Consider the following 56891-nt stretch of genomic DNA (forward strand, 5'->3'; position numbering starts at 1 on the left):
GCTCGACGGCACAGCACACCAGCGCCGCCCGGCGCGCCGTCTCCCCGCCCCGGACCAGCGTGTACGTGATGAACCCGTACACCACACCGGCCACCGCCGACAGCGAGTAGGCGAGCGGTGCCCGCTGGAAGTCCGTGCTGATCTGGTACGCCGAACGCGACACCGCGCCGACCACCATCACGCCGTAGAACCACACCAGCAGCATGCCCGGCCCGCTGATCAGCCGGGTCGGCTTCTCCTCCACCGCCGTCATCTCAGCCTCCCCAGATGTCGTAGAGCCGTACCTCGAGAACGGCCAGCACCACGCCGCCCGCCGCGACCGTCACCGAACCCCAGCGGGTGCGCTCGGCCAGTGACATGAAACCCGCCGCCGGCACGCACGCGAACGCGCCCAGCAGATACGCCACGAAGATCGTCGTGCCCTGCTCCGGCTTCTCGCCCCGTGCCAGCAGCACGATCCCGGCCACCAGCTGGATCAGGGCCAGCAGCGACACCACGGCCATGCCGATGAAGTGCCAGTCCTTGGTCGGCTGGTCGCGGTGGGCGGCCCAGCCGCACCAGGCGGCGAGCAGCAGCGCGGCGACCCCGGTCACCAGCGTCAGGACAGTGAGCATGCGGTGACCCTATTACGGCCGAATCGGACTCCCGCCGCCGACCCCGCCGTACGCGGCCGCCGTGGCGTTGGCCACAGCCCCTCGTGCGGAGGGGCGGGAGGCGATCCGGTGGTGGCGGAGGCGTCGGCCCTTTCCGTGCTGGTCACCGGAGGGGTCGCAGGGCTCCCCGGCCGCCGCCGACTTCTCGGTCTGCGGTGTCCGCCGCTGTCCACTATGCGGACAGTTTCGACCGGTCAGCAGCGTCCGTCTGGTTTACTGATCGCATGACCACGACGAGCTGCCGCACCCTTGCGACCGAGGCGACCACGACGCCCGGTGCTCGTTGTATGTGTCGCGTGATGCGCCGAATGTGCGCCTTCTAGAGGGCCCCCGCATCATCTAGGCCTCGCGCCCCGAAGCGAGAGCCGCGGCAACTCCGTGCGCCACGAGCCGTACCGGACGCACATCTTCCGCTGTGCCGCCTCCATGCCAGAACCGCATGCATCCGTGCCCGGGCACACCCACGCCCGCGCACTCGACAGTGACGGAAATCCAGTGATCACCACATCGGGCCTGACCAAGGTCTACCGCTCCCGCGGCCGCGAGGTCACCGCCCTCGACGGCGTCGATCTCCACGTCCGCGAAGGCGAGGTCTACGGCGTCATCGGCCAGTCCGGCGCCGGTAAGTCCTCCCTCATCCGCTGCGTCAACCTGCTGGAGCGCCCCACCTCCGGCACCGTGACCGTCGACGGGCAGGACCTCACCGCCCTCGCCGGACGCGGCCCGCGCGCGGGCCGGGAACTGCGCCGGGCGCGCAACCGGATCGGCATGGTCTTCCAGCACTTCAACCTGCTGTCCTCGCGGACCGTGCAGGACAACGTCGAACTGCCGCTGGAGATCCTCGGCGTGTCCGGCAAGGAGCGCTCCCGCAAGGCGCTGGACCTGCTCGACCTGGTCGGTCTCGCCGACAAGGCACGGGCCTACCCGGCCCAGCTCTCCGGCGGTCAGAAGCAGCGCGTCGGCATCGCCCGCGCCCTCGCCGGCGACCCCAAGGTGCTCCTCTCCGACGAGGCCACCAGCGCCCTCGACCCGGACACCACCCGGTCCATCCTCCAGCTGCTGCGCGACCTGAACCAACAGCTGGGCCTCACCGTCCTGCTCATCACCCACGAGATGGACGTGGTGAAGTCGGTCTGCGACTCCGCCGCCCTGATGGAGCGGGGCCGGATCGTGGAGTCCGGCACCGTCAGCGAGCTGCTGGCCACCCCCGGCTCCGAGCTGGCCGCCGCCCTGTTCCCGGTGAGCGGCGAGCGGACCGGCGCCGACCGGACCGTCCTCGACGTGACCTTCCACGGAGAGGCCGCCACCCAGCCGGTCATCTCCCAGCTCTCGCGCACCTACAACATCGACATCTCGATCCTCGGCGCCGCCATCGACACCGTCGGCGGCCTCCAGATCGGCCGGATGCGCCTCGAACTCCCCGGCCGCTACGAGGAGAACGTGGTGCCCATCGGCTTCCTGCGCGAGCAGGGGCTCCAGATCGACGTGGTGGGCCAGGAGGCCGTACTGGTGAAGGAAGGTGCCAAGTGACCTGGTCCGAGATGCAGCCGCTGCTCTCCGAGGCGTGTTCCGAGACGTTCCGGATGGTGCTCTGGTCCACGCTGATCGCCGTCGCCGCCGGGCTCCCGCTCGGCCTCCTCCTCGTCCTCACCGACCGCGGCGGCCTGCTCCAGAACATCGTCGCCAACAAGGTGATCGGCCAGATCGTGAACGTCGGCCGGTCCATGCCCTTCATCATCCTGATGGTCGCGCTGATGACCTTCACCCGCTGGGTCACCGGGACCACCATCGGCACGACCGCCGCGATCGTGCCGCTCGCCATCGGCGGCATCCCGTTCTTCGCCCGCCTGGTCGAGACGGCCGTCCGCGAAGTGGACCACGGGCTGGTCGAGGCCGTGCAGTCCATGGGCGGCAACACCTGGACGATCGTCCGCAAGGTGCTCGTCCCCGAGGCGCTGCCCTCGCTGATCGCCTCCACCACCACCACGGTCATCGCCCTCATCGGCTACTCCGCCATGGCCGGCACGGTCGGCGGCGGCGGCCTCGGCGACCTCGCCGTCCGCTACGGCTACCAGCGCTTCGAGACCCAGCTGATGTGGATCACCGTCGCGATCCTCGCCGTCGTCATCTCCCTCATCCAGTTCGCCGGCGACCTCGCCGCCCGCTCGCTGCACAGCCGCGGCGGCCGCTCCGGCCCGGCACCCCGGCTCCGCCTGCTCAAGGCCAAGGAGCCGGCGGCGGCCGACGTCGACAAGGCCGCCTGAGCCCCCCAGGACTCCCCGTTCACCCGTACACGGGGTCGCACCACCCTTAAGGAAAGGCACTTTTCGTGCGTAACACCGCCAAGCTCACCACCGCCGTCCTCGCCGCCGGAGCCCTCACCTTCGGGCTGACCGCCTGCGGCTCCGGCAAGGACTCCGCCTCCACGGACTACAGCGGCCCGCTGGTCGTCGCCGCCAGCCCGACCCCGCACGCCGAGATCCTGGACTTCGTCAAGAAGAACCTGGCGAAGAAGGCCGGCCTCGACCTCGAGGTCAAGGAGTTCACCGACTACATCACGCCGAACACGGCGACCGAGGACGGCTCGGTGGACGCCAACTACTTCCAGAACCAGCCGTACCTGGACGACTTCAACAGCAAGCGCGGCACCCACATCGTGCCCGTCGTCACGGTGCACCTGGAGCCGCTCGGCCTGTACTCCCACAAGGTCAAGAAGGCCGACGCCCTCAAGAGCGGTGCGACCATCGCCGTCCCCAACGACGCCGTCAACGAGGCCCGCGCGCTGAAGCTGCTCGCGGACAACGGGCTCATCACCCTCAAGGCCGGCGCCGGCAACGAGGCGACCCCGCAGGACATCACCAAGAACCCCAAGAACCTCAAGTTCAAGGAGGTCGAGGCGGCCCAGACCCCGCGCTCCCTGGACGACGTGGACGCCGCGGTCGTCAACGGCAACTACGCCATCTCCGCCGGTCTGAAGCCCGCGAAGGACGCGATCGTCCTGGAGTCCGCGAAGAACAACCCGTACGGCAACTTCCTCGCCGTGAAGAAGGGCAACGAGAAGGACCCGCGGGTCAAGAAGCTCGCCAAGCTCCTCACCTCGCCCGAGGTCAAGAAGTTCATCGAGGACAAGTACCAGGGTTCGGTCATCGCATCCTTCTGACCGTCCTCCCGGCGGTCCCTCCGGCCGCCCGCCCGGCCGTCCCTCCGGCCCGGCTCGCACACCCGCGGGGTCCGCTCCTTCACAGGGAGTGGACCCCGTTGTGCGGTTCAGTGGTTTCATGCTGCATGCTGGGCAGTTCAGCGGGCCCGTCTCGGTCCTGACGGTGCCTCAAGGTTTTTCAGCGAAGGTTACGGAGCGGCGCATGACGAGCACCTTCCCCAACATCTCCATCAGCACGGAGCGGTTGGTGCTGCGGCCCCTCGACGAGGACGACGTGCCCGCCCTGACCGAGATGATGAACGACGAGCAGGTCGGCGCCTGGACCGGCGTACCCCAGCCCTACACCGAGGACCGGGCCCGCCGCTGGGTCACCCGGGACGCCCCCGCCGAACGCCTCGCGGGCCGCGGCCTCGACCTCGCCGTCGCCGAGTTCCTCACCCAGCGCCTGGTCGGCGTCGTCCGGCTCGCCAGGACCAACTGGCACGTGCGCTCCACCGAGATGTCCTACGTCATCGCCCCCTGGGCCCGCGGCGAGGGGTACGCCTCCGAGGCCGCGCTCGCCACCGCCCACTGGCTCTTCGGCGACCAGCGCTTCGAGCGCATCGAGCTGCGCACCGCGGCCGACAACACCGCCTCCCAGCAGGTCGCCCAGAAGATCGGCTGCATCAGCGAGGGCGTCCTGCGCAACGCCTGCATAGTCCACGTCCGCGCGGAGGACGGCACCTGGACCGAAGCCCGCTCCGACTACATCGTCTGGAGCCTGCTGCCGGAGGACCTGGAGGGCGCCGACGGGCAGCTCGCCGACACCGGAGGCTTCGCCTCCTACTCCGACTGGAACTGAGCCCCTGCACCTCCCCGGGGTACGCTCAGGGAGCCCGCACCCCTGACGACCTGCGAAGACCTGGAGAGAAACGACGATGGCCGACCGGGTCACGGTGATCGGCTGGGACGGCTCGCCGCTGACCGCCGCGGCACGCTCCGCCCTCGGCGCCGCCACGCTCGTGGCAGGCGCCGCCCACCACCTGGCACTGCCCGAGATCCCGCCCGCCGCCGAGCGCATCCGCCTGGGCAGCCTCACGCTCGCCGCCCGTCGCATCGCCGGCCACCGCGGCACCGCCGTGGTCCTCGCCGACGGCGACCCCGGCTTCTTCGGCGTGGTACGGACCCTGCGCGCCCCCGAGTACGGCCTGGAGGTCGAGGTCGTCCCCGCCGTCTCCGCGGTGGCCGCCGCCTTCGCCCGCGCCGGCATGCCCTGGGACGACGCCCAGGTCGTCGTCGCCCACCCGCGCACCCTGCGCCGGGCCGTGAACGTCTGCCGCGCCCACACCAAGGTCGCCGTCCTCACCGCACCGGGCGCCGGACCCGCCGAACTCGGCCTGCTGCTGGAGGGCGTGCACCGCACCTTCGTCATCTGCGAGGAACTGGGCACCGAACGCGAGCAGGTGACCGTCGTGACCTCCGAGCGGGCCGCCGACCACAGCTGGCGCGACCCCAACGTCGTCATCGTCATCGGCGGCCCGGCCGGCGCCGCCGACAGCGGCGGCTGGATCGCCGGCCGCGACCCCGGCGCCGGTCCGCGCGGCTGGGTCCAGCCCGACGAGGTGTACGGCCCCGATCCGGGCGAAGGCGAGACCGGACTGCTGCGCGCCGCCCAACTCGCCCGCCTCGGCCCCCGGGTCGGCGACCTCGTCTGGGACATCGGCTGCGGCAGCGGCGCGTTCGCCACCGAGGCCGCGCGCGCCGGAGCCGCCGTCATCGCCGTCGACGGCGACCCGCGCGCCTGCGCCCGCACCGACAGCGCCGCACGCCGCTTCGGCGTCCAGCTCCAGGTGGTGCACGGCAGCGCCCCGCAGGTCCTGGAGAACCTGCCGGAACCGGACGTCGTACGGGTCGGCGGCGGGGGAGCGGCCGTCGTCTCCGCGGTCGCCGACCGGCGCCCGCAGCGCATCGTCACCCACGCGGCCACCCGGGACGCGGCCGAACTCGTCGGCCGCGACCTGACCGAGCACGGCTACCGGGTCGAGTGCGCCCTGCTCCAGTCCGTCGAACTGGACACCCGGGCCTGGACCGAGACCGAGCGGAACGTTGCGTTCCTGCTCAGCGGGGTTCTGCCGGATCGCGCCCCGTGATCCTGTTGTCGTACCGCGCGGGGTAGGCTGGCCGATCGTTGTACCGCACCGGCGGCCCGGAACTTCGTTCGCCAATGTCCGGAACGCACGCCCGTCTTGGGGTGGGTGTGGTACGGCAGAACCCGAGGACGCGCAACGTGGCGCAGTCCACAGCGGGCTGTCGCGGATCATGCTGTCGCGACGGCGGAACGGCCGGGACAATGCCACTGAATGGCTTTGTCGCCTTTTCCGGCGGCTCGTTCGTGCCGCTGGGCACGGACGCTCGTTCTTCACTACGGGGCGGTCGGTGCGCCGTCCCGGGTGAGCTGGTCGTAGAAGCACTAACCGATGGGCGAGGGGTACGCATGACGGACACCGGCCAGGTCCCGGGCGAGGGGCAGCCGGAGAGCGCAGGCATGGTGGAGCAGCCGGGCGTCCCCGCGCACGGTGCGTACACCTACCTCTCCGAGGCGCCCGCCGAGGACGAGGAGCTGCTGCTGCCGGGTGCCCAGGGCGCGTGGGGCAACGAAGTGCCGCCACCGGCCCCGGAACCGGTGCTGGAGGCCCTGCACGAGCCGGGCCCGCACGAGACGGCCGGCCGCGACAGCGGCTCGGTGGACCTCAGCGGTGTCCGGCTGCCGAACCCGAACCCGGGGCCCGCGTCCGTGCCGTCGTCGCCCATCCTCTCGGCGCCGCACGACGCGACGGCCGCCGCACAGCCGCCGCGCCGCCCGCTGCACCTCGGTCCGCCGATCCCCGACGCCTCCGCCAGCCCGGTCCGCTCCCTCGCCGACCGCGGCCCCGCCGGCGCGCCGGTACGGCAGCCCGGCCCGTCGCAGGCCGGCCCCGAGTACCTCGACGTACAGCCGCAGTCGCTGCATGACATGGCCCCGCAGAGCGCCGCCCCCTGGGGTGCGCCCCTGGCCGCCCCCGCACCGGCGGGCGAGCAGCCGCACGCCACCCTGGCGCAGGCCGATGCGCAGGTGCCGATGGCCGCGGTGCAGGCCGATGTGCAGGCGCCGGTCGCCGCGGTGCAGGCCGATGCGCAGGCCGATGTGCAGGCACAGCCCGACGCGGTGGCCCAGACCGAAGCGCAGCCGCAGGTCGCCGCGGTGGCCCAGACCGATGCCCAGGCACCGGCTGCCGAAACGGTTGACCCCGCCGCCGTTCCCGCGCCGGAGGCCGCCGCGGATCCGTCCGGTGCCGCCCAGGCCGCCGTCGCCCGCCTCGCGACCCAGGCGGTCGCCCAGCAGCCGGCCCCCGCCCAGCCGGAGTACGGCCACGACGGCGTGCAGCCGGTGCCCGGCCAGGACGCGGAGTACGCCGTACCGGCCGGCCAGGGCCCGCAGGACATGCAGCAGCCCGGCGCGGAAGCCGGCCTGCCGGCCGAGGGCGCCGTGGCGATGGCGGGCGGCCCGGAAGCCGCGCAGCCCGCCGACGCGTCCGGCCAGGAGACCGCGGTTCCCCAGGAGCAGCAGGCGGCTCCGGTGCAGGAGGCGGCGCCCGCGGACGCGGGGGCCGTGCAGGAGGCCGTGGCCGAGGCGGCCGTGGTCCCGGAGACCGTGGCGCAGGAGGCCGTGGTCGCCGACGCGCCGGGCGAGGTGACGCCCGGCCCGGTGGCCGAGGAGGCGCCGGCCACGGACGGCGCCGAGGTGTCCGCGCCCGCCCAGCCGGCCGCTGACGCGCAGCTCGCCGACCCGGCGCAGGCACCGGTGCCCGCAGCGGAACCCGTCGCCGCCGAGCCGGTGCCCGGAACGGCGGACGCGGTTGCCGCCGAGGCCGTCGAGGTTGCCGCCGAGACCGTCGCCGTTCCCGCCGAGGCCGCTGTGCTTCCCCCGGAGGCCGTCGCGGTCGAGGCCGCCCCCGCGCAGGATGCCCCCGCTCAGCTCGTACCGGAAGCGGCCGTGGAACAGCAGGCGGCTGCCGAGCCGGTCGCCCCGGAGCCGGTCGCCGTGGCCGCTCCCGTCGACGTACCGGCGCAGGTCGCGCCGGAGGTCGGTGCCGAGCAGCCCGTCGCCTCCGAGGACGTGCCGCAGCCCGACCCCGCGGCGGTCCCGGTCCAGCCGCAGGACGCCCCCGCCGCCGAGGCGGAGCCGGTCGCCGTCGCCGTACCGGACGCTCCTGCGGCCGCCCCCGCCCCGGAGGCCGGACTCGCCCCGGAGGCCGAGGTCCTCATGGTGGCGCCCGCGGTGAACGCCGTACCGGAGCAGCCCGTCGCCGATGGCACCGCCGCGGCGGAACCGCACCAGCCGCAGGGCCCCCAGCTGGCCGCCCCCGTCGCGCCGCAGCCCGAGCCGGCGGCCGTGGCCGCCGAGCCCCTGCCCGCGAGCGCGCCCGGGGCGGCGCCGGACGGTGCCGCGCCCGCCGCGCAGCCGGAGGCGCTGCCCGTGGAGCCCGCGGCCGAGCAGCCCGCCCCGGCCGCCGCGGAGCCGCAGCCGGAGCAGCCGCTCGCCCAGTCCGCGCCCATGGCCGCTCAGCCGGCGGCCCCGCAGCCGGTCCCCGCCCAGTCGCAGCCCAGCACGCCGCCCGCGCAGGACGCGCAGGAGCAGACGGGGCAGCCGGAGCCGGTGGCCACCGTCCCCGCGCCGCGCGAGGCCGAGCCGGACGCGCCGGCCGCCGAGCAGGCCCCCGTCGTCGTACAGCAGGCGGAGGACCTCCAGACCCGCGGCGCCGAGCAGGAAGAGGGCCCGGCCGACGCGGCGGAGGCACAGCGCTCCACCGGTCCGGCCGCGCCGCCCTACGACGAGGTCGAGCGCGCGGCCGTCCTGAAGGTCATGCGCGAGCGCCGCGACATCCGCAACGGCTTCCGCAACGACCCGATCCCGCACGAGGTGCTGCTGCGCGTCCTGGAGGCCGCCCACACGGCACCCTCCGTGGGCCACTCGCAGCCCTGGGACTTCGTCGTCATCCGCTCCGCCGACACCCGGCGCACGATGCACGAACTGGCGATGCGGCAGCGGGAGGCGTACGCCAAGTCGCTGCCCAAGGGCCGGGCCAAGCAGTTCAAGGAACTGAAGATCGAGGCCATCCTCGACACCCCGGTCAACATCGTCGTCACCGCCGACCCCACCCGCGGCGGCCGGCACACCCTCGGCCGGTACACCCAGCCGCAGATGGCGCCGTACTCCGCCGCTCTCGCCGTCGAGAACCTCTGGCTCGCGGCCCGCGCCGAAGGCCTCGGCGTCGGCTGGGTCAGCTTCTTCGACGAGCGCGAGATGGTCCGCGCGCTCGGCCTGCCCGAGCACCTGGAGGTCATCGCCTACCTGTGCGTCGGGTACGTCGACGAGTTCCCGGACGAGCCCGAGCTGATGCAGGCCGGCTGGTCCAAGCGGCGCCCCCTGTCCTGGGTGGTGCACGAGGAGACGTACGGCCGCCGCGCCCTGCCCGGAGAGGAACCCCACGACCTGCTTGCCGAGACCGTCGCACAGATCCGCCCGCTCGACGCCAAGGCGCTCGGCGAGGCGTGGGAGCGCCAGAAGCGCATGACCAAGCCGGCCGGCGCGCTGGGCATGCTGGAGATCATCTCCGCCCAGCTGTCCGGGCTGTCCCGGCAGTGCCCGCCGCCGATCCCGGAGCCCGCCGCCGTCGCGATCTTCGCGGGTGACCACGGCGTGCACGCCCAGGGCGTCACCCCCTGGCCGCAGGAGGTCACCGCCCAGATGGTGGCCAACTTCCTCGGCGGGGGAGCCGTCTGCAACGCCTTCGCCAACCAGGTCGGCGCCGAGGTGTGCGTCGTGGACGTCGGCGTCGCCGCCGACCTGCCCGCCACCCCCGGCCTGCTGCCCCGCAAGATCCGCGGGGGCACGTCCGACATGACCACCGGCCCCGCCATGACCCGCGAGGAGGCCAAGGCGGCCATCGAGGTGGGCATCGAGACCGCCCGCGACCTGGTGGCGGCCGGCAACAGGGCGCTGCTCACCGGTGAGATGGGCATCGCCAACACCACGGCGTCCGCCGCGCTGATCTCCGTCTTCACCGGCGCCGACCCGGCCGAGGTGACCGGCCGCGGCACCGGCATCAACGACGAGACGCTGGCCCGCAAGACCGAGGTCGTGCGGCGCGCCCTGGACCTGCACAAGCCGGACCCGGCCGACCCCATCGGGGTCCTCGCGGCCCTCGGCGGCTTCGAGCACGCGGCCATGGTCGGCCTGCTCCTCGGCGGCGCCTCGCTGCGTACGCCGGTGATCCTGGACGGCGTCAGCGCCGGTGCGGCCGCTCTGGTGGCCCGCGCGATCGCCCCCGAGGTCCTCGCGGCCTGCATCGCCGGTCACCGCAGCGCCGAGCCCGGCCATGTGGCCGCCCTCAACAAGCTCGGTCTGCGCCCCCTGGTCGACCTCGACCTCCGCCTCGGCGAGGGCACGGGCGCGCTGCTGGCCCTGCCGCTGGTGCAGAGCGCGGCCCGGGCGATGCACGAGGTGGCGACGTTCGACTCGGCCGGAGTCACCGAGAAGTAGAGGTCACGGGCTCACCGCAGGGGTGGTCCGGCGTTCCAGCAGCCGGACCACCCCGTGCCCGCACCCCTGCTCACAGCTAAAATCCGCACGTCAGGGCCGCTCCGACGCCGCAGCGCGCCCACCGCACCGCCCTGGACGAGGAGCCGCCCCTCATGGCCGAACACCCCGCCTACCCCGTAGGCCTCCGCCTCGCCGGCCGCCGCGTGGTCGTCCTCGGCGCCGGCACGGTGGCCCAGCGCCGTCTCCCGGCACTCATCGCGGCCGGTGCGGACATCCTCGTCGTGTCCCCCGAGGCGACCCCCTCCGTGGAGGCCATGGCGGAAGCGGGCGAGATCACCTGGGCCAGGCGGCCGTACCAGGACGGCGATCTCGCCGAGGCCTGGTACGCCCTGATCGCCACCAGCGACCCCGCGACCAACGCCGCGGCCTCCGCCGAGGCGGAGCGCCACCGCGTCTGGTGCGTGCGCTCGGACGACGCCGACCAGGCCACCGCCTGGACCCCGGCGACCGGCCACAGCGAGGGCGTCACCGTCGCGGTGCTCACCACGGACGCACGCGGCCGCGACCCCCGCCACACCGCCGCCATCCGGGACGCGGTCGTCGAGGGCCTGCGCGACGGCACCCTGGTGGCCCCCCACCACCGCACCCGCACCCCGGGCGTCGCCCTGGTCGGCGGCGGCCCCGGCGACCCCGACCTGATCACGGTCCGCGGCCGGCGGCTGCTCGCCGAGGCGGACGTCGTCATCGCCGACCGGCTCGGCCCGCGCGACCTGCTCGCCGAACTCCCGTCGCACGTCGAGGTCATCGACGCGGCGAAGATCCCGTACGGCCGTTTCATGGCCCAGGAGGCCATCAACAACGCGCTGATCGAGCACGCCAAGCAGGGCAAGTCGGTGGTACGGCTCAAGGGCGGGGACCCCTATGTCTTCGGCCGGGGCATGGAGGAGGTCCAGGCGCTCGCCGAGGCCGGCATCCCGTGCACGGTCGTCCCGGGCATCTCCAGCTCGATCTCGGTGCCGGGCGCGGCCGGCATCCCGGTCACGCACCGGGGCGTCGCCCATGAGTTCACCGTGGTCAGCGGCCATGTCGCCCCGGACGACGAGCGCTCGCTGGTGGACTGGCCCGCGCTGGCCAAGCTCACCGGCACGCTGGTGGTCCTCATGGGCGTCGACAAGATCGGCAAGATCGCCGAGACGCTCGTCGCGCACGGAAGGTCGCCCGAGACCCCGGTCGCGCTGGTCCAGGAGGGTACGACGGCCGCGCAGCGCCGTGTCGACGCCACCCTCGCCACGGTCGCCGAGACCGTCCGGACCGAGGACGTGAAGCCGCCGGCGGTGATCGTCATCGGCGCGGTCGTCCAGGTCGGTCCGGAACCGGCCGCTTGATCATGTGTAACCCGGGGTAACACACCTCTACCCAGCCGTTGGCACCACACCCAGGACAAGGCAGTATCACCCCGTGGCCGATCTCATCACCGTCGAGGATCCCGACGACCCGCGCCTGCGTGACTACACGGGCCTGACCGACGTCGAGCTGCGCCGCAAGCGCGAGCCGGCCGAGGGCCTGTTCATCGCGGAGGGCGAGAAGGTCATCCGCAGGGCCAAGGAAGCCGGCTACGAGATGCGCTCCATGCTGCTCTCGGCCAAGTGGGTCGACGTCATGCGCGACGTCATCGACGAACTCCCGGCCCCCGTCTACGCGGTGAGCCCCGAGCTGGCCGAGCAGGTCACCGGCTACCACGTGCACCGCGGCGCGCTCGCCTCCATGCAGCGCAAGCCGCTGCCGACGGCGACGGAGCTGCTGCGCTCGGCCCGCCGCGTGGTGATCATGGAGTCGGTCAACGACCACACCAACATCGGCGCGATCTTCCGCTCGGCCGCCGCCCTCGGCATGGACGCGGTGCTGCTCTCCCCCGACTGCGCCGACCCGCTGTACCGCCGTAGCGTCAAGGTCTCCATGGGCGCGGTGTTCTCGGTGCCGTACGCCCGGCTGGAGACCTGGCCCAAGGGGCTGGAGCAGGTCCGCGAGGCAGGCTTCACGCTTCTCGCGCTCACCCCGGACGACAAGGCCCGCAGCCTGGACGAGGCGGCCCCGCACCGGATGGACCGGGTGGCTCTGATGCTCGGCGCCGAAGGGGACGGGCTGTCCACCCAGGCGCTGGTCGCGGCCGACGAGTGGGTGCGTATCCCGATGTCCCACGGCGTCGACTCGCTCAACGTGGGCGCGGCGGCAGCGGTGGCCTTCTACGCGGTCGCCACCGGCCGCCCGGAGTCCTGACCCACCCTCTCGGGCGGTATGTGCCGGGACCGGGGCTCGGCTGTGAGAAGGAGTCCGGCCCCTCGTCCGGCCCTTCGTCCGGATCCTCAGCCGAGGCGGGCGGGGGCCGGTGCCTTCGGCTGAGCGGAGGCGGCGTGGCTCGTCCCGGGCGTCGGCGGAGCCTCCTCGCCCAGCGCTCCGTCCGCCCTCGCCGTGCGGACCGGCTGCGCATGCCGCTGCGGCCGGCCGTCGTCGCCGCCCAGCCCCCGCGCCGGGCCCTCGCAGCCCTGCGCCAGCGCGATACCGAGCGCCACGAGCAGCGTCACCACGACGAACACGAACAGCCGCTGCCGCAGCAGCCGCGGATTGGCCGGCCGCAGCCGCGTACCCGTCGTACGCTGCGCCGGCCGCCCGGAGCCGCTGCGCTGAGCCGGCCGGACACCGCCGGCCGAGCGCCGGTCGCCGCCGCGCGGCACCGGGGTCGGCCGTGCCGTGCCCGGCCGGCCGCCGGTACCCGCGCCCCGCGGGCCGCTGCCGCCCCGTGACGGCACGGCCCCCCGGGACGGGGCACCACCCCGCGGCAACGGCGTGCCGGGGGAGGTCCGCCGCTGGCTGCGCTGCTGCTCGGGGTAGGTGTCCACGAGCCGCCCGGTGGGCCGGTCCGCCTCCGCGGCGCGCGGCGCGGGCGGCCGTACGTCGCCACCCAGGTCCTGTGCCTCGCGGGCGGCGATCTCCTTGAGCCGCAGCGACAGTTGCAGGGTGCTGGGCCGGTCCTCGGGGTCCTTGGCCAGACAGGCCCGGATCAGCGGGGCGAGCGCGTCCGGTACGCCGTACAGCTGGGGCTCCTCGTGCACCACCCGGTACAGCATCACCTCGGAACTGCCGTGCCCGAAGGGGGAGTCGCCGGTCGAGGCGTACGCCAGGGTCGCGCCCAGCGAGAACACGTCCGTCGCCGGGGTGACCATCGCGCCGCGCACCTGTTCGGGGGCGAGGAAGCCCGGGGAGCCGACCGCGGTGCCGACGTGCGTGAGGGTGGAGGCACCGGTGGCCCAGGCGATGCCGAAGTCGATGATCCGCGGCCCCTTGGGGGACAGCAGGATGTTGGAGGGCTTCAGGTCCCGGTGCACGACACCGGCCTCGTGCACGGCGACCAGCCCTTCGGAGAGGGCCGCGCCGACGGCCGCGGTCTCGGCCGCGCCGAGCGGGCCCTCGTCGGCGACCTTGTCGTGCAGCGAGGGGCCGGGCACGTACTGGGTCGCGAACCACGGCCGCTCGGCCTCCAGGTCCGCCGCGACCAGCCGGGCCGTGCAGCCGCCCCGGATCCGCCGCGCCGCCGAGACCTCCCGGGCGAACCGCGACCGGAACTCCTGGTCCTCCGCGAGATCGGGTCGGATCACCTTCAGCGCGACCCGCTGCCCCTTCTTGTCGGAGCCGAGGTAGACCACGCCCATACCGCCCGCGCCGAGCCGTCGGTGAAGCCTGAACGAGCCGACGACGCGCGGGTCCTCGCGCCTCAGGCGCATCATCGCCATGTTCATCCCCGCTGCCCGGTCCCTGTGACGTGGCACAGCTTACGTTTCCCACGCCGCCTGCGCGCAGAGGCCGCGCCCTCCGGCCCCTACGGATTGTGTGTGCCCACCGGCGGAGGTGAAACGCGGTCAGGAAGCCACCCCCAGCGGCACCTTTGGGCCCCGGGCAGCCCCAACCACGCGGCAGGGTGCGGTGGTTGGGCTCGTCACCGGCTCACCCCGGCCGGATGCCGCCCGCGTCGGACGGCCGCCCCGGACGGCCCGCAGGCCCGCCCGCGCGTCGCTTCCGATGCGGCGTACGGCGCACTCCGCACCCCCGCCTGGAGTGATCGAAGTCACTCCTTTCGGGCCCCCGGGACGCTTCGGAAATGGCCGGACACGGCGGGCACCCCCTCCGGGATGACCCCGATGTGCGCGCCTGCGTCTCCACCCAGGGGAGTACGTCGCAGGTCATGGCTCATCCTCCGGGAGGCCCGGCAATCGGTACGAGGGCATGACGCCCGCCGCCCGCTCCGCGCCTAGATTTGAGGTCAAGCGGCGGGTGCAGCACTCGTCCCCCGAGGTCAGGCGCCCGCCGCTGCTGACGACAACCGAGACGGTCGGGAGAGGGACCATGGCCCACACGGCACCGCGACGTACCACGTTCGCCCCGCGCCGGACGGGCCGCCGCCACCCCCTGGTGGCGACGCTCATGGCCCTTCCCCTGGCGGCCCTGCTCCTGCTGGTCTTCGACGGCTGGGAGACGGTGGCCACACAGGCGTCGTCCGTGGGTGCGATGCTGGGGCGCTGAGCGGCGACCCCAGGCCCGGAAGAGCGGTCCGGGCGGGGACATCCATCCATGAAACCCCGTGGGGACGGGGGTGCGACGGACGGCACGAATGCCGGCGCAGCTGGGGAGCTGCGCCGGCATTACCCCTTTGCGCCGCCGACCCGTAACGACAGAGCCCCCGGTCCGAAGACCAGGGGCTCTGTGCCGTGTGGACGATACTGGGATTGAACCAGTGACCTCTTCCGTGTCAGGGAAGCGCTCTCCCGCTGAGCTAATCGTCCGGGAGACGTGACCAAAGGGTCACGGAGTGTGCGCGATACTGGGATTGAACCAGTGACCTCTTCCGTGTCAGGGAAGCGCTCTCCCGCTGAGCTAATCGCGCGAGGGATCCAAGGATCCACGATCCGAAGATCGAGTGGACGATACTGGGATTGAACCAGTGACCTCTTCCGTGTCAGGGAAGCGCTCTCCCGCTGAGCTAATCGTCCTCGGGACGCGTGGACGATACTGGGATTGAACCAGTGACCTCTTCCGTGTCAGGGAAGCGCTCTCCCGCTGAGCTAATCGTCCTTGGAGGTGGAGACGGGATTTGAACCCGTGTAGACGGCTTTGCAGGCCGTTGCCTCGCCTCTCGGCCACTCCACCAGGAGTGTAGGGGATCGGGATGACCCCTTCTTCCTTCGAGCGGACGACGAGGCTCGAACTCGCGACCTCAACCTTGGCAAGGTTGCGCTCTACCAACTGAGCTACGTCCGCTTGTCGTTTCGGTCCGCTTCCGCGTCCCGGCGACGTGTTGAACTCTAGCGGATTCCTGGGCCAGCACAAAAACGCGTTTGCGCAGCGTGCTGCGGTGCGTCCGGTGAAGGTCGTGGTCAGGACCCCTCCGGGACATCCCCGGGTCATCCGCCGGACACCGGACCTAGACTCGAGCACGTGCTCGACCACCCCGCGAAACCCCTCCCCGCGCTCCCTCCCCTGGCCCGCTTCGGCGACCGCGTCGCCACCGGCCTGCTCGACGTCACCAGCGACCCCGCCGCCCTGGACTCCTCCGGCTTCTGGGCGGTCAGCGCGGACTTCGAGGGCCGTCTGACCTGCGCACGCTTCGCACACGTACGACAGGAGCCGGTGCCCGCGCCGGTGCCCGGCCGCTGGCGGGGCCCGGCACAGGCGGACTGGACCAGCTCCCTGGACCGGGCCGCCTACACCGCGGGCGTCCGCCGGATCCGCGAGCACATCGCGGCCGGCGAGGTCTACCAGGCCAACCTCTGCCGCGTGCTGAGCGCGCCGGTCGCCGCCGACGCCGACGTGGACGCCCTGACCGCGCTGCTCGCCCGCGGCAACCCGGCGCCGTACGCCGGGACGATCCGGCTGCCGGAACACGGCGTGGAGATCGCCACCGCCTCGCCCGAGCTGTTCCTGCGCCGGGACGGCCGGACCGTGGAGTCGGGCCCGATCAAGGGCACCGGGCGCACCGAGGCGGACCTCCTGGAGAAGGACTACGCCGAGAACGTGATGATCGTGGACCTGGTCCGCAACGACATCGGGCGCGTCTGCGCGACCGGCAGCGTGACCGTCCCCGACCTGTGCGTGGTGGAGAAGCACCCCGGCCTGGTCCACCTGGTCTCCACGGTCCGCGGCGAGCTGCGCCCCGGCGCCGGCTGGCCGGAGCTGCTCACGGCCGCCTTCCCGCCCGGCTCGGTCACCGGCGCGCCCAAGCAGAGCGCCCTGCGGATCATCGAGGCCCTCGAGACGGCCCCGCGCGGCCCCTACTGCGGGGGCATCGGCTGGGTGGACGCCGACCGGGGCACCGCCGAGCTGGCCGTCGGCATCCGCACCTTCTGGATCGACCGCGCCGAAGGCGTGCTGAGGTTCGGCACCGGAGCCGGCATCACCTGGGGGTCCGACCCGGAGGGGGAGTGGCGGGAGACCGAGCTGAAGGCGTCCCGGCTGCTCGCGGTAGCGTCGGGGGCGTACGAGCACAGCGGAGGGGCGTTGTCATGAAGATCTGGCTGGACGGCGGACTGCGGGACGCGGAGTCCGCCCATGTCTCCGTCTTCGACCACGGGCTGACGGTCGGCGACGGCGTCTTCGAGACGGTGAAGGCGCAGAACGGCAAGCCGTTCGCGCTCTCCCGGCACCTCGAGCGGCTGACCCGCTCGGCCCGGGGTCTCGGTCTGCCCGACCCCGACCACGCCGAGGTCCGCCAGGCCTGCGCGGCGGTCTTGGCGGCCAACCCGATGCCGCTCGGCCGGCTGCGGATCACCTACACCGGCGGCCACGGGCCGCTGGGCTCCGACCGCGGCGAGCACGGCCCGACCCTGGTGGTCGCCCTCGGCGAGACCACCCGCCGCCCGGACTCCACCGCGGTGATCACCGTTCCCTGGACGCGGAACGAGCGCGGCGCCCTCACCGGCCTGAAGACCACCTCGTACGCCGAGAACGTCGTCGCCCTGGCCCGCGCCCACCAGCACGGCGCCTCCGAGGCGCTGTTCGGCAACACGGTCGGACAGCTCTGCGAGGGCACCGGCTCGAATGTCTTCGTCGTCCTGGACGGCGAGATCCACACCCCGCCGGTCGCCTCCGGCTGCCTCCCGGGCATCACCCGGGCGCTCGCCGTCGAGTGGACGGGCGCCCGGGAGACCGACCTGCCGCTGGACGTGCTGGAACGTGCCGACGAGGTCTTCCTGACCTCCACCCTGCGGGACGTCCAGGCCGTGCACCGGGTCGACGGCCGTGAACTGCCCGGCACGCCCGGGCCGGTGACCGCCAAGGCGATGCGGATCTTCGACGAGCGGTCCGGCCAGGATCTGGACCCCTGAGCCGGGGGCCCGGGCTGAGAGCGGCTCGGCGGAACAGGCTGACGGGGCGGGGCCGCCGTGGGTAGAACACCTGTGATGACCACGACCCTGCGGCCGGCCGAGCCGCTCCAGGAGCACCCCGACGGCACCCGCTCGCGCCGCTACCGGGTGTGCGTCAACAGCCGTCCGGTGGGCGAGATCCACCTCGGCACCTCGCCGTCCCTGGGCGCCTCGGTGGCGCGCGTGATCGACCTGCGGGTCGAGGAGCCGTTCCGCCGGCGCGGCCGGGGCACGGTGGCCGCGCTCGCCGCGGAGGAGGTGGCGCGCGGCTGGGGCTGCCGGCAGATCGAGACCGTCGTCCCCGCCGAGGCGGACGCCGCCCTGCGGCTCTTCGGCACGCTCGGCTACACGCCCCGCAACCGCGCCATGGTGAAACGCCTCGGCACCGACCCGCCCGACCTGCCGCCGGGCAGCCGTGCCCGGCCCATGACCGCGGCCGAGTACGCGGTGTGGCAGGAAGCGGAGAGCGAGCGCTACGCGCGCACCTGGCTCGAGCTCGGCGTCCCCGAGGCCGCCGCCCGGGCCAAGGCCCACGACGACCACGCCCGGCTGCTGCCGCACGGCCTGGCCACCGACGGCATGCTCTTCAGCGTTCTGGAGCACGAGGGCGCCAGGGTGGGCACGCTGTGGCTGGCCCTGCGGGACGACAGCGCCTTCGTGTTCGACGTGCAGACCGATCCGGACCGCCGGGGCCGCGGACACGGCCGTACGCTCATGCGGCTGGCGGAGCGGCAGGCGATCGAGGCCGGCCGGCCGGTCCTCGGCCTCAACGTCTTCGCGGGCAACACCCCCGCCGAGCGGCTCTACGCGTCACTGGGCTACGAGACGACGTCCCTCAGCCTCGCCAAGCCGCTGCTGTAGGCGGGCGGGAGCGTCGACCGTACGGCGGGGCCCCGCCGTACGGTCAGGCCTCCCGCTCGGCGAGCAGCCGGTCCGCGATCTCCTCGATCCGCTCGCGCAGCCCCTCCTGGCTCTTCCCCCCGTCGAGGCGTTCGCCGCCGATGACGTACGTCGGCGTGCCGGTGACCCCGATCGCCTTGCCCTCGGCCTGGTCGGCGTCGACGATCAGGATGTGCCGGCCGTCGATCAGCGCGGTGTCGAACTCCTCGGCGTCCAGGCCCAGTTCGCGGGCCGTCTCGACCAGGAAGGACTCGCCCCGGCGGTCCAGCTCCTCGACCCGCCCGAGCACGGCCTCCACGTACGGCCAGCCGGTGCCCTGCTCCAGCGCCTCCTCGGCGGCCTGCGCGGCGGCGAAGGAGTGCTGGTGCTTCTCCAGCGGGAAGTGCCGAAGGCGCACCTCCAGCCGGTCGCCGTAGCGGGCGCGCAGGGCGCGGACGTCGTCCAGGGCGGTACGGCAGTCGGGGCACTGGAGTTCGCACCACACGTCGAGGACGAGGGCGTCGGTGGGTGCGGGGGAGGAGTCGCTCATGCGCACCAGTCTTCCAGGCGGGACGCGCGCGACCCAATCGGGAGCGCTGCCGCCGCGGACCGCCTCCGGGTGGGACAGGTGCCGGCGGCGGAACCGGTACCAGCGGAGGAGACGCCCTGGGGGAGACCCGGAGATGTCCCTGATGTCCGGCCGGGAGCATGGCCTCGCGGGGACCGGGCGGTGCAGGATGGAGGGGACGAAGCGCGCCCGTCGGTGTGGAGCGCCGTTCGCCGGGGTGATGTGCCCGCCTCCGGTGTCACCCGACCGAGCCCGCCAGGAGGACCGGATGATTGCCGAGACCGTCTGCTCCGCCGTGTCCGCGGCGGGCCTGGGCATCGCGGTGGTCACCGCCTACCGCAAGCGTTTCCTGGCGGCGGCCCGTATCGCGGCCTATGCGCTGGTGCCCGTGGCCCTGGTGATGACCGGCATCGTCGGCTGGCTCGCCGACACCGCCTTCAGCCCCACCGCGTGGGCGGGCTTCGGCGTCCTGGGCGCGGCCTGGCTGCTCTTCGCCGGCACCCGCGCGGTGGAGCGCCGGCGCGGCGGCACCCGGGCCGAGCGCAAGGCCGCCAAGGCGGCGGCAGGCCGGGCCGCGATGGCGCCGGGCGCCTCGGCGCCGTCCCTGGGCGGTGCTTCCGGGACCGGGTCCGCGGCGGGGCAGGGGCCCGGCGCGGCCGACGACTTCAGCGACATCGAGGCGATCCTGAAGAAGCGCGGCATATGACAGTCGTACGACTCCCTGAAACGACACAGTAAGTCCGCTGACGTCCGGAAACGTTCACCGGCCGAAGCGAGCCGAACGAGACATCGCGGTATTCGGCAAGATCCCTGTGGTGGATCGCGGGTGGAGTGCCGGGTGGGCCATCATCGGCCGCGAGATGCTGGACACGACGACACAGAGCGAGGCCACGCCGCCCAAGGACGAACCTCGCGGGTGCCTCTTCGCCCTTTCCCAGCCACCGCTGATGATCTTCCTTGCGGTGATCGGGTGTCTGCTCCTCATGGCTGCACTGCACGATCTGCTGTTGCTGTGAGCCGTACACGTCGGTCCCGGCGCCACCCGCCGGGACGGACGTCACCCGCCAGCACGGACGCCTTCCGCCAGGACGGGGAGCCGCGATCAGCCGGCCGCTTCCTTGCGCCGGGCCCGGTAGGCCGCCACATGCAGCCGGTTTCCGCAGGTGCGGCTGTCGCAGTAGCGGCGCGAGCGATTGCGGGAGGAGTCCACGAAGGCGCGTCGGCAGTCCGGTGCCTCGCAGCGCCGCAGCCGCTCCTGCTCCCCGGCCACCACGAAGAAGGCGAGCGCCATCCCGCAGTCCGCGGCGAGATGGTCGGCCACCGAGGCGCCCGGCGCGAAGTAGTGCACATGCCAGTCATAGCCGTCGTGGTCGGTCAGGCGCGGGGTGGTGCCCGCCGCTGCCACCAGCTCGTTGATCACACCGGCGGCGGACCGGGCGTCCGGCGCCGCGAAGACCGCCGCGAACCGGCTCCGGATCCGGCGCACCGCCGCGAGGTCCAGCTCCGAGAGCATCCCGACATCGCTGACCTGGTGACTTCGTACGAACTCCGTCAGAGCCGGGACGTCGGGCAGTCCGTCCGTCGCCGTCTCGTCCTCCGGCGCGGTGTTCACCAGATCCACCACGGTGTCGAGGGCGCACCGGGTGTCGTGGGTGATCAGCACGTTTCGCTCCCTGGCCTGAGGGTCGGGCGGGCGCCCGCCGATGCTGGCCGATGGTAGCGACATCCGCGCCCACCCCACCCGGCCCCACCCGAACGCGCCCGCTCTGGAAGAACGCCTCCGGGCCGCCAGGGGTTCCCGGAGCCGGACGCACGGTGGCGCCGGACGCACGCAGGGCGACGCCGCCCCGTGCGGGAGCACGGCGGCGGCGTCTGCGGTGCCGTATGCGGTTGTGTTCGCCCGAGCCGTCTCCCCGAGTGGACGGCGCCGGGCTGCTTTGGAGGGGGCCGAGGCCTAGCTCTCCGCCAGGATGTGGGACAGCTCCTGATCCAGGTCGAAATGGCGGTGCTCCGTGCCGGGCGGCACGGCGGCGTCGGTTCGCTTCAGGAAGGACTCCAGGGCCCGCGCCGGGGCCTCGAGCAGCGCCTCCCCCTCCGGGGAACTGAGGGCGATGCACACGACGCCCTGACCGTGGCTGCGGGAGGGCCAGACGCGGACGTCGCCGGTACCGGTGGGCCGGTGGAGCCCCTCGGCGAGGAGGTCGCGGGCGAACACCCACTCGACGGTCTCCTCGGCTCCGGTGTGGAAGGTGGCGTGCACGGCGTAGGGGTCGGCCGTGTCGTACCGCAGGCCTGCGGGGACAGGCAGGGAGGACTCGCTCGACACAACGAGGCGCAGGTGCAGCTCGCAGCTGACCGTGGTGTTCATAAGCGCCAGGGCCTTTCGCTCAGTGTGCGCTCGGGGATTCGCACGTCGGCGAAATCGACATGCCACCTACGGTGCCGTTGTAAACCCCTCTGAGGGTTTTGCGTGTCTTTACGTAACTCTTCCGGCCGAGAACTCGTACCAGATCTACGACCATTTCAGTGACCTGAATCACTCCGCTAGGGTTTGTCTGTATGAATACGGGGAGTGACGACAGGGGCGAGGTCGCTGTGGCGACGGACAACACCGACGGGGCGATGAACAAGACGGCGGGCGAGACGGCGGGGGAGGCGGCGGGCGAGGCGAAGGCGAAGGCGGACGAGCGCGTGGGTGAGGACGGGAGCGGGTCGGGGCTCGGCTCCCGGGCGCCGGAATTCATCAAGGCGCGCCGAGCCCTGCACCTCAGCTGGCAGGTCGGCGTCTTCGTGGTCGGCCTGGCGGTCGTCGGCGCCGGCATCGTCATGCTGCCGCTCCCCGGACCCGGCTGGGTCGTGATCTTCGCCGGCATGGCGATCTGGGCGACCGAGTTCGTCTGGGCCCAGCTCGTGCTCCGCTGGACCAAGCGCAAGGTCACCGAGGCCGCCCAGCGGGCACTCGACCCCCGGGTGCGGCGCCGCAACATCACCCTGACCGTGATCGGACTGGTGATCGTGGCGGTGCTGGCGGGGATCTACCTGTGGAAGTTCGGCCTCGTCATGCCCTGGAACATCCGGCACCAGTGACGCCCGTGGTCTCAGGCACCCCCTGACATGGGGTAATGTTCTTCCTGCGCCCGGGCGATTAGCTCAGTGGGAGAGCGCTTCGTTCACACCGAAGAGGTCACTGGTTCGAACCCAGTATCGCCCACCCGGACCGACGGCCCACCTGCACCAGCAGGTGGGCCGTCGGCGTTCCCGCCCCCCGGCGTCTGCGCCCGCGAGCCCAGCTGCTCCGGCAGCGAAACGCGGCGAACCACACCAAGGCCTTCCAGGCCAGCCGACCTGACCGAGATGGCCCCGCCCGTTCTAGGCAGGCCTCAGCTCTCAAGGGCGGCTGGGGCTGTGGCGGCTGGCGTGGGGCGGCTCTCGCGGTTGCGGTGGCAGGGGATGCTCCGGCCCTCCTGGCTCCCCTCGGGGGGCGGAGGCACCGGGCTGTCGCCCGCGGGGCCCCCGACCCACGTCCAAGGGCCCCCGGCCCGGTCCCGTGGCCCTGCCGTGGCTGGGGCACCACCGATCCCCGGCGTCCCGTCCCGCATGAGGGGCACCGTGCCGGGGCCCCCGTCCTGCGTCCCTGGCACGTCAGGGGGGAACCGAACCGCGGCGCGCCGTCTCGCGACAGGACCCCGGCCTCCGGCGCCCCCGACTCTAGGCAGAGGCATCCCGGCCCGGGCACCCCTCCCGCGGTCGCGGCGCGGCACCCCCGGCGCCGACGTACCGTCCCGCCGATAGGCGGCCCGGCCCCGGCGACCCGTCCCGCGGTGGAGCGACCCCGGCCACGGCACCCCTGCCGGCTCCGACGTGCTGTCGCAGGAGGGCCCAGCGTCCCTGCCCTGTGGTCGAGGGGGCCTCTGGCCGGTCCTGTGTCCCCCTCCCGCGGCAGAGCCACCACCGGCCTTCGGTGCCCATGTCGGCCCTGTCGGCCTGGAGGGCCGATCCGCACCCGGTGCCCTGCGGTCGAGGGGGTGCCTGGCCTGTCCTGGGACCCTGGCGCGCGGCCGGGCCATCCCCGATCCCCGGCGCTCATGACGGCTCCGGCGTGCTGTCGTGCGGCAGGGCCAATCGGCACCCTGTGCCGTTTGGGCCTGGCCTGTGTCCCCGTTCCACGGCCGGACCATCCCCGATGCCCGGCGCCCATGCCGGCCCCGGCGTCCTGTCGCCCAGGAGCGCCAACCCGCCTCCGTTGCCAGGGGCCGAGGGAGCCCCTGGCCCGTCCCGTGCCCCTGGCACGCGGCAGAGCCACCCGCGGCCCCCGGCGGCCCGGCCCGCAGGACTGGCACCCCCGACTGAGCAGCCCAGTCCGGCAGTACCGGCACCCCGTCCCGCAGCGGGCGGTGTTTTGCCGGAACGGCAATAACGCTCGTGTCCTTGCCGCTCTTCGCCGGAGCATGGGCCCCAGCCGGTCGCGACCGGTGTTCCCGCAGCCCAGGCCGACGCGGCGGCCGTCGACGGGGGCCTTGACCCGGCGGGCCGGTGCCCGGGGCGCCTCGGTCCGTCCGCCGCCGCAGGCCCCGCCTCAGGAGGTCCCATGCCGCAGAAACACCGTCTGGTGCGCTCGCCCGCCGGCCGCGTCCACCTCGTGGAGGAGGGCCACGGCCCGCTGGTACTGCTGCTCCACGGCTTCCCGGAGTGCTGGTACAGCTGGCGCCACCAGCTGCCCGCGCTGGCCGCCGCCGGCTACCGCGCCGTGGCCGTCGACGTCCGCGGCTACGGCCGTTCCTCCCGGCCGGCGGCCCTGGACGCCTACCGCATGCTCGAGCTGGTGGCGGACAACGTCGCCGTGGTCGAGGCGCTGGGGGAGAGGTCGGCGGTGGTCATCGGGCACGACTGGGGTGCCACGATCGCCGCCACCTCCGCGCTGACCAGGCCCGACGTCTTCCACGCGGTGGGCCTGCTGAGCGTGCCGTACACCCCGCCCGGTGGCCCGCGGCCCAGTGAGGTGTTCGCGCGGATGGGCGGGGAGGAGGAGTTCTACGTCTCCCGTTTCCAGCCGCCCGGCCGTGCGGAGGCGGAGATCGAGCCCGATGTCCGCGGCTGGCTCGCCGGCTTCTACGCGGCCCTCTCCCCGGAGACCGTTCCGCTGCTCACCGACACCGACACCGACACCGACACCGACACCCACATGGCCATCGACTTCGACACCGCCACCGCCCCGAGCCCGTACTTCGCACACCCGCACCGCACCCTGCGCGAACGCTTCCCCGCCGGGCGCCGGCCCGTCTGGCTCAGCGAGCATGACCTGGACGTCTTCGCCGGTGAGTTCGAGCGGACCGGGATGACCGGCGCACTGAACCGGTACCGCTCCATGGACCGGGACTGGGCGGACCTCGCGCCCCACCGGGGTGCCCCGCTCACCCAGCCGTCACTGTTCGTCGCCGGCGCCCAGGACGCGGCCCTCGGCTGGCTGGCCGACGCCGTGCGGGCGTTCCCCGACACCCTGCCGGGCCTGCTCGGCTCGCACCTGCTGGACGACTGCGGCCACTTCGTCCAGCAGGAACGCCCGGACGAGACGAATCGAATCCTCGTCGACTGGCTCGCCACCCTGCCCGCCCGGTCCTGCTGACCCCGCCGGTGACGATCCGTTACCACTGGTGGGGTCTTCGAGACGTTTCTGTCGCTCTGGGAGAAGTTCCAGACGCAGGCCGCGGGTGGAAATCCACCGGACGTTTTCCAAAACGCCGTCACATTTCTTCGGAAGTACGACAAGCGTGGAATTCTTCTCGGCCTCAAGTTCCAGGCACAGACAGGCAATCTGACCCCGGATCACTTCCGCGCGCCGTCGCACGGGCAGACTCCGTCCATGGACTGGATGCACTACCGCTTCCTCAGCCGATGGCCCCTGCCCGGCGCCGCGCCGGACACCGTGTACGCCGTACTCGAGCGGCCCGAGGACTATCCGCGCTGGTGGCCACAGGTCCGGTCGGTCACCAGGCTGGACGCCGACACCGGCGTGATCACCATCCGCTCCGCGCTGCCGTACGCCATGACCTGCACCCTGCGCACCGCCCGCCGCGACCCCGCCACCGGCACCCTGGAGGTCACCCTGTCCGGCGACATCGAAGGCTGGGCACGCTGGACGGTCACCGCCGAGGGCACCGGCACCCTCGTCCGGTACGAGCAGGAGGTCGACGTACGCAAGCCCCTGCTCAGACGGCTCGCGGTGCCCGGGCGGCCCCTCTTCCGCCTCAACCACCGGCTGATGATGCGGGCCGGACACCGCGGCCTGCTGCGCCATCTGCGGGCGGTTTGAACGAACGGCGCCCGGACCTGTATTGTTCAGTGCGTTCCCGGGCGATTAGCTCAGTGGGAGAGCGCTTCGTTCACACCGAAGAGGTCACTGGTTCGAACCCAGTATCGCCCACCGGGAGAGAGCCGGTCCGCAGCAGCGGACCGGCTCTTCTGCTGCCCGGCGGCCCTGCCGGTACGCCCCGCCCCTACGCCGCGGCGGGCAGCTCCGGCCGCAGCGGCCACTCGGTGCTCACCGTCTCCTCCGAACCGCTGCGCGCGAACCACGCCTGGAGCCCCCGCGCCTGCGCCGCATGCCAGCCGGCCTGGAGGGTGTGCAGCTCGCCGGGAGACAGCCGCTCCAGCCGGGTCGCGAAACGCCGGCCCAGCGCCCGTACGACCTCCAGCGCGGCCAGCGCGTCCGCGCCCGCGTCATGCGCGCCCTCCAGCGCCACCCCGTAGTGCTCGCACAGGTCGGTCAGCGTGCGCCGCCCCTTGCGGTACCGGTCCAGGTGCTTGTCCAGCACCCGCGGGTCCAGCACCCGCAACGGCACCGACCGGAACCAGCGGTCCAGCGAGGACGCCCGGTGCCGGCGCAACTCCCGGTCCAGCAGCGTCAGATCGAACGGCGCGTTCATCACCACCAGCGGACGGCCCAGCGCCGCGTGCTCCGCCAGCTGCTCGGCTATCTCGTACATGACCGGCGCCGGCCAGCGGCCGTTGCGCGCCAGGTGTTCCTCCGTCAGCCCGTGCACGTCCGTCGCCGCCTGGGGCACCGGCACACCCGGGTTCACCAGCCAGCGGGACACCCGGGGCCGGGTCCCCGGCGCGTCCTGGACGACGACGGCGGCCGACACGATCCGGTCGGTCTCGACGTCGACGCCCGTCGTCTCCGTGTCGAAGGCGGCCAGCGGCCCCTCGTACCAGGTCGTCATCGCAACCCAACTCCTCGCTCACCCACGGCAGATGGCGTTCCGTCTTCTGCCCGTTTGGTGATACCCGGGCCGTTTGCGCCGTACGCCGGTAGGAGACAACAGGAGTACGGGTCTTTGCAGTTCAGCGGCCCTCAGCGGGGAAACACTTTGGCTTGGAAGGCTGTTGGTCATGGCCATAGCGCAGCCCGAGCGGGGCGGGCTGCTGCCCGATCGCACGGGCACCCTTCGCGGCACGCTCGCCACCACCGCCTGCATGGAGACCTTGCAGGTCGGCTATCTGCACGCGGTCGCCGCCGCGGCCGGCTGCTCGCTGTCCCAGCCCTTCCCGGACAACGGCATCGACTGGCACGTCAGCCACAGCGCCCCCGGCCACACCGTCGACGACGAGGTCACGATCAAGGTCCAGCTGAAGGCCACGTACCAGGTCGCCCCCCGCCCTCCGGGGCCCTCCTTCTCCTTCACCCTCGACAACGACCACCTGCGCAAGCTCGCCCGCACCCCGGTCACGGTCCACAAGATCCTGGTCGTCATGATCGTCCCGCGCTCGCAGGACCAGTGGCTGCGCGCCGGACACGACCGGCTCGACCTCAGGCACTGCTGCTACTGGGTCAACCTCGCCGGCCACCCGGTCACCGGCCGGCAGCGGACCACCGTGCGGATCCCGACCTCGCGCATCTTCGACGACCGCGCGCTCTGCGAGATCATGACGCGGGTCGGGACGGGAGGCAGGCCATGACAAGCCGTCCGTACGGGCAACCGCCCCGCCAGGCCCGCCCGCACCCCGACGACCCGCCCTGGAACAGCCCGCCCGAGCCCGCCCGGGTCGACCCCGCCGTACTCGGCGCCCTGCTGCGCCGGCACGGCTGGCAGCGGCGCGGCGGAGCGCCCGGACGGTACGGCCGCTGGACCCCGCCCGGCCCGGCCGGCCATGCCACCAGCCTGCTCGTCCCCGAGAACCGCGCCTTCCCCGACAGCGACGACCTGCTCGGCGAGGCCCTCGGCGCCCTCGCCCGCAGCGACACCCCCGCCGCCCGCGAGGTGCTGATCTCCCTCGCCGTACCCAGCGACGAGATCCGCTGGTGGCGCCAGACCCCGAGCGGACCCGCCGGCACCGCGCCCTGGGCGGCCGACGAGCAACTGCACACCGCCGCCCGGCAGATGCTGCTCGCCGCCGCCCTCGCCACCCGCGCCCGGGCCGGCTACCACGGCGCCCGCCACCGCCGCCCCGCGGCCGCCCTCCTGGAACACCTCCTCGTCGGCCCCGCCACCGACGGCCACCGCCTCACCGTGTTCGCCCCCGTCCCCACCGCCCGCCCCCTCGCCGTCCGCCTCCACCAGGCCCTGTACGCCGCCCGCGAGGCCATCGACTACCGGCGGGCCACCGGCGGCATGGACGCCTTCGACGGCGCGGTCCAGGCCGGGGTCAGCCGGGAACTCACCGAGGCGCTCACCACCCTCGTACGGGGCACCGAGGGCGCCCGGATCGCCATCGCCTGGGCGCCCGGCGCCGGCGTCCCCGAGGGCTGCGCCGCCTCCGCCGAGCCCGTCGAGTTCTCGCCCGGCGACCTGCCCGCGCTGCGCGAGGCCGCCGCCCGCTATCTGCGCGCGGAACCCTCCGTACCGGTCCGGATCACCGGCGCCGTGGTCCGCATGCGCCGCGCCGGTCCCGGCGGCCCGGGCACGGTCCGGCTGCGCGTCCTCTCCGGAGCCGAGGTCCCGCACGTCCGCGTCACCCTGGACGAGGAGGACTACCGCATCGCCGGCCACGCCCACCTCGTCGGGCTGCCGGTGCGCATACACGGCCGGCTGGAGCGCCGCGGCGGCTTCCGCCGGCTCACCGGCGCCTCCGGCGTCGTCCCCGTCCAGGTGGACGAGGCCGAGCGGGACCGGCTGATGAAGTCCCTGCACGAGAACCTCGACTTCTTCGAGGAGGCATGCGGCGAGGCGTACGGGGACGGGGACTGAGGGTGACCGTTTCGCGGTCGGTGCCGTGAGGTCGGTACGATCGCCTGTGCGCGCGCTCCTGGTATGGCGCCGCACCCACCTTCAGTCAGGAGAGACCGGTGTCAGACGTCCGTGTGATCATCCAACGCGATTCCGAGCGGGAAGAACGCGTGGTGACGACGGGCACTACGGCCGCCGACCTCTTCGCGGGCGAGCGCTCGATCATCGCCGCGCGCGTGGGCGGCGAGCTGAAGGACCTCACGTACGCACTGTCCGACGGTGACGAGGTCGAGGGCGTCGAGATCTCGTCCGAGGACGGCCTGAACATCCTGCGCCACTCCACCGCGCACGTCATGGCGCAGGCCGTGCAGGAGCTCTTCCCCGAGGCCAAGCTGGGCATCGGCCCGCCGGTCAAGGACGGCTTCTACTACGACTTCGACGTCGAGAAGCCGTTCACGCCCGAGGATCTCAAGGCCATCGAGAAGAAGATGCAGGAGATCCAGAAGCGCGGGCAGAAGTTCGCCCGTCGCGTGGTCACCGACGAGGCGGCCCGCGAGGAGCTGGCGGACGAGCCGTACAAGCTGGAGCTGATCGGCCTCAAGGGCTCGGCGTCGCACGACGACGGCGCGGACGTCGAGGTCGGCGCCGGCGAGCTGACGATCTACGACAACCTGGACGCCAAGACCGGCGAGCTGTGCTGGAAGGACCTCTGCCGGGGCCCGCACCTGCCCTCGACCCGTCTCATCCCGGCGTTCAAGCTGATGCGCAACGCGGCCGCCTACTGGCGCGGCAGCGAGAAGAACCCGATGCTCCAGCGCATCTACGGCACCGCCTGGCCGTCCAAGGACGAGCTGAAGGCGTACCTGGACTTCCTCGCCGAGGCCGAGAAGCGCGACCACCGCAAGCTCGGCACCGAGCTGGACCTCTTCTCCATCCCGGAGCAGATCGGTTCCGGCCTCGCCGTCTTCCACCCCAAGGGCGGCATCATCCGCCGGGTCATGGAGGACTACTCGCGGCGCCGCCACGAGGAAGAGGGCTACGAGTTCGTCTACACCCCGCACGCGACGAAGGGGAAGCTCTTCGAGACCTCGGGCCACCTGGACTGGTACGCCGACGGCATGTACCCGCCCATGCAGCTCGACGAGGGCGTGGACTACTACCTCAAGCCCATGAACTGCCCGATGCACAACCTGATCTTCGACGCGCGCGGCCGCTCCTACCGCGAACTGCCGCTGCGGCTCTTCGAGTTCGGGACCGTGTACCGGTACGAGAAGTCGGGCGTCGTGCACGGTCTGACCCGGGCCCGCGGCTTCACCCAGGACGACGCGCACATCTACTGCACCCGTGAGCAGATGTCCGAGGAGCTGGACAAGACGCTCACCTTCGTCCTCGGCCTGCTGCGCGACTACGGTCTGACCGACTTCTACCTGGAGCTGTCCACCAAGGACCCGGAGAAGTTCGTCGGCTCCGACGAGGTCTGGGAGGAGGCGACCGAGACGCTGCGCCAGGTCGCCGAGAAGCAGGGCCTGCCGCTGGTCCCGGACCCGGGCGGCGCCGCCTTCTACGGCCCGAAGATCTCCGTCCAGGCCAAGGACGCGATCGGCCGCACCTGGCAGATGTCGACCATCCAGCTCGACTTCAACCTGCCCGAGCGGTTCAACCTGGAGTACACCGGCCCGGACGGCTCCAAGCAGCGCCCGGTCATGATCCACCGCGCGCTGTTCGGCTCCATCGAGCGGTTCTTCGCGGTGCTGCTGGAGCACTACGCGGGCGCCTTCCCGGCGTGGCTGGCGCCGGTCCAGGCGGTTGGTATTCCGGTGGGTGACGCCCACGTCGAGTACCTGGACAAGTTCGCCGCCGACGCCAGGAAGAAGGGACTGCGGGTCGAGGTCGACTCCTCCTCGGACCGTATGCAGAAGAAGATCAGGACGGCCCAGAAGCAGAAGGTGCCGTTCATGATCATCGTCGGCGACGACGACATGAACGCCGGCACGGTGTCGTTCCGCTACCGCGACGGGTCGCAGGAGAACGGCATTCCGCGTGACGAGGCGATCGCGAAGCTCGTTGATGTGGTGGAGCGTCGCGTACAGGTGTAATTGCTCCCCGCGCCCGCGGGGGTGATCCCAAGATCCGCAAGGCCCACACGCACAAGGTGCTCTGCTCCCCGCCGACGCGGGGGTCGGCCCCCGGTGACTGACTTGATCTCGCCGGGGGCCCTGCCCTGTACCTCACCCGGACGCCATATGCTGCCTAGCATGACGAGTGAGCCGGAGCAGCAGATCGGAGTCGGGACGCAGGATGCGTTCCAGCGCCTGTGGACCCCCCACCGCATGGCCTACATCCAGGGGGAGAACAAGCCGAGCGGTCCCGGAGCCGACGACGGCTGCCCCTTCTGCTCGATTCCGGCCAAGTCCGACGAGGACACGCTGATCGTCCGCCGCGGCGAGCATGTCTACGCCGTCCTCAACCTCTACCCGTACAACGGCGGCCATCTGATGACCGTGCCCTACCGGCATGTGGCCGACTACACGGATCTGACCGGCCCGGAGACCGCCGAGCTGGCCGAGCTGACCAAGCAGGCGATGACGGCGCTGCGCACCGCGTCCGGCGCGCACGGTTTCAACATCGGCATGAACCAGGGGTCCGTGGCGGGTGCCGGTATCGCCGCCCACCTGCACCAGCACATCGTCCCGCGCTGGGGCGGCGACACGAACTTCATGCCGGTGGTGGGCCACACCAAGGTGCTGCCGCAGCTCCTGGCGGACACCAGGAAGATGCTGGCGGAGGCGTGGCCCGCCTCGGCGTGAGCGCCTGAGCCGGCCGCCGGGGCTTACGCGTCGTAGAGGTCGGCCTTCTTCGGCATCGGGTCCTGCACCTGGGAGCTGAGGAATGCCGACCGTGTGCCGAACTTCTCGGTGTCCACGCCATGGTCCGCGAGCACCTTGAGCGCGGCCGAGTGCACCACCCGCAGTACCGGCGTGGCCGCGCGCAGTGCGTCGTCGGCCATGAAGCGGTGCCGCCAGGGCTGGTCGGCCCACGCGTGCCGCAGGCCGAACGGCTCGGGCAGGCCGAGTGAGCCGCCGAGCCAGTTGAGGAGCGGCGGGTACCAGGTCAGCGGGGCGCGTGCGGCGAGTCGTACCACCTCGTCGGCGGTGATCAGCGGCAGCATGATCTTGCGGGTCTCCCAGGGCTTGAGGGTCTTGGCGACCTCCTTGCTCGGGGCTTCCGGCTTGGTGGTGAACAGGGAGTTCACCGGGCCGAGGGCGTGCCCGGTGACCTCGATGCGCAGGGTCTGGTGCAGCACGGTGACCGTGATCAGCATGGTGATGACCAGCTGTCCGTCCCACAGGGTCCACTGCACGCCGAGGTAGTGCCGGTCGCCGCTGCCGAACTGCTGCTTGTTGCAGATGTCCTGTATGGCGTGCGGCTTGACCTGGAAGGCCTCGACGTCGGCGCCCTCGGGGCGGGACACGGCGGTGGCTCCCTCGCCGATGGGTGTGACGATCCAGTGCCGTATGGCCGGCTTGGGGAAGCCGCCGGTGTTCAGCGGGCCGCGTTCCAGCAGGGACAGCTGGTCGTGGATCGCGCGGATCACGTCCCAGCTGCGGAAGGGGTGGATCTCGCGGGTGGGGTCGGCGGACAGCAGGTCTTCGGCGAGCTGCCAGGAGCCCCAGCGGGTGCCCATGCCGAGTATGCCCTTGGGGCCGGCGTAGAAGACCGAGTTGGACTGCTGTTCGGCGCTGAGCCGGGCCAGGGACTGACGCAGTTCCTCGGCCGCGGTCTCGCCGGGGGCGCGGGGTACGGCTTCCGGGACCTTGGCGCCGACGCTGGTCCCGGACAGCAGGCCGTCCCAGCGGGCCCGCAGGTCGTGGGCGGTGCGTTCGCAGATCCGCTTGGCCAGGAACCAGCCCAGTACGGGCACGACGACGGCCGCGCGTGCGTACCAGGCCCAGAAGCCGGTGAACGGCATCTTGATCAGGAAGAGTGCGGCGAGCAGGCCGACGCCGAGGAGCAGCGCCGTGGCGAGGGGTCCGGCTCGTTTGTCGTCGCGTTTGGCGACGAACGTGCGCAGTTGGAAGACGAGCAGCCAGGCGAGGAGTCCGGGCAGGAACAGCAGGCCGCACAGCACGGTGACGGCGGTCAGCCGGTTGTCGCGCTCGCGGCGGATGTTGTTGGCGGCCAGGCAGTGTTCGACGACGAACTGGGGTTCGGAGCCGAAGGACTGGATGAGGGGCTTGCGGCCGGGCGCGAGCATGCGGTCGACGACGGCCCGCGCGTAGGCCTCGCCGAGGTTCGGCCGGAACAGCTTGATCCGGCCGGGCTTGACGGTCGACTGGTGCCATTCGTTGTCGGCCTTTTTGATCTCCTCGATCGGGCTGTCCCGGTACGCCGCGGAGGCCAGTGCGGCCGTCGCCGCCTGACTTCCGTCGCCCGAGACGGGCACCTGGGGTCCGTCCCACTCCGTTCCAAACGACATTCCCGCCCCCATCGCCGCCGGTGTCGCTGTTCCGGCCTTCCCGACTTCCCTGCTCCGCACACCTGTTGGACCGGTCGTGCTGTCGATTCCGGACGACTACCGGACGGTTGCGGCACGACGTGATCAGGTGATCAGCGTATCCGCCGCCACCGACAGGGCGGGGGCGGACGGCCGAAGCCGTCCGCCCCGCGCCGGGTGTCGCGCGGTGAACTAGGCGCTGTCTCCGGACTGTTGCCGGATGCGCTCCGCGACCTGGGGCGGCATCGGTTCGTGCCGGGCGTAGGTCCGGTCGAAGCGGGCGGTGCCGTGCGAGAGGGAGCGGAGGTCGACGGCGTACCGGCCGATCTCGAACTCGGGTACCTCGGCCCGGATCAGGGTCCGTCCGGAGCCCACCTGTTCGGTGCCGAGGACGCGGCCGCGCCGGCTCGACAGGTCGCTCATGACGGTGCCCACGTAGTCGTCGCCGACCAGCACGGTCACCTCGGCGACCGGCTCCAGCAGGTGGATCTTCGCGTCGGCCGCGGCCTCGCGCAGGGCGAGCGCGCCCGCGGTCTGGAAGGCGGCGTCGGAGGAGTCCACCGAGTGTGCCTTGCCGTCCAGCAGTGTGACCCGTACGTCCACGAGCGGATATCCGGCGGCGACGCCCTTGGCGGCCTGTGCGCGCACGCCCTTCTCCACGGACGGGATGAACTGGCGGGGTACGGCGCCGCCGACCACCTTGTCGACGAACTCGATGCCGGAGCCGCCGGGCAGCGGTTCGACCTCGATCTCGCAGATGGCGTACTGGCCGTGTCCGCCGGACTGTTTGACATGGCGGCCGCGGCCGGTGGCCCTGGTCGCGAAGGTCTCGCGGAGGGAGACCTTGTGCGGGACGACGTCGACCTGGACGCCGTAGCGGCTGCGCAGCCGTTCCAGGGCGACGTCCGCGTGTGCCTCGCCGAGGCACCACAGAACGACCTGGTGGGTGTTCTGGTTCTGCTCCAGGCGCATGGTCGGGTCCTCGGCGACCAGCCGGGACAGGCCCTGGGAGAGTTTGTCCTCGTCGGCCTTGCTGTGTGCCTGGATGGCGAGGGGCAGCAGGGGGTCCGGCATCTGCCAGGGCTCCATCAGCAGCGGGTCGTCCTTCGCGGAGAGGGTGTCGCCGGTCTCGGCGCGGCCGAGTTTGGCCACGCAGACCAGGTCGCCGGCGACGGCGTGCGGCACCGGGCGCTGCTGTTTGCCGAAGGGCATGGACAGGGCGCCGACCTTCTCGTCGACGTCGTGGTCCTCGTGCCCGCGGTCGGTGAGGCCGTGCCCGGAGACGTGCACGGTCTGGTCGGGGCGCAGGGTGCCGGAGAAGACCCGGACCAGTGAGATGCGGCCGACGTAGGGGTCGGAGGCGGTCTTGACGACCTCGGCGACCAGCGGACCGCTGATGTCGCACGGCTTCAGCTCGCGCGGCTTGCCGTCGATGGTGGTGACGCCGGGCAGGGGGTGCTCGAACGGTGTCGGGAAGCCGCCGGTGACCAGTTCGAGCAGCTCGACCGTGCCGAGGCCCTGGCGGGCGCCCTCGGCGGCGGGGGCGGCCGCGAGGACGGGGAAGAAGCTGCCGCGTGCGACGGCTCGCTCGAGGTCCTGGACCAGTGTGTCGAGGTCGACCTGTTCGCCGCCGAGGTAGCGGTCCATGAGGGTTTCGTCCTCGCTCTCGGCGATGATCCCCTCGATGAGCCGGTTGCGGGCCTCCTCGATGCCGGGCAGCTCGTCGGCGCCGGGTTCGGACTCCTTGCGTTCGCCGGTCGAGTAGTCGAAGAGCTTCTGGGTCAGCAGTCCGACCAGGCCGGTCACGGGCGCGTGTCCGTCGGGTCCCTCGGGGCCGCGCAGCGGCAGGTACAGCGGGAGCACGGCGTCGGGGTCGTCGCCGCCGAACACCTCCGCGCAGGTGCGGGTCATCTCCTCGAAGTCCGCGCGGGCGGCTTCCAGGTGGGTGATCACGATGGCGCGGGGCATGCCGACGGCCGCGCACTCCTCCCACACCATGCGGGTCGAGCCGTCCACGCCGTCGGAGGCGGAGACGACGAAGAGGGCCGCGTCCGCCGCCCGCAGGCCGGCCCGCAGTTCCCCGACGAAGTCGGCGTAGCCGGGGGTGTCCAGCAGGTTGATCTTGATGCCGTTCCATTCGACCGGCACCAGGGAGAGCTGTACGGAGCGCTGCTGCCGGTGCTCGATGTCGTCGTAGTCCGAGACGGTGCCGCCGTCCTCCACGCGGCCCGCCCGGTTCACCGCCCCCGCGGTCAGCGCGAGGGCCTCCACCAGGGTTGTCTTGCCCGAACCGGAGTGGCCGACCAGCACCACGTTCCGTACCGACGAGGGCTGGTCGGCCGTCAGAGCACTGCCGGCGGCCCCGGGGTGGTGTGTCTGTGTCTTGTCGCCCATGATCCTGCCTCCCGTACACGGTGAGGTCACTGTGGGCGCGGTCGCGCGGGACCCGCGTGCACTGGCGGCTCCGGCGACGCCCGCGGTTATTCGAGCTTTCCACTCCCGTCACGTGGCGTCCATACGAACGACGTCCGCCCACCGTGATCGCGCCACGCGCGCCCGCGCGTGTGCCGGTGCACACCGGCACACGGCACGGCTGCGGGTGCCCGCCCGTCACAGACGCACGCGCGTGGCTACGATGGGCCAGCCGGAGGCCACCAGGGCTACGGCGAGACGACCGTCGGGAAGGCCATGCTGAACAAGTACGCGCGTGCATTCTTCACGCGTGTCCTCACACCGTTCGCCGCGTTTCTCATCCGGAGGGGCGTGAGCCCCGACACGGTGACGCTCATCGGCACGGCCGGAGTCGTCGCGGGCGCGCTGGTCTTCTACCCCCGGGGCGAGTTCTTCTGGGGCACGGTCGTGATCACCCTCTTCGTCTTCTCCGACCTGGTCGACGGCAACATGGCCCGTCAGCTGGGCCGCTCCAGCCGCTGGGGGGCCTTCCTGGACTCCACCCTGGACCGGGTGGCCGACGGCGCGATCTTCGGCGGGTTCGCGCTCTGGTACGCGGGTCAGGGCGACGACAACGCCCTGTGCGCGGTCTCGATCTTCTGTCTGGCCAGCGGCCAGGTGGTGTCCTACACCAAGGCGCGCGGCGAGTCGATCGGGCTGCCGGTCGCCGTCAACGGGCTGGTCGAGCGCGCCGAGCGGCTGGTGATCTCGCTGGTCGCGGCCGGTCTCGCGGGCCTGCACACATTCGGTGTGCCGGGCATCCAGTGGCTGCTGCCGGTCGCCCTGTGGATCGTCGCCGTGGGCAGCCTCGTCACGCTGGTCCAGCGGGTCGTCACCGTCCGCCGCGAGTCCGCCGAGGCGGAGGCGGCAGCGCGGCAGGGCGCCGGAGAGGCCGCGCAGTGAGCGCCGCCGACCGGCTCACCGACGCGCTGTACGGGCTCGGCTGGAGCACCGTCAAGAGGCTTCCCGAGCCCGTGGCGGTCCGTCTCGGCCGCGGCATCGCCGACCTGGCGTGGAAGCGGCGCGGCAAGGGTGTGCGGCGGCTGGAGGCCAACTACGCGCGCGTGGTGCCCGACGCCACGCCCGAACGCCTCGCCGAGCTGTCGCGGGCGGGCATGCGCTCGTACCTGCGCTACTGGATGGAGTCCTTCCGGCTGCCCGCCTGGAGCCCGGAGCGCGTGAAGGCGGGCTTCGACCCGAAGGACCTGCACTATCTGACGGACGGGCTGGCCTCGGGCCGGGGTGTGATCCTGGCGCTGCCCCATCTGGCCAACTGGGACCTGGCCGGTGCCTGGGTCACCACCAAGCTGGAGACGCCGTTCACGACGGTCGCCGAGCGGCTGCGGCCCGAGACGCTGTACGACCGCTTCGTCGCCTACCGGGAGAGCCTCGGCATGGAGGTCCTGCCGCACAGCGGCGGCTCCGCCTTCGGCACGCTGGCCCGGCGGCTGCGCGACGGCGGTCTGGTCTGCCTGGTCGCCGACCGTGATCTGTCCGCCTCGGGTGTGGAGGTCGACTTCTTCAGCGAGAAGGCCCGGATGCCCGCGGGCCCGGCTCTGCTCGCCCAGCAGACCGGCGCGCTGCTGCTGCCGGTCACCCTCTGGTACGACGACTCGCCCGTCCTCCAGGGCCGGGTGCATCCGCCGGTCGAGGTGCCCGAGTCGGGCAGCCGGGCCGAGAAGACGTCTGTCATGACACAGGCGCTGGCCGACGCCTTCGCCTCCGGCATCGCCGACCACCCGGAGGACTGGCACATGCTCCAGCGGCTGTGGCTCGCCGACCTCGACCCCGCGAAGGGACCCTCGTGAGAATCGGGATCGTCTGCCCGTACTCCTGGGACGTGCCCGGTGGCGTCCAGTTCCACATCCGCGACCTCGCCGAGTACTTCATCCGGCTGGGCCACGAGGTCTCCGTGCTCGCCCCGGCCGACGACGACACCCCGCTGCCGCCGTACGTCGTCTCCGCCGGCCGTGCCGTGCCGGTGCCGTACAACGGCTCGGTGGCCCGGCTGAACTTCGGTTTCCTGTCCGCCGCGCGGGTCCGGCGCTGGCTGCACGACGGCGCCTTCGACGTGGTCCACATCCACGAGCCGACCTCGCCCTCGCTGGGGCTGCTGACCTGCTGGGCGGCTTCCGGTCCGATCGTGGCCACCTTCCACACGTCCAACCCGCGCTCGCGGGCCATGATCGCCGCCTATTCGATCCTCCAGGCGGCCCTGGAGAAGATCAGCGCGCGGATAGCGGTCAGCGAGTACGCCCGCCGCACCCTGGTCGAGCACCTGGGCGGGGACGCGGTGGTCATCCCCAACGGCGTCGACGTCGACTTCTTCGCCAAGGCCGAGCCCAGGGCGGAGTGGCAGGGGGACACCATCGGCTTCATCGGCCGTATCGACGAGCCGCGCAAGGGCCTGCCGGTGCTGATGAAGGCGCTGCCGGAGATCCTCGCGGCGCGGCCGGGGGCCCGCCTCCTGGTCGCCGGGCGTGGCGACGAGGAGGCCGCCGTCGAGGAGTTGCCCCGGGAGCTGCGCGCGCGGGTGGAGTTCCTCGGCATGATCAGCGACGAGGACAAGGCCCGTCTGCTGCGCAGTGTCGACCTGTACGTCGCTCCCAACACCGGCGGCGAGAGCTTCGGCATCATCCTCGTCGAGGCGATGTCCGCGGGCGCCCCCGTCCTCGCCTCCGACCTGGACGCCTTCGTGCAGGTCCTGGACCAGGGCGAAGCGGGCGAGGTGTTCCCGGTCGAGGACGCCGACGCGCTCGCCAAGGCGGCCGTACGGCTGCTGGCGGACCCGGAGCGGCGCGCGGCGCTGCGCGAGCGGGGCAGCGCGCACGTACGGCGCTTCGACTGGTCGACGGTCGGCGCGGACATCCTCTCCGTCTACGAGACCGTGACGGCCGGCGCGGCGGCGGTCGCGGCCGACGACCGCCCCCCAGGCCTACGAGCCCGCTTCGGCCTGGCCCGCGACTGACCGCGTCCCGGCCCCGGACCGGCTCCGAGGCGATCGACGGGGCGGGGTCGGTACGTGGATGGAGTGCGGGTGGGCTTCGGCCGTGTGTGAGGGGCGCGGGCCGCGACGGCTTCCGGCTCGGCTTCGGGCAAGCGGCGGGCTGTTGCGGCGTTCCGGCTCGGCTTCGGACAGACGGCGGACTGGCGGACCGTTATGGCTTTCGGGCTGGGCTTCGGGCAAGTGGCGGGCCGTTATAGCTTTCCGGATCGGCTTCGGACATGCGGCGGGCCAATACGGCCTTCGGGCCCGGGCTGGCTCCGGGCCGCGGCCGCTTTCGGGTCGGGTTTGCGGCGGCTCCGGGCCGTGACCGCTTTCGAGTCGAGTCTCCGGATGGCGCTGGGCCGCGGCCGCCTTCGGGACGGGATTCCGGGGTCCCGGCATGACCGGGCGGCGTCGGGCTGACCGGCGGCGGGGGTGGGGCCGGGTGGGCCGATAGCCTTCGGCCGTGACCGCAACCCTCATCTGGATCCTTCTCGCCCTGGTCGCGATCGGCGTGTACCTGAGCTGGACCGCCGGCCGGCTGGACCGGCTGCATGTGCGGATGGACGCCGCGCGCGCGGCGCTCGACGCCCAGCTGCTGCGGCGGGCCTCCGTGACCCAGGAACTGGCGACCTCGGGCGTGCTCGACCCGGCCGCCTCGATCGTGCTGTACGAGGCCGCGCACGGGGCCCGGCAGGCCGAGGAGGAGCAGCGGGAGGTCGCCGAGAGCGAGCTGAGCCAGGCGCTGCGCGCGGTCTTCGCGGACCCGGCGCAGGTGGAGGCCGTACGGGAGGCCCCGGGTGGTGAGGAGGCCGCCCGGGAGCTGGCGGAGGCCGTCCGCAGGGTCCCGATGGCGCGCCGCTTCCACAACGACGCCGTCGGAGCCGCCCGCCGGCTGCGCGAGCACCGCAAGGTCCGCTGGTTCCGGCTGGCCGGGCACGCGCCGTTCCCGCTGGCCTTCGAGATGGACGACGAGCCGCCCGCGGCCCTGGTGGAACGGGTGAGCTGAGCCCGCCGAGCCGAAAAGGATCCACCGGCTCGCCATTGGCCCTTGCTGTGGCCTGCTCCACTCACGTTTCCTCGGGGAAGCAGAAACCTTCTTTTCCCATGAGTGAGGTCACCCGTGTCCACCATCGAGAACCAGGCTCCCGAGACCGGCACCGCGCGCGTGAAGCGTGGCATGGCCGAGCAGCTCAAGGGCGGCGTGATCATGGACGTCGTCACGCCGGAGCAGGCGAAGATCGCCGAGGACGCGGGCGCCGTCGCCGTCATGGCCCTGGAGCGGGTCCCGGCCGACATCCGCAAGGACGGCGGCGTGGCCCGTATGTCCGACCCGGACATGATCGAGGGCATCATCGACGCCGTCTCCATCCCGGTCATGGCCAAGTCCCGCATCGGCCACTTCGTCGAGGCCCAGGTCCTCCAGTCCCTCGGCGTCGACTACATCGACGAGTCCGAGGTCCTCACCCCGGCCGACGAGGTCAACCACTCGGACAAGTGGTCCTTCACCACCCCGTTCGTGTGCGGTGCCACCAACCTGGGCGAGGCCCTGCGCCGCATCGCCGAGGGCGCCGCGATGATCCGCTCCAAGGGCGAGGCCGGCACCGGCAACGTGGTCGAGGCCGTCCGCCACCTGCGTCAGATCAAGGGCGACATCGCCCGCCTGCGCGGCCTGGACAACCACGAGCTGTACGCCGCCGCCAAGGAGCTGCGCGCCCCGTACGAGCTGGTCAAGGAGGTCGCCGAGCTGGGCAAGCTCCCGGTGGTGCTGTTCTCCGCCGGCGGTGTGGCCACCCCGGCCGACGCGGCCCTGATGCGCCAGCTCGGCGCCGAGGGCGTGTTCGTCGGCTCCGGCATCTTCAAGTCCGGCGACCCGGCCAAGCGTGCCGCGGCCATCGTTAAGGCCACCACCTTCTACGACGACCCGAAGATCATCGCGGACGCCTCCCGCAACCTCGGCGAGGCCATGGTCGGCATCAACTGCGACATCCTCCCCGAGTCCGAGCGCTACGCGAACCGCGGCTGGTAAGGCACTGCATCACATGAACACCCCCGTCATAGGCGTCCTGGCCCTCCAGGGCGACGTACGGGAGCACCTCATCGCCCTGGCCGCGGCCGACGCCGTGGCCAGGCCGGTGCGGCGCCCCGAGGAACTCGCCGAGGTCGACGGTCTCGTGCTGCCCGGCGGCGAGTCCACCACCATCTCCAAGCTGGCCGTCCTCTTCGGGCTGATGGAGCCCCTCCGCGCGCGCGTGCGCGGCGGCATGCCCGTCTACGGCACCTGCGCCGGCATGATCATGCTCGCCGACAAGATCCTCGACCCGCGCTCGGGCCAGGAGACCATCGGCGGCATCGACATGATCGTGCGCCGCAACGCCTTCGGCCGCCAGAACGAGTCCTTCGAGGCCGCGCTCGACGTCCGGGGCATCCCGGGCGATCCTGTGGAGGGCGTCTTCATCCGCGCCCCCTGGGTGGAGTCCGTCGGCGCCGGGACCGAGGTGCTCGCCGAGCACGAGGGCCACATCGTCGCCGTCCGCCAGGGCAATGCGCTCGCCACGTCGTTCCATCCGGAACTGACCGGCGACCACCGGGTGCACTCCCTCTTCGTCGACATGGTGCGCGCCAACGGGGCGGCGGAGTCCTTGTAGGATCTCTGGCGTTCGTTATGTAGATGGTTACGCGAAGGAGACAGGCAGATGTCCGGCCACTCTAAATGGGCTACGACGAAGCACAAGAAGGCCGTGATCGACGCCAAGCGCGGCAAGCTCTTCGCGAAGCTGATCAAGAACATCGAGGTCGCGGCGCGCATGGGCGGCGTCGACCTCGACGGTAACCCGACGCTGTACGACGCCGTCCAGAAGGCCAAGAAGCAATCGGTCCCGAACAAGAACATCGACTCCGCGATCAAGCGCGGTGGCGGTCTCGAGGCCGGCGGCGCCGACTACGAGACGATCATGTACGAGGGTTACGGCCCCAACGGTGTCGCGGTGCTCATCGAGTGCCTCACCGACAACCGCAACCGCGCCGCCTCCGACGTCCGTGTCGCCATGACCCGCAACGGCGGCTCCATGGCCGACCCGGGCTCCGTGTCGTACATGTTCAGCCGCAAGGGGGTCGTCATCGTCCCCAAGGGTGAGCTGACCGAGGACGACGTGCTCGGCGCCGTCCTGGACGCCGGTGCCGAGGAGGTCAACGACCTCGGCGAGACCTTCGAGGTCATCAGCGAGGCCTCCGACCTGGTCGCGGTCCGCACCGCCCTCCAGGAGGCCGGCATCGACTACGACTCCGCCGACTCCAGCTTCGTGCCGTCCGTCCAGGTCGAACTGGACGAGGAGGGCGCGAAGAAGATCTTCAAGCTGATCGACGCGCTCGAGGACAGCGACGACGTGCAGAACGTCTTCGCGAACTTCGACGTGAGCGACGAGATCATGGCGAAGGTCGACGCGTAACGCGTACGGCTGGCTGACCGGGCCGACGGGACACCCCCCGTCGGCCCGTCGCGTTCCCGGCGTCGGTGCGGGGCGTTGTCAGTGGCACCCGATAGCCTGCACAAACAGATGATCGAGCCGGCAGAGGGAGGGGCGCGGTGCGTGTTCTGGGGGTGGACCCCGGCCTGACGCGATGTGGCGTCGGTGTCGTCGAGGGGGTCGCGGGGCGCCCGCTCACCATGATCGGTGTCGGGGTCGTACGCACCCCGGTGGACGCCGACCTCAGCCACCGGCTGCTCGCCGTCGAGCGGGGCCTCGAGGAGTGGCTGGACGAGCACCGGCCCGAGTTCGTCGCGGTGGAGCGTGTCTTCAGCCAGCACAACGTCCGCACCGTCATGGGCACCGCCCAGGCCAGCGCCGTCGCCATGCTGTGCGCCGCCCGGCGCGGCATCCCCGTCGCCCTGCACACCCCCAGCGAGGTCAAGGCCGCCGTGACCGGCACCGGCCGTGCCGACAAGGCGCAGGTCGGCGCCATGGTCACCCGGCTGCTGCGGCTCGCCGCACCCCCCAAGCCCGCCGACGCCGCCGACGCCCTCGCCCTCGCCATCTGCCACATCTGGCGCGCCCCCGCGCAGAACCGGCTCCAGCAGGCCGTCGCCCGGCAGCAGATCCACGCAACGAAAGGCCGTACGGCATGATCGCCTTCGTCAGCGGCACGGTCGCCGCGCTCGCCCCCGACGCCGCGGTCGTCGAGGTCGGCGGGGTCGGCATGGCCGTCCAGTGCACGCCCAACACGCTGTCCACGCTCCGTCTCGGCCAGCCCGCCAAGCTGCACACCTCCCTGGTCGTGCGCGAGGACTCCCTCACCCTGTACGGCTTCGCCGACGACGACGAGCGCCAGGTCTTCGAGCTGCTCCAGACCGCGAGCGGGGTCGGCCCGCGCCTCGCCCAGGCGATGCTCGCCGTGCACACCCCGGACGCGCTGCGCCGGGCCGTCGCCACCGCCGACGAGAAGGCGCTCACCGCCGTCCCCGGCATCGGCAAGAAGGGCGCCCAGAAGCTGCTGCTGGAGCTGAAGGACCGCCTCGGCGAGCCCGTCGGCCCCCCCGCGGTCGGCGCCCCGGTCAGCCAGGGCTGGCGCGACCAGCTGCACGCGGCCCTGATCGGCCTCGGCTACGCCACCCGCGAGGCCGACGAGGCCGTGACCGCCGTGGCCCCCCAGGCGGAGGCGGCCGGCGGCACCCCGCAGGTGGGGCAGCTGCTCAAGGCGGCCCTCCAGACCCTGAACCGCGCCCGCTGACCCGACGACCATCGAGGCACATCACATGAACTGGGACGACACGGCCGACCCCGCCGCCGCCGAGCGGCTCGTCGGCGCGTCCGCCGACCGGGAGGACCAGGCCGTCGAGGCCGCGCTGCGCCCGAAGGACCTCGGCGAGTTCATCGGCCAGGAGAAGGTCCGCGAACAGCTCGATCTCGTCCTGCGGGCCGCACGCGCGCGCGGCGCCACCGCCGACCACGTACTCCTGTCCGGCGCGCCCGGTCTCGGCAAGACCACCCTGTCGATGATCATCGCGGCCGAGATGGGCGCCCCCATCCGGATCACCTCCGGCCCCGCCATCCAGCACGCCGGCGACCTCGCCGCGATCCTCTCCTCCCTCCAGGAGGGCGAGGTCCTCTTCCTCGACGAGATCCACCGCATGTCCCGGCCCGCCGAGGAGATGCTGTACATGGCGATGGAGGACTTCCGCGTCGACGTCATCGTCGGCAAGGGCCCCGGCGCCACCGCGATCCCGCTGGAGCTGCCCCCCTTCACCCTGGTGGGCGCCACCACGCGCGCGGGTCTGCTGCCGCCCCCGCTGCGCGACCGCTTCGGCTTCACCGCGCACATGGAGTTCTACGAGCCGCGCGAGCTGGAGCGGGTCGTGCACCGCTCGGCGCACCTGCTGGACGTCGGGATCGAGCCGGACGGCGCCGCCGAGATCGCCGGCCGCTCCCGGGGCACGCCCCGTATCGCCAACCGTCTGCTGCGCCGCGTCCGCGACTACGCGCAGGTCAAGGCGGACGGCCTGATCACCCGGGAGATCGCGGCCGCGGCGCTCGCCGTGTACGAGGTCGACGCGCGCGGCCTGGACCGGCTCGACCGTGCCGTCCTGGAGGCGCTGCTGAAGCTGTTCGGCGGCGGCCCGGTCGGCCTGTCCACGCTCGCGGTCGCGGTGGGGGAGGAGCGCGAGACCGTGGAAGAGGTGGCCGAACCGTTCCTGGTCCGGGAGGGTCTGCTGGCCCGCACACCGCGCGGCCGGGTCGCCACCCCGGCGGCCTGGGAGCACCTGGGCCTGACCCCGCCCAGGTCGTCGGTGGGGGGCAGCGGACAGCAGGATCTGTTCGGGACGTGACGGGCCGGCGGCGGCGAGGGCATTGGCCCACGCAGGAACCCAGGTGCCATGCTGAGCGTTGTTCCATGCACGCGGACTCGCTTAGACTCCGCCGATGCCGCTCTTGCGGGCGGCGCCGACCACACCCCCATCAATAGGCCGCTCACACGCGCGGTCGCGCGAAGGAAATTCCGTCCCGTGAATGCCTTTACCCTTCTCCCGTTCATCGTGCTCATCGCGGCCATGTTCCTGATGACGCGCTCGGCCAAGAAGAAGCAGCAGCAGGCTGCCCAGATGCGGAACGAGATGCAGCCCGGCTCCGGTGTCCGCACGATCGGGGGGATCTACGCGACGGTCAAGGAGGTCAACGAGGAGACCGTCCTCCTCGACGCCGGCCCCGGGGTCGAGCTCCTCTTCGCCAAGAACGCGATCGGCGCCGTCCTCTCCGACGACGAGTACAACCGCATCGTCCACGGCATCGAGCACGACCTGAAGTCCGACGCCGACATCGTCCCCGACGACGCCTCCTCCCTCACCGAGACCGACGAGACCGACGGATCTGCCGCCGCTGCCGCCGCCTCCGACGACAAGATCGACCTCGGTAAGAAGGACGCCGACGCCGCCGAGGACGGCACCGACGCGGCCGAGGCCGCCGAGGCCAAGGCGGAGGACGAGCCGAAGAAGACCGACGGCGACTCCGACGCGAAGTAGTCATGCCCCGGTGGTGCGCAAGGCGGCATAATCACGCCCCGCGCACCACCGGGCGCGTCTGTTCCCGTAGGGGAGCCCGACACCATGTCATGGCCGACCGCGCCGACCGGGCGCGAGCGGCCCGAGAGGGAGTACGAGAAGGTGGCAGCACCTAAGAGGGGCCGGAGCGCGAGCGCCCAGAGCAAGCCAGGGCGCTTGCTGGCCCTCATCCTGATCGCCATCGTGGCGCTCACCGGAGGGATGTTCGCCTCCGGGCACAAAACTCCGCGTCTCGGCATCGACCTCGCCGGTGGTACGAGCATCACGCTCAAGGCGAAGGCCGACCAGGGGTCCGCGATCAACAAGGCCAACATGGACACCGCGGTCGACATCATGAACCGGCGTGTCAACGGCCTGGGCGTCTCCGAGGCGGAGGTGCAGACCCAGGGGACCGACAACATCATCGTCAACATCCCCAAGGGCACCAACTCCAAGGAAGCCCAGCAGCAGGTGGGCACCACCGCCAAGCTGTACTTCCGCCCGGTCCTGGCCAGCGAGCCCAGCGGTACGGCCGCGCCGAGCCCCTCGCCGAGCACCTCCTCCAGCGGCGGCTCCAAGCCGAGCACCAGCCCGAGCCCCTCCGCGAGCGCCTCCGGGCAGCAGAAGGCATCCTCGTCCTCCTCCGCGTCCCCCTCGGCGTCGGCGACCTCCCAGGGCCGCGCCGTCACGGACGCGCTGAAGGCCGGCTCCACCCCCTCGCCGAGCGCCTCCGCGAGCGGCAGCGGCAAGCCGTCCGCCAGCCCGTCGGCCAGCCCCTCTGCGTCCGCCTCCGGCACCTCGGGCACCGCCGCGCTCCAGGCCCAGTACACGGCCCTGAACTGCGCCAAGCCCGCCGAGCGTGCCAACGCCGGCAAGAAGGCCAAGCCCGGTGAGCCCACCGTGGCCTGCGGCGAGATCAACAAGGTCTGGTACAAGTACCTGCTCGGCCCGGTCGCCGTGGACGGCACCGAGGTGAAGAAGGCGCAGGCCGTCTTCGACACCCAGGGCGCCTCCGGCTGGCAGGTCCAGATGAACTTCAACTCCAGCGGTTCGAAGAAGTTCGCGGACATCACCGACAAGCTGTCCAAGAACCAGCAGCCGCAGAACGAGTTCGCCATCGTCCTCGACGGTGACGTCGTCTCCAGCCCGTACGTCCAGCAGGCCATCACCGGCGGCCAGGCGGAGATCTCCGGCAGCTTCACGCAGACCGAGGCGCAGAGCCTCGCGAACATGCTGTCGTACGGCGCCCTGCCGCTCTCCTTCCAGGAGCAGTCCGTCACCACCGTGACCGCCGCGCTGGGCGGTGAGCAGCTGCACGCCGGTCTGCTGGCCGGCGCCATCGGCCTCGCCCTGGTCGTGATCTACCTGGTGGTCTACTACCGCGGTCTGTCGCTGGTCGCCATGGCCTCCCTGCTGGTCTCCGCGATCCTCACCTACGTGATCATGTCGCTGCTCGGCCCGGCCATCGGCTTCGCGCTGAACCTGCCGGCCGTCTGCGGTGCCATCGTCGCCATCGGTATCACCGCGGACTCGTTCATCGTGTACTTCGAACGCATCCGGGACGAGATCCGCGAGGGCCGCTCCCTGCGCCCCGCCGTCGAGCGGGCCTGGCCGCGCGCCCGGCGCACCATCCTGGTCTCCGACTTCGTGTCCTTCCTCGCCGCCGCCGTGCTGTTCGTCGTGACCGTCGGCAAGGTCCAGGGCTTCGCGTTCACGCTCGGCCTGACCACCGTGCTCGACGTGGTCGTCGTCTTCCTCTTCACCAAGCCGCTCATGACCCTCCTCGCCCGCCGCAAGTTCTTCGCGGACGGCCACAAGTGGTCCGGACTCGACCCGAAGAGCCTGGGCGCCAAGGCCCCGCTGCGCCGCACCCGCCGTCCCGCCGGTCCCGCCACCGGCTCTGCCGACCCGAAGGAGGCGTGAGCGATGTCGAAACTCGGCAACCTCGGCGCTCGACTGCACCGCGGCGAGATCTCCTACGACTTCGTCGGCAAGCGCAAGATCTGGTACGGCGTCTCCATCCTGATCACCATCACGGCCATCCTCGGCCTGGCGGTGCGCGGGCTGAACATGGGCATCGAGTTCAAGGGCGGCGCGGTCTTCACCACGCCCACCCACATGAGCACCTCGGTCGGCCAGGCGGAGACGTACGCCAAGGACGCCTCCGGTCATGACGCGATCGTGCAGAAGCTCGGCAACGGCAGCCTGCGCATCCAGATCGCCGGCATCGACACCGGCCAGTCCGACAAGATCAAGCAGGATCTGGCCAAGGACCTGAACCTCAACCCCGAGAAGCTCGCTGCCGACCTGGTCGGCCCGAGCTGGGGCCAGCAGATCGCCAACAAGGCCTGGGAGGGCCTGGCGATCTTCATGGTGCTGGTCGTGATCTATCTGGCGATCGCCTTCGAGTGGCGCATGGCCGTCGCGGCGCTGGTCGCGCTGATCCACGACATCACCATCACGACCGGTATCTACGCCCTGGTCGGCTTCGAGGTCACGCCCGGTACGGTCATCGGTCTGCTCACGATCCTCGGTTACTCGCTCTACGACACGGTCGTCGTCTTCGACAGCCTCAAGGAGCAGACGAAGGACATCACCAAGCAGACCCGCTGGACGTACAGCGAGATCGCCAACCGGTCGATCAACGGCACGCTGGTCCGTTCCATCAACACCACGGTCGTCGCCCTGCTGCCGGTCGCCGGTCTGCTCTTCATCGGCGGCGGTTTCCTCGGCGCCGGCACGCTGAACGACATCTCGCTGTCGCTGTTCGTCGGCCTCGCGGCCGGCGCGTACTCCTCGATCTTCATCGCCACGCCGCTCGTCGCGGACCTCAAGGAGCGCGAGCCCGCGATGAAGGCCCTCACCAAGCGGATCATGGCCAAGCGTGCCCAGGCCGCCGCCGGGGAGGACCTCCCCGACGCCGGCGCCGGGCTGGACGAGGACTCCGACGACGCGGCCCCCGCCGTGGTGGGCCCGCGCGACCAGTCCGCGTCCCGCAGCCGGGGCCGCGGCCGAACCTCCGGGAAGCGCCGATGACCGACATCCAGGAGCTGCTGCTCAGCCGTATCCGCGATGTCGCGGACTACCCGGAGCCGGGCGTGATGTTCAAGGACATCACCCCGCTGCTGGCGGACCCGGCGGCCTTCACGGCGCTCACCGACGCGCTCGCCGAGATCGCCGCCGGCACCGGGGCCACCAAGATCGTCGGCCTGGAGGCCCGCGGCTTCATCCTCGGCGCCCCGGTCGCCGTCCGCGCGGGCCTGGGGTTCATCCCGGTCCGCAAGGCGGGCAAGCTGCCGGGAGCCACCCTGCGGCAGGCGTACGACCTCGAGTACGGCTCGGCCGAGATCGAGGTGCACGCCGAGGACCTGACCTCCGGTGACCGGATCCTGATCGTGGACGACGTCCTGGCCACGGGCGGTACGGCCGAGGCGGCGATCCAGCTGATCGAGCGGGCCGGCGCCCAGGTCTCCGGCCTCGCGGTGCTGATGGAACTCGGCTTCCTGGGGGGCCGTACCCGTCTGGAGCCCGCGCTCGGCGGCGCGCCGCTGGAGGCACTGCTCCAGGTCTGAGCGCGTCTCTGCGGACACACGAGCGGCCCCGGCCTCGCCGGAGGCCGCTTCGTGTTTTCCACGCCGGCGGCAGCTCCTTTCCGGCAGCCGCCCGCGTCCGGACACCTCCCGCACACCCGCCGTCCACCTCCGCGGAATCCCACGGCAGCCCCTGTTGTTGCAGGGGAAGACGGTCCTTGCGGGCGCCTGGAGGCGATGACGGGGCGCAGGATCGCTACCATGGGGTATCCGGAGCCTGACCGGGGGACCCGGATCGCGCACGAGGAGCCCTCTTGCCAGACGAGGCCCAGCCACTGACCGCCGCCAAGCCCGAGCCCGCCTCGGCGCCCGCGGCCAAGCCCGCGCCGGACGCGTCCCACGCGAAGAACGACACCCGCGGGACGCTCGAGCACGCCCAGTCCGCGCCCGTCGAGAAGGCTGCCGAGGCCTCCCGCCCCAAACCGGCCCCGCCCGAGCGCCCGGCCCAGCCGCCGGTGGTGCGCCAGCCCGCCGCCCAGCCGACCCGCAGTGGCTCCTCCAACCGCGTCCGCGCCCGCCTCGCCCGCCTCGGCGTCCAGCGCGCGAACCCCTACAACCCGGTCCTGGAACCGCTGCTGCGCATAGTCCGCAGCAACGACCCCAAGATCGAGAACTCCACGCTGCGCCAGATCGAGCGCGCCTACCAGGTCGCCGAGCGCTGGCACCGCGGGCAGAAGCGCAAGAGCGGCGACCCGTACATCACGCACCCGCTCGCCGTGACCACCATCCTGGCCGAGCTGGGCATGGATCCGGCCACCCTGATGGCCGGGCTGCTGCACGACACCGTCGAGGACACCGAGTACGGCCTCGACCAACTGCGCCGCGACTTCGGCGACACCGTCGCGCTGCTCGTGGACGGCGTCACCAAGCTGGACAAGGTCAAGTTCGGCGAGGCCGCGCAGGCCGAGACCGTGCGCAAGATGGTCGTGGCCATGGCCAAGGACCCGCGCGTCCTGGTCATCAAGCTCGCCGACCGCCTGCACAACATGCGCACCATGCGCTACCTCAAGCGGGAGAAGCAGGAGAAGAAGGCGCGGGAGACCCTCGAGATCTACGCGCCGCTGGCCCACCGCCTCGGCATGAACACCATCAAGTGGGAGCTGGAGGACCTCGCCTTCGCGATCCTCTACCCCAAGATGTACGACGAGATCGTGCGTCTGGTGGCCGAGCGCGCGCCCAAGCGGGACGAGTACCTCGCCATAGTGACCGACGAGGTGCAGGCCGATCTCCGGGCCGCCCGCATCAAGGCGACCGTCACCGGCCGCCCGAAGCACTACTACAGCGTCTACCAGAAGATGATCGTGCGGGGCCGCGACTTCGCGGAGATCTACGACCTGGTGGGCATCCGTGTCCTCGTCGACACGGTCAGGGACTGCTACGCGGCCCTGGGCACCGTGCACGCGCGATGGAACCCGGTCCCCGGCCGGTTCAAGGACTACATCGCGATGCCCAAGTTCAACATGTACCAGTCGCTGCACACGACGGTCATCGGGCCCAACGGCAAGCCGGTGGAGCTCCAGATCCGCACCTTCGACATGCACCGGCGCGCCGAGTACGGCATCGCCGCGCACTGGAAGTACAAGCAGGAGGCCGTCGCCGGCGCCTCCAAGGTCCGCACGGACACGCCCAGGTCGTCCGCCAAGGACAAGGACGCCATCAACGACATGGCGTGGCTGCGGCAGCTGCTGGACTGGCAGAAGGAGACCGAGGACCCGGGCGAGTTCCTGGAGTCCCTGCGCTTCGACCTGTCCCGCAACGAGGTCTTCGTCTTCACGCCCAAGGGCGATGTCATCGCCCTGCCGGCGGGCGCCACCCCCGTCGACTTCGCGTACGCCGTCCACACCGAGGTCGGCCACCGCACCATAGGAGCGCGGGTCAACGGCAGGCTCGTACCGCTCGAGTCGACCCTGGACAACGGCGACCTGGTGGAGGTCTTCACCTCCAAGGCGCCCGGCGCCGGGCCGTCCCGGGACTGGCTCGGGTTCGTCAAGTCGCCGCGGGCGCGCAACAAGATCCGGGCCTGGTTCTCCAAGGAGCGCCGGGACGAGGCGATCGAGCAGGGCAAGGACGCCATCGTCCGCGCGATGCGCAAGCAGAACCTGCCGATCCAGCGCATCCTCACCGGCGACTCCCTGGTCACCCTGGCCCACGAGATGCGGTACTCGGACATCTCCGCGCTGTACGCGGCGATCGGCGAGGGCCATGTCTCCGCGCAGCACATCGTGCAGAAGCTCGTCCAGGCCCTGGGCGGCGAGGAGGCCGCCACCGAGGAGATCGACGAGGCGGTCCCACCCTCCCGCAGCCGCGCCCGCAAGCGCCGCTCCAGCGCGGACCCGGGTGTCGTCGTCAAGGGCGTCGACGATGTGTGGGTCAAGCTGGCCCGCTGCTGCACGCCGGTGCCGGGCGACCCGATCATCGGCTTCGTGACGCGCGGCAGTGGCGTATCGGTTCACCGCAGCGACTGCGTCAATGTCGAGTCGCTCTCCCGTGAGCCCGAGCGCATCCTCGACGTCGAGTGGGCGCCCACCCAGTCCTCGGTCTTCCTGGTCGCCATCCAGGTCGAGGCGCTGGACCGCTCCCGGCTGCTGTCGGACGTCACCCGCGTCCTGTCGGACCAGCACGTCAACATCCTGTCGGCGGCCGTCCAGACCTCCCGGGACCGGGTCGCCACCTCCCGCTTCACCTTCGAGATGGGCGACCCCAAGCACCTGGGGCACGTTCTGAAGGCCGTACGCGGCGTGGAGGGCGTGTACGACGTCTACCGCGTGACGTCGGGACGCAGCCGCTCGTAACCCCGCGGCAGGTAAGCCGAAGGGCCCCGTACCGACCGGTGCGGGGCCCTTTTGCGACGCTCGGGAGGAACTAGCCGCCGAACTCCTGAAGGCCCTTCAGAGCCTGCTCCAGCAGCGCCTGACGGCCCTCCAGCTCGCGCTCCAGCTTGTCGGCCTTGGAGCTGTTGCCCTGGGCGCGCGCCTGCTCGATCTGCCCCTTCAGCTTGTCCACGGCGGCCTGGAGCTGACCGGTCAGCCCCTCGGCACGCGCGCGTGCCTCCGGGTTGGTGCGGCGCCACTCGGCCTCCTCGGCCTCCTGGATCGCCCGCTCGACCGCGTGCATCCGGCCCTCGACCTTCGGACGAGCGTCCCGCGGGACGTGGCCGATGGCCTCCCAGCGCTCGTTGATCGAGCGGAAGGCGGCCCGCGCGGCCTTCAGGTCCGTGACCGGCAGGAGCTTCTCGGCCTCCTCGGCCAGCTCCTCCTTCAGCTTCAGGTTCTCGGCCTGCTCCGCGTCCCGCTCGGCGAAGACCGAGCTGCGGGCGGCGAAGAACACGTCCTGGGCGCCGCGGAAGCGGTTCCACAGCTCGTCCTCGTGCTCGCGCTGGGCGCGGCCCGCGGCCTTCCACTCCGCCATCAGCTCGCGGTAGCGGGCCGCGGTCGGACCCCAGTCCGTGGACCCGGACAGCGCCTCGGCCTCGGCGACCAGCCGCTCCTTGATCCTGCGCGCGTCCTCGCGCTGCGCGTCCAGCTGCGCGAAGTGCGCCTTGCGGCGCTTGGAGAACGCCGACCGCGCGTGCGAGAAGCGGTGCCACAGCTCGTCGTCGGACTTGCGGTCCAGACGCGGCAGGCCCTTCCAGGTGTCCACCAGCGCCCGCAGCCGCTCACCGGCCGCCCGCCACTGGTCGGACTGGGCCAGCTGCTCCGCCTCGGCGACCAGGTCCTCCTTGGCCTTGCGGGCCTCGTCGGACTGCTTGGCCCGCTGCACCTTGCGTTCCTCGCGGCGCGCCTCGACGGTCTCCACGAGCTTGTCCAGCCGCTTGCGCAGCGCGTCCAGATCGCCGACGGCGTGGTGCGCGTCGACCTGCTCGCGCAGATGACCGATCGCGGTCTGGGCGTCCTTCGCCGACAGGTCGGTGGTCTGCACGCGCTTCTCGAGGAGGCCGATCTCGACAACCAGGCCCTCGTACTTGCGCTCGAAGTAGGCAAGCGCCTCCTCGGGGGAGCCGGCCGCCCAGGATCCGACGACCTGCTCGCCGTCGGCCGTACGCACGTACACGGTCCCCGTCTCGTCGACGCGGCCCCACGGGTCGCTGCTCACAGCGCCTCCTCCACATGATGCCTGCGGGGGTTTCTGCGCCCCGGGCATCGTCCACAGTTTCGTCACGGCCAACATAGGCGACCAGCGGGTTGCCTGTCCGCATCCAGCGCGACCGAAATTCCGCAGTTGGCCGTTCTCGGGTTTACGACGACGTCAGGACTTCGTGACGGTCGCCTTGTTGATCACGACGGTCGCGTTCGGGGCGCCGTCGCCCTGGCCCGTGCTGTCGCCCGCGGCGGCGATCTTCTGGAGCACCTTCATGCCCGCCGCGTCGACCGTGCCGAACGGGGTGTAACTGGGCGGCAGCGGGCTGTCCTTGTAGACCAGGAAGAACTGGCTGCCCCCGGTGTGCTTCTGCCCGGTGTTGGCCATCGCCACCGTGCCCGCCGGGTAGGTGTGCTTCGCGAGGCTCTTGTCCTTCAGGTTCTCGTCCGGGAGCGTGTAGCCGGGCCCGCCCATGCCGGTGCCCTGCGGGTCGCCGCACTGGAGCACATAGATGCCCTGGGTGGTCAGCCGGTGGCACTTGGTGTGGTCGAAGTACCCCTTGCCCGCGAGGAAGTCGAAGGAGTTCACCGTGTGCGGGGCGGCCGCGGTCTTCAGCGCGACGCCGATGTCACCGCACGTCGTCGCGAGCTTCAGCGTGTAGTTCGCCGACGTGTCGATCGTCATCGCCGGCTCCTTCTTCCAGCTCAGCTTCTTCACGGCGCCCGCGGCCGGCTTCGCGCACGGGTCCGGCGCCTTGCTGGGGGCGGAGGGGCTCGGGCTGACCTGGTTGCCCGCGTTGGTCTTCTTGTCGTCGCCGCCCTTCATCACCCCGGTCGTGTACAGCGCGACGCTGCCGATCACGATCACGCCGAGGACCGACGCGATGACGGAGTTGCGCATACGGGACTTGCGCCGCGCGTCGGTGCGCCGCTGCTGCTGCCGCAAGAACTTCTCCCGGGCGAGCTGACGCCGCCGCTGCTCCTGGCTGACCACCGGGTTCTCTCCTCATGCGTGTCGTGTGTCGGGCGGTACGCGTAGGTACTCGTGAGCCGACCGCTGCGTGTAGCCCCGTACCGTATATGGGTTCGCTGAGGAAACGGCAGCGCCGGTAGGCTCTGACCGAAGCCGAAGCCGCCAGTAATCGACACAACGAAGGACGATCGTGCTCATTGCCGGGTTCCCCGCCGGGGCCTGGGGGACGAACTGTTATCTCGTCGCCCCCGCCGCCGGTGAGGAGTGCGTGATCATCGACCCCGGCCACCAGGCCGCCGCAGGCGTCGAGGAAGCGCTGAAGAAGCATCGGCTCAAGCCCGTCGCCGTCGTCCTCACCCACGGCCACATCGACCATGTGGCCTCGGTCGTCCCGGTGTGCGGCGCGCACGACGTGCCCGCCTGGATCCACCCCGAGGACCGCTACATGATGAGCGATCCCGAGAAGGCGCTCGGCCGGTCCATCGGCATGCCGCTGATGGGCGAGCTGACCGTGGGGGAGCCGGACGACGTCCGCGAGCTGACGCACGGCAGCACGCTGGAGCTGGCCGGGCTGGAGTTCTCCGTCGCGCACGCGCCGGGCCATACCAAGGGGTCGGTGACCTTCCGGATGCCCGAGACCGCCGACGTCCCGTCGGTGTTCTTCTCCGGGGATCTGCTGTTCGCCGGCTCCATCGGACGCACCGACCTGCCGGGCGGATCCATGGAGGACATGTTGCAGTCGCTGGCCCGCGTGTGCCTGCCGCTCGACGACTCGACCGTGGTGCTGTCCGGCCACGGCCCCCAGACGACCATCGGCCAGGAGCGCGCCACCAACCCCTATCTGCGGCAGGTGGCCGCCGGCCAGGGAGCTTCGCCGGCTCCCCGACGAGGAATGTGACGAGAGACTTCCGTGAGCACTTTCAAGGCCCCCAAGGGCACGTACGACCTGCTGCCGCCGGACAGCGCCAAGTTCCTGGCCGTCCGTGAGGCCATCGCCGCGCCGCTCAGGAACTCCGGCTACGGCTACATCGAGACGCCCGGGTTCGAGAACGTGGAGCTGTTCGCCCGCGGCGTGGGCGAGTCCACGGACATCGTGACGAAGGAGATGTACGTCTTCGAGACGAAGGGCGGCGACCGGCTGGCCCTGCGTCCGGAGACGACCGCGCCGGTGCTGCGCGCGGTCCTGGAGGCCAACCTGTACAAGACGGGCAACCTCCCGGTGAAGGTCTGGTACTCCGGTTCGCAGTACCGCTACGAGCGCCCGCAGAAGGGCCGCTACCGCCACTTCTCCCAGGTCGGCGCCGAGGCGATCGGCGCGGAGGACCCGGCGCTGGACGCCGAGCTGATCATCCTGGCCGACCAGGCGTACCGCTCGCTGGGCCTGCGCGAGTTCCGCATCCTGCTCAACAGCCTGGGTGACAAGGAGTGCCGGCCGGTGTACCGGGCGGCACTGGTGGACTTCCTGCGCGGCCTGGACCTGGACGAGGACACCCGGGCCCGCGTCGACATCAACCCGCTGCGCGTCCTGGACGACAAGCGCGAGTCTGTGCAGAAGCAGCTGGCGGGCGCCCCGCTGCTGCGGGACTACCTGTGCGACGCCTGCAAGGCGTACCACGAGGAGGTCCGCGAGCTGATCACTGCGGCGGGCGTGTCCTTCGAGGACGACCCGAAGCTGGTCCGCGGCCTGGACTACTACACCCGGACCACCTTCGAGTTCGTGCACGACGGTCTGGGCTCGCAGTCCGCGGTGGGCGGCGGCGGCCGGTACGACGGCCTGTCCGAGATGATCGGCGGCCCCGCGCTGCCGTCCGTCGGCTGGGCCCTGGGCGTGGACCGTACGGTGCTGGCGCTGGAGGCGGAGGGCATCGAGCTGGACATCCCCGCGGCGACCAGCGTCTTCGCGGTGCCGCTGGGCGAGGAGGCCCGCCGGGTGCTGTTCGCGAAGATCACCGAGCTGCGCAAGGTGGGCATCGCGGCGGACTTCTCGTACGGCGGGAAGGGCCTGAAGGGCGCCATGAAGAACGCCAACCGCAGTGGCGCCCGGTACGCGATCGTCGCCGGCGAGCGCGACCTCGCCGAGGGCGTCGTGCAGCTCAAGGACATGGAGTCCGGTGAGCAGACGGCGGTCGGCGTGAACGAGATCGTGGCCGAGCTGGAAGCGCGGCTCGGCTAGGGCCTCTCTTTCGGATCTTGCCGACCCGAGCGAAAGACCCTAGCCGTCAGCGGCTCAGAGGGCGCCGGTCACCGAGGGGTGGCCGGCGCTCTGCCGTTTCCGGCCGCCGGCCCGGCGGATGTCAACCTGGCGGGCGTCGGGTCGCCCTGCGCTCATCTGTCTGCTGTCATGCCCATGAAAACGGCCGGAACCGGGCGGTTCGCGGCCTTCGCGCGTGCCCTCTTATCTCCAGCGAACGGTGCGCACACACGCGCGTGCGGCACAATGAGCCCTGCCCGAAGATGGTCCAACTCTCAAGTGACGGAATCGGTCTGATGAGCAAGACGACAGTCAAAGACGTCTCCGCGGATCCCGGTCCCGAGCGCGCCGCCGACACCTCGCGCGCGGTGGGCGGCAGCCGTGCCCTCGCCCTGCTGCTGGTGATCACCGGCGCGGCCGGACTGCTGGCCGCCTGGGTCATCACGATCGACAAGCTGAAGATCCTCGAAGCCAAGGCCGCCGGCAAGACCTTCACGCCCAGTTGCAGCGTCAACCCGGTCGTGTCCTGCGGCAGCGTCATGGAGAGCAAGCAGGCCGCGGTCTTCGGCTTCCCGAACCCGATGCTCGGCCTGGTCGCCTACGGCATCGTGATCTGCGTCGGCATGAGCCTGCTGGCCCGCGCCCGTTTCCCGCGCTGGTACTGGCTGACCTTCAACGTCGGCACGCTCTTCGGCGTCTGCTTCGTGACCTGGCTCCAGTTCGAGTCCCTGTACCGGATCAACGCGCTGTGCCTGTGGTGCTCGCTGGCCTGGGTCGCCACGATCACCATGTTCTGGTACGTGACCTCGTTCAACGTCCGCAACGACTTCCTGCCGGCCCCCCGCTGGCTGAAGTCCTTCCTCGGCGAGTTCACCTGGGTGCTGCCGGTCACGCACTGCGGCATCATCGCGATGCTGATCCTGACCCGCTGGGGCAGCCAGCTCTGGGCCTGACCCCGGGCCGCAGTGTCAGTGGCGTGTCTTAGGGTTTCAGAGTGGAACCCGACCTCTTCACCGCCGCAGCGGAAGAACGCCAGGAGAAGGACCCGGCAGGCAGCCCCCTGGCGGTGCGGATGCGCCCGCGCACGCTCGACGAGGTCGTCGGCCAGCAGCATCTGCTGAAGCCGGGCGCCCCGCTGCGCAGACTGGTCGGCGAGGGCTCCGGCGGCCCCGCCGGACCCTCCTCGGTGATCCTCTGGG

51 protein-coding genes and 8 tRNA genes (2 of these 59 cut by a window edge) are annotated in these 56891 nt (G+C 71.9%); 42 read left to right on the forward strand and 17 right to left on the reverse strand.

What is annotated here, in order from left to right; translation table 11 throughout:
• On the reverse strand, positions 1–253 hold the 5' portion of the coding sequence (locus tag ACWCV9_RS08835; protein ID WP_385844443.1) for a hypothetical protein. The gene continues 167 nt to the left of window position 1, outside the view; only the first 253 of its 420 coding nucleotides appear in the window; the start codon lies at positions 251–253; its stop codon lies beyond the left edge, outside the window.
• A gap of 1 nt (position 254) precedes the next feature.
• Positions 255–614, reverse strand: coding sequence for a hypothetical protein (locus ACWCV9_RS08840; protein WP_385844441.1), 360 nt, complete (start codon positions 612–614; stop codon positions 255–257).
• A gap of 534 nt (positions 615–1148) precedes the next feature.
• Here ACWCV9_RS08840 and ACWCV9_RS08845 point away from each other — a divergent pair.
• The 8 genes from ACWCV9_RS08845 (at position 1149) to ACWCV9_RS08880 (ending at position 12652) form a co-directional block, all read left to right on the forward strand.
• Positions 1149–2183 (forward strand): methionine ABC transporter ATP-binding protein, encoded by a 1035-nt coding sequence (locus ACWCV9_RS08845; protein WP_385844440.1) that lies wholly within the window; start codon positions 1149–1151, stop codon positions 2181–2183.
• Positions 2180–2917, forward strand: a complete 738-nt coding sequence (locus ACWCV9_RS08850; protein WP_450785015.1) for a methionine ABC transporter permease — start codon at positions 2180–2182, stop codon at positions 2915–2917. The genes ACWCV9_RS08845 and ACWCV9_RS08850 overlap by 4 nt, the downstream gene beginning before the upstream one ends.
• Before the next feature lie 65 nt (positions 2918–2982).
• Complete coding sequence (locus tag ACWCV9_RS08855; RefSeq protein WP_450785017.1) at positions 2983–3813, forward strand: MetQ/NlpA family ABC transporter substrate-binding protein; 831 nt, start codon at positions 2983–2985, stop codon at positions 3811–3813.
• Between the two features lie 202 nt (positions 3814–4015).
• The gene (locus ACWCV9_RS08860; RefSeq protein ID WP_450785019.1) at positions 4016–4654 is read left to right on the forward strand and encodes a GNAT family N-acetyltransferase; all 639 of its coding nucleotides are present in this window, start codon (positions 4016–4018) and stop codon (positions 4652–4654) included.
• Between the two features lie 76 nt (positions 4655–4730).
• Positions 4731–5942, forward strand: coding sequence for a precorrin-6y C5,15-methyltransferase (decarboxylating) subunit CbiE (cbiE, locus tag ACWCV9_RS08865; protein WP_385844434.1), 1212 nt, complete (start codon positions 4731–4733; stop codon positions 5940–5942).
• Positions 5943–6286: 344 nt separating this feature from the next.
• A complete protein-coding gene (cobT, locus tag ACWCV9_RS08870; protein ID WP_450785021.1) occupies positions 6287–10375 on the forward strand; it encodes a nicotinate-nucleotide--dimethylbenzimidazole phosphoribosyltransferase in 4089 nt (1362 codons plus the stop codon).
• Between the two features lie 152 nt (positions 10376–10527).
• Complete coding sequence (gene cobA, locus ACWCV9_RS08875) at positions 10528–11760, forward strand: uroporphyrinogen-III C-methyltransferase (RefSeq protein WP_450785023.1); 1233 nt, start codon at positions 10528–10530, stop codon at positions 11758–11760.
• A 73-nt stretch (positions 11761–11833) separates the two neighbouring features.
• Entirely contained in the window at positions 11834–12652 is an 819-nt protein-coding gene (locus ACWCV9_RS08880) for a TrmH family RNA methyltransferase (RefSeq protein WP_450785024.1), read from the forward strand.
• An 86-nt stretch (positions 12653–12738) separates the two neighbouring features.
• Here the strand turns inward: ACWCV9_RS08880 and ACWCV9_RS08885 are convergent, their stop codons facing one another.
• On the reverse strand, positions 12739–14169 hold the full coding sequence (locus tag ACWCV9_RS08885; protein ID WP_450785026.1) for a protein kinase domain-containing protein: 1431 nt from the start codon (positions 14167–14169) through the stop codon (positions 12739–12741).
• Between the two features lie 604 nt (positions 14170–14773).
• Between ACWCV9_RS08885 and ACWCV9_RS08890 the strand changes: the two genes are divergently transcribed.
• Positions 14774–14950: a hypothetical protein gene (locus ACWCV9_RS08890; RefSeq protein WP_023552040.1), complete on the forward strand. Its 177-nt coding sequence runs from the start codon at positions 14774–14776 to the stop codon at positions 14948–14950.
• Between the two features lie 188 nt (positions 14951–15138).
• On the opposite strand, the gene ACWCV9_RS08895 is transcribed toward ACWCV9_RS08890, so the two are convergent.
• From ACWCV9_RS08895 to ACWCV9_RS08920, 6 genes are all read right to left on the reverse strand, one after another.
• Positions 15139–15210: transfer RNA gene (locus ACWCV9_RS08895), tRNA-Val, on the reverse strand.
• A 29-nt stretch (positions 15211–15239) separates the two neighbouring features.
• A tRNA-Val gene (locus tag ACWCV9_RS08900) sits at positions 15240–15311 on the reverse strand.
• Positions 15312–15345: 34 nt separating this feature from the next.
• A tRNA-Val gene (locus tag ACWCV9_RS08905) sits at positions 15346–15417 on the reverse strand.
• Between the two features lie 10 nt (positions 15418–15427).
• Positions 15428–15499, reverse strand: a tRNA-Val gene (locus ACWCV9_RS08910).
• A gap of 1 nt (position 15500) precedes the next feature.
• Positions 15501–15574, reverse strand: a tRNA-Cys gene (locus ACWCV9_RS08915).
• A 38-nt stretch (positions 15575–15612) separates the two neighbouring features.
• Positions 15613–15685: transfer RNA gene (locus tag ACWCV9_RS08920), tRNA-Gly, on the reverse strand.
• 177 nt (positions 15686–15862) lie between these two features.
• On the opposite strand from ACWCV9_RS08920, the gene ACWCV9_RS08925 reads away from it, so the two are divergent.
• The 3 genes from ACWCV9_RS08925 to ACWCV9_RS08935 all read left to right on the forward strand — a co-directional run bounded on the left by ACWCV9_RS08925 (position 15863) and on the right by ACWCV9_RS08935 (position 18648).
• Positions 15863–16930, forward strand: a complete 1068-nt coding sequence (locus tag ACWCV9_RS08925; protein ID WP_450785027.1) for a chorismate-binding protein — start codon at positions 15863–15865, stop codon at positions 16928–16930.
• Positions 16927–17748 carry an aminotransferase class IV gene (locus tag ACWCV9_RS08930; protein WP_450785029.1) on the forward strand — a complete coding sequence of 274 codons (822 nt, stop codon included), beginning with the start codon at positions 16927–16929 and terminating at the stop codon, positions 17746–17748. Before ACWCV9_RS08925 ends, ACWCV9_RS08930 begins: the two co-directional genes overlap by 4 nt.
• 75 nt (positions 17749–17823) lie before the next feature.
• The gene (locus ACWCV9_RS08935) at positions 17824–18648 is read left to right on the forward strand and encodes a GNAT family N-acetyltransferase (RefSeq protein WP_450785031.1); all 825 of its coding nucleotides are present in this window, start codon (positions 17824–17826) and stop codon (positions 18646–18648) included.
• A 43-nt stretch (positions 18649–18691) separates the two neighbouring features.
• Here ACWCV9_RS08935 and ACWCV9_RS08940 read toward each other — a convergent pair whose 3' ends face one another.
• Positions 18692–19216, reverse strand: coding sequence for a DsbA family protein (locus tag ACWCV9_RS08940; protein ID WP_450785032.1), 525 nt, complete (start codon positions 19214–19216; stop codon positions 18692–18694).
• A 286-nt stretch (positions 19217–19502) separates the two neighbouring features.
• Between ACWCV9_RS08940 and ACWCV9_RS08945 the strand changes: the two genes are divergently transcribed.
• Positions 19503–19940 (forward strand): hypothetical protein, encoded by a 438-nt coding sequence (locus tag ACWCV9_RS08945; protein ID WP_450785034.1) that lies wholly within the window; start codon positions 19503–19505, stop codon positions 19938–19940.
• 154 nt (positions 19941–20094) lie between these two features.
• On the forward strand, positions 20095–20250 hold the full coding sequence (locus tag ACWCV9_RS08950; RefSeq protein WP_450785035.1) for a hypothetical protein: 156 nt from the start codon (positions 20095–20097) through the stop codon (positions 20248–20250).
• 86 nt (positions 20251–20336) lie between these two features.
• Here the strand turns inward: ACWCV9_RS08950 and ACWCV9_RS08955 are convergent, their stop codons facing one another.
• Together ACWCV9_RS08955 and ACWCV9_RS08960 are read right to left on the reverse strand one after the other, a co-directional pair.
• On the reverse strand, positions 20337–20897 hold the full coding sequence (locus ACWCV9_RS08955) for a CGNR zinc finger domain-containing protein (protein ID WP_450785037.1): 561 nt from the start codon (positions 20895–20897) through the stop codon (positions 20337–20339).
• A 291-nt stretch (positions 20898–21188) separates the two neighbouring features.
• A complete protein-coding gene (locus ACWCV9_RS08960) occupies positions 21189–21602 on the reverse strand; it encodes an SsgA family sporulation/cell division regulator (RefSeq protein WP_004002642.1) in 414 nt (137 codons plus the stop codon).
• Positions 21603–21793: 191 nt separating this feature from the next.
• Between ACWCV9_RS08960 and ACWCV9_RS08965 the strand changes: the two genes are divergently transcribed.
• The 5 genes from ACWCV9_RS08965 to ACWCV9_RS08985 all read left to right on the forward strand — a co-directional run bounded on the left by ACWCV9_RS08965 (position 21794) and on the right by ACWCV9_RS08985 (position 25655).
• Positions 21794–22321, forward strand: a complete 528-nt coding sequence (locus tag ACWCV9_RS08965; RefSeq protein WP_450785039.1) for a TIGR02611 family protein — start codon at positions 21794–21796, stop codon at positions 22319–22321.
• 52 nt (positions 22322–22373) lie between these two features.
• A tRNA-Val gene (locus tag ACWCV9_RS08970) sits at positions 22374–22445 on the forward strand.
• A gap of 1377 nt (positions 22446–23822) precedes the next feature.
• On the forward strand, positions 23823–24857 hold the full coding sequence (locus ACWCV9_RS08975; protein WP_450785041.1) for an alpha/beta hydrolase: 1035 nt from the start codon (positions 23823–23825) through the stop codon (positions 24855–24857).
• Between the two features lie 237 nt (positions 24858–25094).
• Positions 25095–25544 carry an SRPBCC family protein gene (locus tag ACWCV9_RS08980; protein WP_450785043.1) on the forward strand — a complete coding sequence of 150 codons (450 nt, stop codon included), beginning with the start codon at positions 25095–25097 and terminating at the stop codon, positions 25542–25544.
• A 39-nt stretch (positions 25545–25583) separates the two neighbouring features.
• A tRNA-Val gene (locus tag ACWCV9_RS08985) sits at positions 25584–25655 on the forward strand.
• A 73-nt stretch (positions 25656–25728) separates the two neighbouring features.
• Here the strand turns inward: ACWCV9_RS08985 and ACWCV9_RS08990 are convergent.
• Positions 25729–26454 carry an exonuclease domain-containing protein gene (locus ACWCV9_RS08990; RefSeq protein ID WP_450785045.1) on the reverse strand — a complete coding sequence of 242 codons (726 nt, stop codon included), beginning with the start codon at positions 26452–26454 and terminating at the stop codon, positions 25729–25731.
• A gap of 169 nt (positions 26455–26623) precedes the next feature.
• On the opposite strand from ACWCV9_RS08990, the gene ACWCV9_RS08995 reads away from it, so the two are divergent.
• The 4 genes from ACWCV9_RS08995 to ACWCV9_RS09010 all read left to right on the forward strand — a co-directional run bounded on the left by ACWCV9_RS08995 (position 26624) and on the right by ACWCV9_RS09010 (position 31205).
• A complete protein-coding gene (locus ACWCV9_RS08995; RefSeq protein ID WP_385844413.1) occupies positions 26624–27190 on the forward strand; it encodes a DUF4365 domain-containing protein in 567 nt (188 codons plus the stop codon).
• A complete protein-coding gene (locus ACWCV9_RS09000) occupies positions 27187–28419 on the forward strand; it encodes a hypothetical protein (RefSeq protein WP_450785047.1) in 1233 nt (410 codons plus the stop codon). Before ACWCV9_RS08995 ends, ACWCV9_RS09000 begins: the two co-directional genes overlap by 4 nt.
• 98 nt (positions 28420–28517) lie before the next feature.
• The gene (thrS, locus tag ACWCV9_RS09005) at positions 28518–30494 is read left to right on the forward strand and encodes a threonine--tRNA ligase (RefSeq protein ID WP_450785049.1); all 1977 of its coding nucleotides are present in this window, start codon (positions 28518–28520) and stop codon (positions 30492–30494) included.
• 147 nt (positions 30495–30641) lie between these two features.
• A complete protein-coding gene (locus ACWCV9_RS09010) occupies positions 30642–31205 on the forward strand; it encodes an HIT family protein (RefSeq protein WP_450785051.1) in 564 nt (187 codons plus the stop codon).
• Between the two features lie 23 nt (positions 31206–31228).
• Here the strand turns inward: ACWCV9_RS09010 and ACWCV9_RS09015 are convergent, their stop codons facing one another.
• Together ACWCV9_RS09015 and ACWCV9_RS09020 are read right to left on the reverse strand one after the other, a co-directional pair.
• Positions 31229–32875 carry a hypothetical protein gene (locus ACWCV9_RS09015; RefSeq protein WP_450785053.1) on the reverse strand — a complete coding sequence of 549 codons (1647 nt, stop codon included), beginning with the start codon at positions 32873–32875 and terminating at the stop codon, positions 31229–31231.
• A 210-nt stretch (positions 32876–33085) separates the two neighbouring features.
• Positions 33086–35287, reverse strand: coding sequence for an elongation factor G-like protein EF-G2 (locus ACWCV9_RS09020; protein ID WP_450785055.1), 2202 nt, complete (start codon positions 35285–35287; stop codon positions 33086–33088).
• Between the two features lie 294 nt (positions 35288–35581).
• Here ACWCV9_RS09020 and pgsA point away from each other — a divergent pair, with 294 nt between their 5' ends.
• From pgsA to ACWCV9_RS09095, 15 genes are all read left to right on the forward strand, one after another.
• Positions 35582–36247: a phosphatidylinositol phosphate synthase gene (pgsA, locus tag ACWCV9_RS09025; protein WP_385844405.1), complete on the forward strand. Its 666-nt coding sequence runs from the start codon at positions 35582–35584 to the stop codon at positions 36245–36247.
• On the forward strand, positions 36244–37152 hold the full coding sequence (locus tag ACWCV9_RS09030; RefSeq protein ID WP_450785057.1) for a phosphatidylinositol mannoside acyltransferase: 909 nt from the start codon (positions 36244–36246) through the stop codon (positions 37150–37152). Before pgsA ends, ACWCV9_RS09030 begins: the two co-directional genes overlap by 4 nt.
• A complete protein-coding gene (locus ACWCV9_RS09035; protein ID WP_450785059.1) occupies positions 37149–38312 on the forward strand; it encodes a glycosyltransferase family 4 protein in 1164 nt (387 codons plus the stop codon). The genes ACWCV9_RS09030 and ACWCV9_RS09035 overlap by 4 nt, the downstream gene beginning before the upstream one ends.
• Positions 38313–38796: 484 nt before the next feature.
• The gene (locus ACWCV9_RS09040) at positions 38797–39339 is read left to right on the forward strand and encodes a hypothetical protein (protein WP_450785061.1); all 543 of its coding nucleotides are present in this window, start codon (positions 38797–38799) and stop codon (positions 39337–39339) included.
• 114 nt (positions 39340–39453) lie between these two features.
• Positions 39454–40359, forward strand: a complete 906-nt coding sequence (gene pdxS / locus ACWCV9_RS09045; RefSeq protein WP_360744865.1) for a pyridoxal 5'-phosphate synthase lyase subunit PdxS — start codon at positions 39454–39456, stop codon at positions 40357–40359.
• A 13-nt stretch (positions 40360–40372) separates the two neighbouring features.
• Positions 40373–40978: a pyridoxal 5'-phosphate synthase glutaminase subunit PdxT gene (pdxT, locus tag ACWCV9_RS09050; RefSeq protein ID WP_450785063.1), complete on the forward strand. Its 606-nt coding sequence runs from the start codon at positions 40373–40375 to the stop codon at positions 40976–40978.
• 48 nt (positions 40979–41026) lie between these two features.
• Positions 41027–41779: a YebC/PmpR family DNA-binding transcriptional regulator gene (locus tag ACWCV9_RS09055; RefSeq protein ID WP_385844398.1), complete on the forward strand. Its 753-nt coding sequence runs from the start codon at positions 41027–41029 to the stop codon at positions 41777–41779.
• A 137-nt stretch (positions 41780–41916) separates the two neighbouring features.
• Entirely contained in the window at positions 41917–42456 is a 540-nt protein-coding gene (ruvC, locus tag ACWCV9_RS09060) for a crossover junction endodeoxyribonuclease RuvC (protein ID WP_450785065.1), read from the forward strand.
• Positions 42453–43058 carry a Holliday junction branch migration protein RuvA gene (gene ruvA / locus ACWCV9_RS09065; protein WP_450785067.1) on the forward strand — a complete coding sequence of 202 codons (606 nt, stop codon included), beginning with the start codon at positions 42453–42455 and terminating at the stop codon, positions 43056–43058. The genes ruvC and ruvA overlap by 4 nt, the downstream gene beginning before the upstream one ends.
• Before the next feature lie 25 nt (positions 43059–43083).
• Positions 43084–44154, forward strand: a complete 1071-nt coding sequence (gene ruvB / locus ACWCV9_RS09070; RefSeq protein WP_450785069.1) for a Holliday junction branch migration DNA helicase RuvB — start codon at positions 43084–43086, stop codon at positions 44152–44154.
• Positions 44155–44331: 177 nt separating this feature from the next.
• Positions 44332–44844 carry a preprotein translocase subunit YajC gene (yajC, locus tag ACWCV9_RS09075; protein ID WP_450785071.1) on the forward strand — a complete coding sequence of 171 codons (513 nt, stop codon included), beginning with the start codon at positions 44332–44334 and terminating at the stop codon, positions 44842–44844.
• Positions 44845–44985: 141 nt separating this feature from the next.
• On the forward strand, positions 44986–46785 hold the full coding sequence (gene secD, locus ACWCV9_RS09080; RefSeq protein WP_450785244.1) for a protein translocase subunit SecD: 1800 nt from the start codon (positions 44986–44988) through the stop codon (positions 46783–46785).
• Between the two features lie 3 nt (positions 46786–46788).
• Positions 46789–47898, forward strand: coding sequence for a protein translocase subunit SecF (secF, locus tag ACWCV9_RS09085; RefSeq protein ID WP_450785073.1), 1110 nt, complete (start codon positions 46789–46791; stop codon positions 47896–47898).
• Entirely contained in the window at positions 47895–48434 is a 540-nt protein-coding gene (locus ACWCV9_RS09090; protein ID WP_385844390.1) for an adenine phosphoribosyltransferase, read from the forward strand. The genes secF and ACWCV9_RS09090 overlap by 4 nt, the downstream gene beginning before the upstream one ends.
• A 272-nt stretch (positions 48435–48706) precedes the next feature.
• Positions 48707–51244 carry a RelA/SpoT family protein gene (locus ACWCV9_RS09095; protein WP_450785076.1) on the forward strand — a complete coding sequence of 846 codons (2538 nt, stop codon included), beginning with the start codon at positions 48707–48709 and terminating at the stop codon, positions 51242–51244.
• 70 nt (positions 51245–51314) lie between these two features.
• Here the strand turns inward: ACWCV9_RS09095 and ACWCV9_RS09100 are convergent, their stop codons facing one another.
• Positions 51315–52544 carry a DUF349 domain-containing protein gene (locus ACWCV9_RS09100; RefSeq protein WP_450785078.1) on the reverse strand — a complete coding sequence of 410 codons (1230 nt, stop codon included), beginning with the start codon at positions 52542–52544 and terminating at the stop codon, positions 51315–51317.
• 153 nt (positions 52545–52697) lie between these two features.
• The gene (locus ACWCV9_RS09105; RefSeq protein ID WP_385844385.1) at positions 52698–53522 is read right to left on the reverse strand and encodes a peptidylprolyl isomerase; all 825 of its coding nucleotides are present in this window, start codon (positions 53520–53522) and stop codon (positions 52698–52700) included.
• Between the two features lie 169 nt (positions 53523–53691).
• Here ACWCV9_RS09105 and ACWCV9_RS09110 point away from each other — a divergent pair, with 169 nt between their 5' ends.
• The 4 genes from ACWCV9_RS09110 to ACWCV9_RS09125 form a co-directional block, all read left to right on the forward strand.
• Positions 53692–54399 carry an MBL fold metallo-hydrolase gene (locus ACWCV9_RS09110; RefSeq protein WP_450785080.1) on the forward strand — a complete coding sequence of 236 codons (708 nt, stop codon included), beginning with the start codon at positions 53692–53694 and terminating at the stop codon, positions 54397–54399.
• A gap of 12 nt (positions 54400–54411) precedes the next feature.
• On the forward strand, positions 54412–55674 hold the full coding sequence (hisS, locus tag ACWCV9_RS09115; protein WP_450785082.1) for a histidine--tRNA ligase: 1263 nt from the start codon (positions 54412–54414) through the stop codon (positions 55672–55674).
• A 314-nt stretch (positions 55675–55988) separates the two neighbouring features.
• Positions 55989–56645 carry a vitamin K epoxide reductase family protein gene (locus ACWCV9_RS09120; RefSeq protein ID WP_450785084.1) on the forward strand — a complete coding sequence of 219 codons (657 nt, stop codon included), beginning with the start codon at positions 55989–55991 and terminating at the stop codon, positions 56643–56645.
• Between the two features lie 41 nt (positions 56646–56686).
• Positions 56687–56891, forward strand: partial view of a replication-associated recombination protein A gene (locus tag ACWCV9_RS09125; RefSeq protein ID WP_450785086.1) — the beginning only. 1151 nt of this gene lie beyond the right edge of the window; the window shows 205 of its 1356 coding nt (coding positions 1–205); its start codon is at positions 56687–56689; its stop codon lies off the right edge, out of view.

Source organism: Streptomyces sp. NPDC001606 (genome assembly GCF_053596835.1).

Bases quoted from the DNA above. Each gene is read 5' to 3' on its own strand.
- ACWCV9_RS08840 (WP_385844441.1), bottom strand. From the start codon at position 614: ATGCTCACTGTCCTGACGCTGGTGACCGGGGTCGCCGCGCTGCTGCTC.
- ACWCV9_RS08860 (WP_450785019.1), top strand. From the start codon at position 4,016: ATGACGAGCACCTTCCCCAACATCTCCATCAGCACGGAGCGGTTGGTG.
- cbiE (WP_385844434.1), top strand. From the start codon at position 4,731: ATGGCCGACCGGGTCACGGTGATCGGCTGGGACGGCTCGCCGCTGACC.
- cobT (WP_450785021.1), top strand. From the start codon at position 6,287: ATGACGGACACCGGCCAGGTCCCGGGCGAGGGGCAGCCGGAGAGCGCA.
- cobA (WP_450785023.1), top strand. From the start codon at position 10,528: ATGGCCGAACACCCCGCCTACCCCGTAGGCCTCCGCCTCGCCGGCCGC.
- ACWCV9_RS08885 (WP_450785026.1), bottom strand. From the start codon at position 14,169: ATGAACATGGCGATGATGCGCCTGAGGCGCGAGGACCCGCGCGTCGTC.
- ACWCV9_RS08890 (WP_023552040.1), top strand. From the start codon at position 14,774: ATGGCCCACACGGCACCGCGACGTACCACGTTCGCCCCGCGCCGGACG.
- ACWCV9_RS08930 (WP_450785029.1), top strand. From the start codon at position 16,927: ATGAAGATCTGGCTGGACGGCGGACTGCGGGACGCGGAGTCCGCCCAT.
- ACWCV9_RS08935 (WP_450785031.1), top strand. From the start codon at position 17,824: ATGACCACGACCCTGCGGCCGGCCGAGCCGCTCCAGGAGCACCCCGAC.
- ACWCV9_RS08940 (WP_450785032.1), bottom strand. From the start codon at position 19,216: ATGAGCGACTCCTCCCCCGCACCCACCGACGCCCTCGTCCTCGACGTG.
- ACWCV9_RS08945 (WP_450785034.1), top strand. From the start codon at position 19,503: ATGATTGCCGAGACCGTCTGCTCCGCCGTGTCCGCGGCGGGCCTGGGC.
- ACWCV9_RS08950 (WP_450785035.1), top strand. From the start codon at position 20,095: ATGCTGGACACGACGACACAGAGCGAGGCCACGCCGCCCAAGGACGAA.
- ACWCV9_RS08960 (WP_004002642.1), bottom strand. From the start codon at position 21,602: ATGAACACCACGGTCAGCTGCGAGCTGCACCTGCGCCTCGTTGTGTCG.
- ACWCV9_RS08965 (WP_450785039.1), top strand. From the start codon at position 21,794: ATGAATACGGGGAGTGACGACAGGGGCGAGGTCGCTGTGGCGACGGAC.
- ACWCV9_RS08975 (WP_450785041.1), top strand. From the start codon at position 23,823: ATGCCGCAGAAACACCGTCTGGTGCGCTCGCCCGCCGGCCGCGTCCAC.
- ACWCV9_RS08980 (WP_450785043.1), top strand. From the start codon at position 25,095: ATGGACTGGATGCACTACCGCTTCCTCAGCCGATGGCCCCTGCCCGGC.
- ACWCV9_RS08990 (WP_450785045.1), bottom strand. From the start codon at position 26,454: ATGACGACCTGGTACGAGGGGCCGCTGGCCGCCTTCGACACGGAGACG.
- ACWCV9_RS08995 (WP_385844413.1), top strand. From the start codon at position 26,624: ATGGCCATAGCGCAGCCCGAGCGGGGCGGGCTGCTGCCCGATCGCACG.
- ACWCV9_RS09000 (WP_450785047.1), top strand. From the start codon at position 27,187: ATGACAAGCCGTCCGTACGGGCAACCGCCCCGCCAGGCCCGCCCGCAC.
- ACWCV9_RS09010 (WP_450785051.1), top strand. From the start codon at position 30,642: ATGCTGCCTAGCATGACGAGTGAGCCGGAGCAGCAGATCGGAGTCGGG.
- ACWCV9_RS09015 (WP_450785053.1), bottom strand. From the start codon at position 32,875: ATGTCGTTTGGAACGGAGTGGGACGGACCCCAGGTGCCCGTCTCGGGC.
- ACWCV9_RS09020 (WP_450785055.1), bottom strand. From the start codon at position 35,287: ATGGGCGACAAGACACAGACACACCACCCCGGGGCCGCCGGCAGTGCT.
- pgsA (WP_385844405.1), top strand. From the start codon at position 35,582: ATGCTGAACAAGTACGCGCGTGCATTCTTCACGCGTGTCCTCACACCG.
- pdxT (WP_450785063.1), top strand. From the start codon at position 40,373: ATGAACACCCCCGTCATAGGCGTCCTGGCCCTCCAGGGCGACGTACGG.
- ACWCV9_RS09055 (WP_385844398.1), top strand. From the start codon at position 41,027: ATGTCCGGCCACTCTAAATGGGCTACGACGAAGCACAAGAAGGCCGTG.
- ruvA (WP_450785067.1), top strand. From the start codon at position 42,453: ATGATCGCCTTCGTCAGCGGCACGGTCGCCGCGCTCGCCCCCGACGCC.
- ruvB (WP_450785069.1), top strand. From the start codon at position 43,084: ATGAACTGGGACGACACGGCCGACCCCGCCGCCGCCGAGCGGCTCGTC.
- secF (WP_450785073.1), top strand. From the start codon at position 46,789: ATGTCGAAACTCGGCAACCTCGGCGCTCGACTGCACCGCGGCGAGATC.
- ACWCV9_RS09090 (WP_385844390.1), top strand. From the start codon at position 47,895: ATGACCGACATCCAGGAGCTGCTGCTCAGCCGTATCCGCGATGTCGCG.
- ACWCV9_RS09120 (WP_450785084.1), top strand. From the start codon at position 55,989: ATGAGCAAGACGACAGTCAAAGACGTCTCCGCGGATCCCGGTCCCGAG.